Here is a 57,671-nt window from a genome sequence, read left to right as displayed (position 1 = left end):
ATACACGTTGGACATTGCGATAAGAATAATTAGATATATGTTCTAATTTTTGAATCGAAATATTTTGATGGTAATGCTCCTCAATATATTTGATTATATGCTGAATTTTTTCTAATCCCATATCAAAAGTCTAACATTCAAAGCTACAATTATGTGTTACTCAAACATAGATTTATTCGAACCAGACTCAGCTTTTGCTGTCGGATTTCAATGTAAGATCATTAGTTCCTGATAAAAGCAGACAAATTGATAAACCTATGTTAGTAGAAGACAAGGCATATAATTACTTCCTCCCCTGCTGCCGATCCTTGCTTTAAATTAACCATTTAACAGATTTCTTTTTTTATTATAATACAGCAGATAGCTTCTTTTAAGTGTATCACTAAGATAAGATTGTGTAGTAAGTAGCTCCACCAACTCTTGCCTGATTAGAAAAGGACTAAGCAACTTTTCAATACGCTTTAAGGGAATTCCGATTCGTTTTCCAAACTCAACAAAATCAGCAGCACCGGCATGTCCATTTTTTTTCCAGGATGCAGATTTGTAAGTATCTGCAAATAAGCCTCCGTTTAATCCAAAATCAGTATCATTCACATGAAGTTTGGTATTTAGCAGGTCATACGCTGGACTTAGGATGAAATCACCTTGCGCCGTTTCCAGCAATCCATAATTTTTCAAGTGCGCATCACCATTCGAGAATAAGTAATTAAAAACAACGAGTCTGAAATATTTTTCAATTTCTACTCTCCAGGCGGGTACATACTGTCTGATCAATGAACCCATCTCTTCATTGCTGGAATGATATTTATAATCCGGACCGCCGGTATCCTTGCTTTTACCGGCAAGACTTGCAAAATCCTCCTTTCTCCAATTCGAACCATCAGCCCTGACATCGAATCTAAGGGTAAGGTACGCCGGTTCACCACTTTCAAAGAAAACAAGTGCATTTTCTGCAGTCGTGATTCCATAGACCTGACGGGCAATCTGCATAGTGAGGTGTTCATTTGCAGGAACTGCATCAATATTTTTAACATCACGCGGAATGGGTTTTAGAATATAAGTCCCATGTTCCCCAAGTTGGGTTAACCTCAGCTGATTTTTGATCAGGATTAAGGATAACTTTTCCTGTACACCTGAAATTGAAATCCGTTTTCTGTTTTCCATGAATTTCTCTTCCGTATCTTCACTATCCTTTGCAGCGACATAAGGTAGAATATGACTAACCTGTCTCCCCTTAAACAACCTTCGAAGGGCGATAGGACTATATGTTTCAAATCCTTGGGCAAGTGTTCCAGGGCAGTTTTCAATCTTGGGAAAGTTCATTGTCAGTGAGCAGGTTTTACAGTAATAGCGCCTATGGTGTCAGCTCCAGCCGTAGCCAGTAACAAACCAAAAGCATCTTCTTCGTCTATTTTCAATTGCCTGATTTGCAAATTTTTATTCACACCTTCAGCCAACATATTATAAAAAAATGGAAACAGGTATTGGGAATGAATCTCCTGTTGCTTTTTAGGGAGCGTAAGACTCACTGCCGGCATACTGTCGTCATTAAAATAAAGATCGTCATATCTGAAAACGTAATCATTCCGGCTATTTTCAGTCAACAGTCCTGCAAGTTTCCCATTATAAAATACTGCTCCCTGCCTCATCCGTTATCTATTTTTTTAATTTCCAATTTTAATTCCAGACCCAATACCTCCGCAATTTTAACGATCACCTCTAAAGTAGGATTTCCCTCTCCCCTTTCAATTTTATAAATGGTATTGATACTTACCCCGGCCAATTCAGCAAGATAAGGCTGAGTGATCTTCAATACTTTCCGCCTGTTTTTGATATAAGTCCCTATATAAATTCCCATTATAATGTGATTATTAATCAAATATAAACATCTCAGGCTTTAAAAACAAACAAAATCACATTATAGTGTGGTTTTCGATCAAAAGCAATACAAAAAAGGAAAAAAACTTCTTAAATCCACATCATAATGTGGTAATTACTTCAACAAATGAATGCCTTTCTGTTATCATCAGGAACATTTTAATGAATTTGAATTGACTCTAAAAATAGCCTAATAAACTTATGGACAGGGATATATGTTGTTCAGGATTCCGCTACAGCCGTTGCTTATTCGGCTTTGTGATAACGATATTATTCATTTTAGTCTATTTCTATGTATTCAGACTTTCCTTTGTCGTTTCCGTTTGTCAACCATTCCCAATTTAAAGACAGTTTCATTTTACCGTTCTGTGTTATTGCAATTTGCGCTAATGCTCTTGTATTGATCTATAACAAAATAACAGAGGTGCAAATTCACCCCCTGCTGATTACTTACGGTTTGGGTATTTTTTTTCAGGCGATCAATTACCAACCATCAAATAAGTTCGACATATCGGTACTTTCTCCTATTCTTTATTATCCAGTTGTTCGGCCAAACCGATTAGAAGTCCATGTTTCTCCCGAATGTAACAGAGCCGATAAGAGTTCTTGTACTGAACCACTTCGCTAACGAGTTCGGCACCATGCATATATATGTCATTACTTAGCGTAATTATGCAGTTATTATCACCGATTATTTGCCGATACAGAACTTGCTAAATATATTCTCCAACAGATCGTCTGTTGTAACCTGCCCTGTAATTTCCCCTAAATAATATAACGCCTGCTTAATATCCATAGCTAAAAAATCCGAAGTTACCGGGTTATCCAAGCCATTGGCTACACTATTTAAGGCAGTCTGTGTTTTTTGCAACGCCTCAACATGTCTGATGTTCGTTACCATGGTGTGATTGTCAGATAGCTTATCTCCTACTGCAGTATCATAAAGCAATTGCTTCAATTCGTCAATATATTGATTCTCCTTGGCAGAGATAGAAATAAATGCAATATCCGAAGGAAAATTAAGCTCTTTCAAACGATCGCTATAAGAAAGGTCCATTTTATTAGCAACAGCTAAAAACGGAATACCGGGCTTGTGCAAACGAGTAATATCATCATGTATTTCAGTGGCCGACATATTAACCACATCAAACAGATACACCAACAAAGCCGTTTGACTAATCTTCTGCATGGTCTTTTCAACCCCTATTGCCTCAATAGTATCTGTAGCCTCACGAATACCTGCAGTATCAATCAATCTAAAATTGATGCCGCCTATATTCAGAAGCTCCTCAATTGTATCACGAGTAGTTCCGGCAATTTCACTAACAATTGCCCTATCTTCATTTAAAAGCGCATTTAGTAAAGTAGATTTCCCAGCGTTTGGTCTACCTGCAATAACCGTGTTAATACCTTGTTTAATTACATTTCCAAGCTCAAATGAGCGGATTAATTTATTAATCACAAGAGTGATTTTAGTGATTAACTCTTGTAATTGATCTCTGTTTGCAAACTCCACATCCTCTTCCGAAAAATCCAGCTCAAGCTCAATCATAGATGCAAAGTGAATTAATTGCTCACGCAATATGTTCAGTTCAGTACTAAAACCTCCTCTTAACTGATTCATAGCTACCTGATGAGCGGCGGCAGAGTCTGAAGAAATTAGGTCAGCAACAGCTTCAGCCTGAGATAAATCAAGTCCCCCATTTAAAAATGCTCTTAAAGTAAACTCACCTGGCTTGGCCGCACTTGCACCTTTTCTTATCAGCAAACTAATAATCTGCTGAATAATATAATTAGAGCCATGGCACGAAATCTCGACAACATTTTCTTTAGTATACGATTTTGGAGCCACAAATAAACTCACAAGAACCTCATCTATAACAGCATTACCATCCTTAATTAAACCAAAATGCATAGTGTGCGACTCCTGAGTCAGCAAATTTTTACCACTAAAAACCGAGTTAGTAATAGCTATAGCATCTTTGCCTGAAAGGCGAATAACGCCAATTGCGCCCACTCCTGGTGGCGTAGATAAAGCAACTATGGTTTCGTTTGTGATCATTTGTTCTGTATGTATATAGATTTTACTAAAAGGGTATTTACTTGCAAAACTAGCCAAACATTTCATACCTTTCAGTGTTACTTTATGAAAAACTAAATACTTTACCTATGACAGACATGCCTCTTACTGTAAAACGATCAATTGAATTATTGGGTCTGGTTCTATTAGTCGCTATTCTTGTAGTTGGTAATAGCATTATCATGCCGGTTATAATGGCTTTCTTCATCAGTATTGTAGTGTTGCCGGTATACCGTTTTCTAATCAGAAAAAAACTTCCGGAAGCAGTCGCAATTATACTCCCTATTCTGTTGCTTGTTGTTTTAATAGGTCTATTGGTGTGGTTTTTCTCCGCTCAGGTTGGAATCTTAGTATCAGATTTTCCACAAATAAAGAATAATGTAAATATACACCTTAAGTCGTTAAGTAATTGGGTAAGTAACATAAGTCATATATCAACAAGAGAGCAACTTAAGTTTATAACGGAAAAGAGTGACGACCTAATAGGAATGGCAGGTAAAGCCGCCAGCGGAGCCGCTGTTACTTTAAGTTCAGTATTCGTTTTTGTAGGTTTACTACCTATTTATATTTACCTGATGCTGTTCTATAAAGATATTCTATTGCGCTTCATTTTTATGTGGTTCAAGCCAGAACACCACCCAAAAGTAAAGGATGCAATTTACGAGACAGAATCCATCATTAAAAGCTATCTGGTAGGTTTACTAATTCAGGTAAGTTATATGACAGTATTATTAGGAGGTATTCTTTTCCTGATTGGAATTAAACACGCTTTATTAATCGGAGTTATTTTCGCTATTCTAAACCTTATTCCATACGTTGGTGCGCTGATTGGTAATATCATAGGTGTTTTATTAACCCTCACTTCTTCAACAGAACTTTGGCCGGTTATTACAGTACTGCTGGTTATTGCCGTTGTTCAATTTCTCGACAACAATATATTGATGCCTCGTATAGTGGGTTCAAAAGTAAAGATAAATGCCTTATTTGCTATTCTAGGGGTAATTATTGGAGGTAGTATTGCCGGCGTATCCGGAATGTTCCTCTCCCTTCCGGTAATTGCAGTACTAAAAGTTATTTTCGATAGAACCGTTACTTTTAAACAATGGGGTGTTTTGCTGGGAGATGAACGTCCAGAAAAAAGCCCGATGACCTTTGCCACATTCAGGAAGAAAAAAACAACTGCAGTTAAAGCAGGAACCGAAAAATAAAGGTATAATTGTATCTAAACTAACCAGATACAACCAACCAAATGAACCACTTAACTCAAAAGATTGTATTGCTTTTTCTTGTATTAGGCATTGCCTCCGGCTGCAAGAAAAAAGAGATCCCACTTAGTAGTGCCAAAGAAATAACAGCATTTAAAATAGAGGCTGTTAATAATCCAAACGCACTTAAGCTTGATATAGGAAGCGAAATAAGTGGTAACAGCATTGTGCTTACTGTTACAAAAGGATTAAAATTAACCGAACTTAAAGCTACCTTCACCACAACAGGAAAAAGCGTTACAGTAAATGGAACTGAGCAAAAATCAACCGTTTCTATTCTCGACTTTTCCAAATCCATAAAATATTTGGTCACAGCTGATGATGGCAGCCAAAATACCTATACAGTTACCGTTAAGGAAGTTGATGATATTGGTCTTATTATTAAGACTTTTACTTTCCAAAAAGCACTCAATTCAAACCTTACCCAGGATCTCAATTTTACAATATCGAACGGTAATGCTACAGCAAAATTAAAATCCCCATCCAGAAAACTCATTGCCACATTTACTACCGAGGCTGTTGACGTAAGCATAGATGGAGTAAAACAAGAAAGTGGTAAAACAGTTGTCGATTTTACGAATCCCGTAAAATATACCTTAACATCTAAATACGGCGCCAAAGCCGAATATACCATAACTGTAGATTGGGAGTCTTCAGTTCCACATATCTATATTGTAACCACCGATAATGCGCCAATTGTTTCAAAGGACGTTTACTTACCAGCCACAATTAAAATTGAAGGTTTAGGCGCATTCGACGATTACACAGGCACAACAAGAATAAAGGGCAGAGGAAATTCAACATGGGGTTTCCCGAAAAAGCCATACCGCTTAAAACTAGACAAAAAGGCTTCTCTATTGGGTTTAGCTGAAGAAAAGGATTGGGTTTTACTGGCAAATTATTTAGACCCAACGCTAATGTTTAATGCTGTTGCCATGAAAACCGGTCAGCTACTGGAAATGCCTTACACCAACCATATTATCCCAGTAGATGTTACCATAAACAACACCTATGTTGGAAGCTATGCATTCACTGAGCAGGTTGCTGTTGCCAAAAACCGCGTCAATATTGAAGATGGAGGAACGCTATTAGAACTTGATACTTATTATGATGAGCCATGGAAGTTCAAATCAACCAATTACAATCTACCTGTAATGATCAAGTATCCCGATTTAACATCAGAAAACGAAGTAACATCAATAAAAAATGAATTTCAACTGATGGAAAATGCAATCTCTTCCAATGCATTTCCAGGTAATAACTATTCAGATTATTTAGATATAAACTCAGTAGTTAACTTATTTATCGTGTGTAATTTAACAGACAACGAAGAGCTTAATCATCCAAAAAGTCTATATATGTATAAGCCTAAAGACGGTAAATACGCCTTTGGACCCTTATGGGATTTCGATTGGGCTTTTGGATTCGAAGGCACTGGTACTCATTTCGAGAAATATGACAATTCTCTTTTATGGAATTCATCATCAATAGGTACCCAGTTTTTTAAGCGCTTGCTTGCCGATCCAAAAGTTAAAACACTATTTAAGCAAAAATGGACGGCTTTTAAGGCCAATAAAATGCCAGAACTAATGACGTACCTAAATAAATACGCAAGTACAATCGAGGCTTCTCAGAAAAAGGACTTCGATAAATGGGGAAATAGCAGTGGCGATTTTACAGCCGACTATCAGAAAATGCGAGCATGGTTAGTAAAACGTGCCGGTTATATTGATGGCCTTGTAGCTGGCTTTTAACAAAATAGGCTCAGCACTAAAACTAAAGTGCTGAGCCTATTCCTTATATTCAAAAACAAATAATTACATTCTTTCTGGCACTGTGATGCCTAATATGTTCATTCCGGCTTTAAGAATACCAGCCGTAACAGAACTTAAATTTAAGCGATGCTGTTTAATTGCGGCATCCTCCTCTTTAACAATTGGCGGAACCTCATGATAAAACTTGTTAAACATCTTTGCCACCTCATAAAGATAATTAGCTAATGTAGCCGGGCTATAAACCTTTGCAGCCGCAGAAATCTCCGAAGGGTATTTAGCCAATAGCATAATCATTTCTAGCTCTGTAGGTGTAATAGACACTTCAGGAGCATTGGCGTCTTTAGAATAGCCTCCTTTGCTCAACAGCGATTTAATACGCGCATGAGTGTACTGGATAAACGGACCGGTGTTGCCTTGGAAATCGATAGATTCTGAAGGATCAAAAAGCAAACGTTTTTTAGGCTCAACCTTTAAAAGAAAATATTTTAAAGCCCCTAATCCAATTTGGTTATATAAAGTTTCTTTTTCTTCGTCTGTGAAGTTATTTACCTTACCTAAAACTTCAGTTTTTTGCTTAGCTGTGGCCACCATTTCGGCAATCAGATCATCAGCATCAACTACAGTTCCCTCTCTTGATTTCATTTTTCCACTAGGCAAATCAACCATGCCATATGATAAATGGTACAAGCCATTAGCCCAAGATTTACCTAATTTCTCAAGAATCAAAAACAATACCTTAAAGTGGTAATCTTGCTCGTTACCAACTACATATATAGATTTATTCATTCCAAAATCGTCATGCTTCATTTGTGCAGTACCCAAATCCTGAGTAATGTAAACCGAAGTCCCATCAGTACGTAAAACCAACTTCTGATCTAGTCCATCAGCAGTTAAGTCGATCCATACAGAGCCATCAGGTTTTTTAAAGAAAACACCTTTTTCAAGGCCTTCATCAACAGTACCTTTGCCTAATAAATAAGTGTTGCTTTCGTAGTAGTACTTGTCAAAATCGACCCCTAAATTCTTGTAAGTCACATCAAAACCTTCGTAAACCCAACCATTCATCTTTTTCCAAAGTTCAATAACCTCTGGTTCACCAGCTTCCCAATCTAAAAGCATTTTTTGAGCCTCAACAATTAAAGACGCATTCTTTTTTGCCTCGTCTTCAGTTTGGCCTTCAACTTTTAATGCCTCTATTTCTTTTTTATATTCCTTGTCAAAAATCACGTAGTATTTACCTACAAGGTGATCTCCTTTTAAGAAAGAAGTTTCAGGAGTTTCACCATTACCCCATCTCTGCCATGCAAGCATCGATTTACAGATATGGATACCCCTATCGTTCACTAAATTAACCTTAATCACCTCATAACCGTCAGCTTTAAGAAGCTCAGCTACAGAGTAACCTAACAGGTTGTTCCTTACGTGACCGAGGTGTAGTGGTTTGTTGGTGTTTGGTGAAGAATACTCAACCATCACCTTCTGACCGTTAGGTTTTATTGCACCAAACGAAGGATCAAGCAATTCCTTATTGAATAAATTTAACCAGTAAGAATCAGCAATGGTTAAATTTAAAAACCCTTTAATTACGTTAAAAGCAGTGACTTCTTGTACGTTCGCTACTAAATACTCGCCCAATTCACTAGCTGTTACCTCTGGCGATTTCTTAGAAAATCTAACCACAGGAAACACTACTATTGTAATTTGCCCTTCAAACTCGCTTCTCGTGTCTTGCAGGTTAACCTGATTTTCAGGAATGTCCTGACCGTATAATTCCTTTACTGCTGCTATAGTTGCAGTTACTATATGTTGTTCAATATTCATGTTCTCTTCTTATTACCGAGCGTTTCTTATTCGTTTCTGAAAGCGTTAGTTGCTTTAATTAAAATCTCAAAAGCATGTTCAGCCATTTGATTTTCTTTATCTAATGTTGGGTTTACTTCAACAATTTCGAAGCAGCAAACCTTTTGGTTTGTTATTAACCTCGACATTAAGTTTCCTGCTTCCCGTTCTGTTAAGCCTTGTGCAACAGGAGTTCCCGTGCCTCTTGAAGCGGTAGGATCAAGTGAATCTACATCAAAGGAAACATATATCATTTCGCAATGATCAAGGTACTTAAGCGTTTCAATAACCGTTCGCTCTACTCCTCTTTTTCTTAGCTCAGCCGTTGTAACTATTTTAACCTTATTTTTTTTAAGCAAATACTCTTCAGGCTTCTCCATATCCCTTGCCGAAATCAATACCAAGTCCCTGTAATTGATTTTTGGAGCAATATTACCCACATTTTTTAATTGATACCAATAGTTGATGGTTTCCTGATCAAGCTTATTCACTTTCGACTCAATATTGTCCTCATCAAGAGCCATCGCAAGCGGCATTCCGTGCATATTTCCCGACGGTGTAGTGTATGGCGAATGGATATCTGCATGTGCATCGATCCATATTACCCCCAATTTAGACTTTGGGAAGGCAGCTTTAATACCCGCAATGGTACCAGCAGCAGTGCTATGATCGCCTGCAAGTACAATCGGAAATTCGTTTTTATTCAATGTAGCATTTACCTCATCGCTTACCCGCTCAATCATGGTTAAAATCCCCGAAATCCGCTTTGCAAACGGACTTCCGGTAGTTTCAAGCAGTAAATGATTCTCATTTGGAACCTCTACAGTTTTATGTTTTTTAAAGAAACGACTGCCAAAATCCAGTGCTGCAATCTTGATTGCATCCACTCCTAAACTCGCTCCCCGTGTGCCGGCGCCGATCTCAGATTTTACCTCAATAATTTTTAAAGTCTTAGTCATAAAAAAAATACGGGTGTATTTTATAAAGTGTTTATCTTTGGCAACAAAATTAACTCATTTTAATTTGCCAAACCCTATAAATAATAGTTCAAAAATATAAAAAATGCAGAGTTACTCCGAATTTCTTGATCTAAGTGTTGGTTTTCCTCAGGAAGGTTTCAGCGTCATAGACGACGAATTATATTTTCAGGATCTAAATTTAATGGAAATGATTGAAACCTATGGTACGCCATTGCGTTTTACTTACCTTCCATTAATTAGTAAAAAGATCCAACAGGCCAAGTTGTTGTTCCAAACGGCTATCATCAAAAACAACTATCGCGGAGATTATAAGTATTGTTATTGTACAAAAAGCTCTCACTTCCGTCACATTGTAGAAGAAGCGCTTAAAAATGGTATTCACTTAGAAACTTCATCAGCCTTTGACATGCCTATGATTGAGGCATTAGAGAAAAAAGGTGCCTTAACAAAAGACATTACTGTAATATGTAATGGTTTTAAAACGTACCAATACAAGCAATATATTATCGATATGTTGCATGATGGCTATAAAAACATCATCCCTGTTTTAGATAATAAAGAAGAATTTAACCTTTTTGATGATGAGGTTGAATTGGATACGCCATGTAACCTTGGTATCCGTATAGCGGCTGAGGAGCAGCCGGATTCGCAATTCTATACTTCAAGATTAGGTGTGCGTTTAGAGGATGTAATCGAGTTTTACAACAATAAAATCTCTGCTAATCCTAATTTTAGGGTAAAACTATTACACTTCTTTATCAATTCAGGTATTACAGATTCTCCGTATTACTGGAACGAATTGGAGAAATACGTTACGCTTTATTGCAAATTCAAGAAAATTAATCCTGAACTAGATACTTTGGATATTGGTGGTGGTATGCCATTTAAAGATTCATTAGTATTTGATTTCGATTACGAATACATGGTTAATGAGATCGTAAAAAGGATTAAAGAAATTTGTGCTGAACACGATGTTGTAGAGCCGGATATTATTACTGAGTTTGGAAAGTATACAGTGGCCGAAGCTTCTGGTATTTTATATAAAGTATTAGGTCGTAAGCAACAGAACGACAGAGAGAAATGGTTGATGTTGGATGGTTCATTCATCACTAATCTTCCTGATGTTTGGGCGCTAAACCAAAAATATATTTTGCTTCCGGTAAACAATTGGGATGCAGAATACGAAAGAGTAAACTTAGGTGGTATTACCTGCGATGGTCAGGATTATTACAACCAGGAAGCCCATATGAACAGTGTGTTTATGCCTAAGACGCGTAAAGTACAGTATTTGGGTTTCTTTCATACAGGTGCTTATCAAGAGGTTTTAAGTGGCTATGGCGGTATCCATCATTGTTTGTTACCTAGTCCTAAGCACGTAATTATCCGTAGAAACAGAGATGAGACATTCAACTTTGAAGTATTTGGAGAAGAGCAAAACAGTAAGCAAGTGCTAAAAATTCTGGGTTATACCTAGGTCTTTTGGCACTAATTAGCATTAACTTTATAATCTAGCCTGTACATTAAGTTGTATAGGCTTTTTCTATAACCAAAAAGAAAGGGTGGACCTTTCGGTACACCCTTTTCTCCCTAAAAAACCAAACTTTAACCTAATTATGAAACCTTAATTTCTTTATTCTGAGATTTTGCTTCGTCTTTACCGATCGTGATATTTAAAATCCCGTTCACATATTCTGCAGTAATGTTATCTGCATTTACGCTTTCAGGTAAGACAAATGATCTTGCAAATGAGAAGTAATCAAATTCTCTGCGTGTATAATCTTTTTTATCTTCTGTTTCGATTGTTTTTTTCTCAGCCCAAACAGAAAGAGTATCTTTCTTTAAATTGATTTGAAAATCTTCTTTAGTTAAGCCTGGAGCAGCCAATTCAATTTTGTAATCAGTTTCGGTTTCTAAAATATTTACTCCCGGTACTTTGTTTATAGTTAAGTTTTTATTTATTGCTTCACTAAACAAAGAGTCGAATACATTGTTAAAGTATGGTGCGGTGTTCCTGGTTCTGTTGTTGAATTTTACTAGTGTCATCGTTTATGTCTCCTATTTTTTAATTTAAATTTTATATTAACCATATAATCAACTCCTATACCAACCCATTTATTTATGATTTTTAAGACATTTTGGCGTAATAAAACAATTAAGCAAGACAAAACGACAGATATAGTGAATCAAATAGACAGTTTTAAGTATAAAACCAACATTGAAACACGATTTGCTGATTTCGATATGATGGGGCACGTGAACAACGCAACCTACTTTACCTTCATGGAAATCGCCAGAGCTAAATATTGGAAACAGGCAATACAGTGGGATTGGAAAAAAACAGGTGTTGTAATTGCCCAGGCCTCTCTTGAATACATTACTCCCATTTTTCTGGAAGATAAAATTAGCATGTACGTTCGTACCGCGAGGATTGGAAAGAGTAGTTTTGATCTGGAATATCTACTGATCAAGATGGAACACGGTAAAGAAGTAATTTGCAGTAAAGGAAAAACGGTATGTGTAGCGTTTGATTATGAAGCTAAAATTTCTACCCCAATACCCGAAGAAGAAAAAAACAAGATGATACTTTTTGAACAGCTCGATAATAATTAACCGAGCTGTTCTTATTGCTAAAATATCTTACCGGGATTAAGGATGCCATTTGGATCAAATATTGATTTAATTCCACGCATCAGATTGAGGTTAACCTCACTATATTTTATAGGCATAAATTCTTTTTGCACCAATCCAATGCCATGTTCTCCTGATATTGTGCCGCCTAATGCGCTTGTTAATTCAAATATCTCAACAATTCCGTCCTTGAGTTTGTTCTTCCAGTCCTCGTCGCTCATTCCTGCTTTAATGATATTGATATGGAGGTTGCCATCTCCGGCATGTCCGTAACAAACGCTCTCAAAGCCATATCTGCTACCTATTTCTTTGATTCCATTTATCAGCTTAGGTAATGCGGCTCTTGGCACAACTGTATCTTCTTCCTTGTAAACAGAGTTAGATTTTACCGACTCAGCCATGGTACGACGCATCCGCCATAGATCTTCTTTTTGTTGAGTAGTATCGGCAAATAACACATCACTACACTCAAATTGCTCCAGAACCAGATTTACTTTTTCGCAATCTTTAAAAATGGCGTCCATATCATCACCATCAAATTCGATTAAAAGAAATGCATTTACATCAGGTTTCAGGTCAAATTTAATATCGTCGAATTTAATTACCCACTCTACTCCTTTTCTTTCCATAAACTCAAGTGCTGAAGGAACAATTCCAGCTCTGAAGATTGCTGAAACAGCGGCACAAGCTTTTTCATTTTCGCCAAAAGAAGCCAGCATTAAAACACTTTGCTGAGGTTTAGGGACAAGTTTGGTTACTATTTTGGTTACCACGCCTAGCGTTCCTTCCGATCCAATCATCATTTGGGTTAGGTTATAACCAGAAGCATATTTTAAAGTATTGGCGCCTGTCCAGATAATTTCCCCGGTTGGCAGCACTACTTCGAGGTTTAAAATATACTCCCTAATAGTGCCGTATTTAACCACCCTTGGGCCTCCGGAACCATGGGCAACGTTTCCACCGATAAAACAAGAGCCTTTACTTGATGGGTCTACTGGGTAAAGCAAGCCATGTTCGCCAACGGCATTTATAAAGTCTTCTGTTATTACTCCAGGTTCAACAGTTGCCTGAAGGTTTTCTGTATCTATATCAATTATGGCTTTAAATTTTTCCATTGATAATAGTACTCCGCCATAAATGGGAAGCGCAGCTCCGCTTAATCCGGTACCTCCTCCGCGTGGAGTAAGGGGTACATGATTTGCGTTACATAATCTTAATAATGCAGAAATTTGGTTTGCATCGGTTGGCTTAACTACAACTTCAGGGTAATATTTAAGGTCTTCAGTCTCATCGTGAGCGTAATTTTCCAATGATTCTTCATCTGTGAAAACGCTCTCGGTACCTATAATTTGTATGATTTCAGCTAGTATATCTGAAGTGATTTTAGTGTATTCCATGATACGCTTATCTTTTGTATATATGTGTTCTTAAAGTGGTTTAATTAGGAAACCCAGTGATGCTGAATTTATTTTGTTTCGTAGCTTCTTCGATGTCAGGATGACGGAATGGATCAAATTGATGATAGCGAAGTATATTTAAGTTGCACAAATGAATGTCCTATTTCGCCCGGCATTGGTGGATTAAGTTTCTTAATCCCCACCTCCGCAGTAAGTATAAATGGATAATTTTCAATTACGCGATCTAAAATGCTTTTAACAACGGTTTCCAGCATTTTTCTTGTGCGTTTCATTTCGTCTAGTATGATGCTATTCAATATTTCATAATTAACAGTTCGCTCTAGATTTTCGGTGTCTGTATTAGGCGTAAATGTAACCACTACATCAACCGTAAAATAGATACCTGTTAACTGCTCTTCAGGGTAATATCCATGTAACGCATAACATTTAACGTCTCTTAAGGCAACTGTCTGTATATAGTTTTGAATATCACTCATTTTTTGAAATTAAATTTTTTATCCGTTATAACCTGCCATTGTCCTAATTTATTACCTTTGATTACAATAGCTGTTTACGTAACCAAATATACTGGAAACAATGAATAAATCTGCGAAGAAAGACCTTTACGAAGCTCCCGATTACTATTTACTAGACGAATTACTTTCTGAAGAGCACAAACTGATTCGTGCTACTGCAAGAGATTGGGTTAAAAAAGAAGTGAGTCCTATTATTGAAGATTACGCTCAAAGGGCAGAATTTCCTAAGCAGATCATTAAAGGCTTGGGTGAAATAGGTGCCTTTGGTCCTACTATACCTGTTGAATACGGTGGTGCTGGTTTGGATTATATTGCCTACGGCATCATAATGCAGGAAATTGAACGCGGTGATTCAGGAGTCAGATCTACTGCATCTGTGCAAGGTTCACTGGTCATGTACCCTATTTATGCTTACGGAACCGAAGAACAACGTAGAAAATACTTACCTAAGCTTGCCACCGGTGAACTGATGGGGTGCTTTGGGTTAACCGAGCCGGATCACGGATCTAATCCAGGTGGAATGGCGACCAATATTAAAGATAATGGTAGCTATTATTTGCTTAATGGGGCAAAAATGTGGATTTCTAATGCTCCTTTTGCTGATATCGCAGTGGTTTGGGCTAAGGACGAATCTGGAAAAATCAGAGGAATGGTTGTAGAACGTGGTATGGAAGGTTTTACAACTCCTGAAACTCATGGAAAATGGAGCTTAAGAGCTTCTGCAACAGGTGAATTGGTTTTTGATAATGTAAAGGTGCCTAAGGAAAATGTTTTCCCTGAAATAAGCGGATTAAAAGGGCCTTTAGGTTGTTTAAATCAAGCACGGTATGGTATTGCATGGGGCGCTTTAGGTGCGGCTATGGACTGCTATGATACTGCCTTACGCTATTCTAAAGAGCGTGTGCAATTTGGCAAGCCTATCGGTGGTTTTCAGTTACAGCAAAAGAAACTGGCTGAAATGATTACTGAAATTACTAAGGGGCAGCTATTAGTTTGGCGTTTAGGCGTGTTAAAGAGCGAAAACAGAGCTACATCAGAACAGATTTCAATGGCAAAAAGAAATAGTGTAGAGATAGCTTTAGATATTGCCCGAAATGCAAGACAAATGCTTGGTGGAATGGGAATTACCGGTGAATATTCAATTATGAGGCATATGATGAATCTGGAATCTGTAGTTACTTATGAAGGAACTCATGACATTCATTTATTAATTACTGGAATGGATGTAACAGGTATAAATGCTTTCAAATAATTATGTAAATTAGTGTTTTCATAATCTTTATGTCTTTATTAACGCTCAATCTCAATTACCCACTTTCTTTAAAAGTGTGTTTCTTCTTTGTTATTCTATTTTTGGCGCAATCTTTTGCTTTTGCGCAGGAAAATAATTTTTCCATTAATAAAACTCCACCATCCTGGATAGTAAACAATAATAGTGAGGGATCTCGACCAAGTAATAAGGATGTGTCAGATGGTTATTTTCTTCTGCTATATGAAAATCAAAATCACGCTGAACATCAGGAAGAATACACGCGTATTGTAAGAGAAATCGTGTCAGATGCTGGTGTACAAAACGCATCACAAATTAGTGTTACTTATGAGCCAAGTTTTCAGAAACTGATCTTTCATAAGCTGCTGATCTGGCGAAACAATAAAGCATCAGATCAATTGAAAAGAAGCAAGTTTAAAGTGCTTCAAAATGAAAAAGATCTGTCTAAATTTATTTACAGCGGAACTTATGATGCCTTTATTTTACTTGATGATGTTCGTAAAGGTGATAAAATTGAGTTTTCCTATACAATAGAAGGAAGTAATCCAGTGTTCGGCGAAAAACTAGCTAGTCAATACTATTTAGAAGGTTCAACCAGTATCGGACAGTTGTATATAAACTTATTTGTCAACAACAAAAAGAACCTGAGCATTAAAAATTTTAATGGTGTTCAGCCTCCTAAGATAAGTGAAAAAGATGGCTGTAAACTGTATGAATGGAAAAGTAATTTAACTAAAACTCATCGTGTTGCCAATTATGAACCTTCATGGTATAATCCACTAAAAAGTGTTCAGGTTAGTGAATACAAAAGTTGGAATGAAATTGTTAACTGGGGGTTGTCAGTTAGCAATTATTCCAATTTAAAAACTCCATTACTGAATAAAAAGATTCAAGAATTAAAAGCGCTTTCGGGTTCAGATCAGAAAAGGTATATAGAGCTGGCCACTCGCTTTGTGCAGGATAAAATAAGGTATATGGGGATTGAGACTGGTATCTATTCACATCGACCAAATTCACCTGAAAAGGTATTAAATCAAAGGTATGGAGACTGCAAGGACAAATCATTATTGCTTGTATATCTATTAAAAGCAATGAAAATAAATGCTTCGATGGCATACACCAATGCTGAGACAAGTATTAAAACAAATGAGTATTTGCCAAGCCCTTTTGTCTTCAATCATGTTATTGTGGTGATAGAAAATGAAAACCACAAAACCTGGATTGATCCTACAATTTCAAATCAAAGAGGAAAATTCGATGATTTTTATGCACCTGATTATGGTTATGCCCTTATTATTAAACCTGGAGTCAATGCACTGGATAAAATAATCAGTGCACCAAAAGGCAAATTGGTTTCTCAAGCTACGTTCAATGTTGTAGATACCTTAAGTGATAAAAAGTCAACGCTAATTATAAAGAGCAGATATTCCTCTAATTATGCAGATAATATCAGAAGTTACATTGCAGAAAATGGGATTAGCGAAGTTGAAAAGGATTACCTTGAATATTATGGTAAGTACTATACCGATATTATAACTAAAGTGCCATTAAAAATCGTTGATGATGAGAAAAATAATATTATAGAGTTTGTCGAAAATTATGATATAGATAACATTTGGACGCAAAGTGAGGATCCTCAAGTACAATTTGTCTCTGTGTATGCTGATTTGATCAGCACGGAACTTAGAAAAATTACGGCAAAAAAGAGGTTGGAGCCCATGTCATTAAAACAACATGTAGATGTAGAGCAGGAAATTGTTGTTAATATGCCTTATTTAGCCGAGTATAACGCCCCTGATGTTAAGGTTGAAAACGATTATTATTTTTTTCAATTAAAGAATTCTCAAAAAGATAAGGCTGCTATTTTTAAGTATAAATTCAGAAGCTTAAAGGGGTATATTGAAGGTTCTGAATTGAAAAACTATGCAAAGGAATACAAAAAAATCAGCACTGAACTAAGCTATACACTTTCGGCAGGTGGAGTAAATACCTCTTCCTCTGATACTAACTTCTTTGCTGTTCTCATAATTATTTTAATTACAATTTTGACTTCATTCTACATGATGAAACTTTATCATAAAAGAACTGATTTTGATATTGAGCAAATAGTTAACGCAAAACCAATAAGCGGTTGGTTAATTCTATTGGCAATAAGAGTTTTTTTAGGACCAATTGCAATCTTGGGCAAACTGATACTCCTTAAGGTTTTCGAAAACAGATTCTGGGATGATTTTGAGGAAATAGGAGAAGTAAATAGAAATTTGCTTAAAATAGCATTCACAATTGACCTGATAGCATATGGGGTATTGATTTCATTGTCAGTACTATCCATATTCCTCTTTATTAATAGACGGCAAAGCTTTCCTAAATTATATATTATCTTAACTAAATGGATGATAATATTAACTTTGTACACAGCATTATTGTCCGGTTTAAGTAGAGGTTCTGATTTAGTTTATGCTATTAGTTATCAGATGGGAGCAGCAATTCCTTCTGTTATCATATCTATATTAGTGTTATGGTACCTGAAAAGATCAAAAAAAGTGAAACAAGTATTTGTTTTTAGCTACCCTAAGGCAGAATGGACAAGTGCACTAGTTAATCATTACAATAAAGAATTAAGACAGAAAGAACTATAATTCTTGGACAAATAGACTTATAGAAGCATCATGAAAACATTTAAGAAATACATTTACCTGCCTGCGCCTCCTGAAGAGGTTTATTTGGCATTAACAAAAGCACAAAGCATACAGTTATGGACTGGTGCAGAGGTTGAATTTACAGAAGAAGCTAATACTGAATTTTCTTTTTGGGACGGCGATATTACCGGCAAAAATATTGAATTTGAGCATGGAAAAAAGATAGTACAGCAATGGTATTTTGGTGAAGACAATGAGCCGTCAATAGTTACTATTAAGCTGCATGAAGATAAAAAAGGTACTTCATTAGAATTTGTTCAAACCAATATTCCAGATGAAGATTATAAAGATTTTATCGAAGGGATTGAAGGGTATTATTTAGGAGGTCTTGTTGACTTCTTTGAGGATTAGCATAGTATGATATCCTGGATAAAAAAGAAAGGGTAGTATTTTTAATACTACCCTTTCTTTTTTAGTTAAATGAAATAACCATTTAGATGATCTGATCGCTGTAAACAGATCTGATTTCATCTCTAAGGTTGTATTTCGAAGCCATAACTTCACCATAAGCACCAGCGCTTCTAATTGCGTATAAGTCGCCTCTAAATGTTTCAGGTTGTTCAACCTCTTTGCCAAAGCAGTCTGTGCTTTCGCAAATTGGACCTACTATATCATATTTCATTGAGGTTTCAGTACCTCTGGTTAAGTTTTCAATTTTATGGTAGGCCTGGTATAATGCAGGACGCATTAATTCCGTCATACCTGCATCAAGAACCACAAAGTTCTTCTTTTTACCATTCTTGATGTATAAAACCTTGCTAATCAATGAAGCGCACTGACCAACTAAAGCTCTTCCAAGCTCAAAATGCACTTCTTGACTTGTTTTAATTTCAAGGAAATCTGAGAATATTTTGAAATAAGCACCGAAATCAGGTACCTGTTGTTCCGGATTGTGGTAATCGATACCCAAGCCACCACCAACATTTAACACTTTTACAATAAAGCCTCTTTCTTCGAACCATTGAGCGAACTCATTTACACGTACACAAAGATTCTTGTACACATCTAGATTGGTGATTTGAGAGCCGATATGAAAGTGTATGCCGATAAACTCCAGGTTAGCTGATTTTTTTAAGGTTTCAGTACATAAAGGTAAATCCCATGAATTAATACCAAACTTATTCTCATCAAGTCCTGTTGTAATGTTATGATGCGTGTGTGCGTCAACATTAGGATTAATGCGAATAGCTACTCTGGCTTTTTTATTTTTGTTAGCTGCTAATTCATTGATAACTTCTAATTCCTGAATAGATTCTACATTAAAGCAGAAGATATCATTATCCAAAGCGCTATTAATTTCTTTGTCAGACTTCCCTACACCGGCAAAAACGATCTGATCTTTAGCAAAACCAACTTCTATAGCTTTTTTTACTTCGCCACCACTAACACAGTCAGCACCAAAACCTACAGCCTTTATTTTTTCTAAAACACGAGTATTGAAGTTTGCTTTCATAGCATAATGCACATGAAAATTATATAACTTTGCTGCATCTGCACATGTACTCAACGTTTTTTGTAGCAAAGTAAGATCGTAATGATAGAAAGGTGTTTCTACATTAGCGAAGTGCGATATATCTTTATCAGAAAACATAATGTTTAAATATCTTTTAATAATTGTTATTGTTGTTTTAGGCCTGATCTACTTTGGTAATCATCGCGACTATAATAGGCAGAAGATCAGTAGAAAAGAGTACGAAAGAAGAAATCGTCTCTTCATCGCACTCGTTTTCATTATAGCTGGTATTATCTTTTGGCTTAAAAGAAGATAATTACTCAAATAAGCGGTTATGTAAACTTTTTAATGCCTCGGTTTTATCACCGGTATTAATTAACAACGAAATGTTATAGTTACTTCCACCATAAGAGATCATACGAACCGGAATGTGTTTAATTGAATCCAATACACGCGCCGCGTAGCCATGTTTTTCCGCACTAAAGTCTCCAACTACGCAAACTATCGATTGATCAGTATCAACTTCTACCGTTCCGAAATCATGTAACTCTTCAATGATTTTATTCAAGTTGTCAGTAAAATCAATAGTTACAGAAACGGCTACTTCAGAAGTCGTAATCATATCTATTGGAGTTTTATAGCGCTCAAATATTTCGAAAACACGTCTTAAGAAGCCATATGCTAACAACATTCTGCTCGACTGGATCTTAATTGCAGTAATACCATCTTTAGCAGCGATAGATTTGATTTTACCTTTTTCACTGCTATTTGTAATTAAGGTACCTGAAGCAGATGGCTCCATAGTATTCAATAACCTTACAGGAATCTTGTATTTCTGAGCTGGGAAAACAGATTGTGGGTGTAATATCTTCGCACCAAAGTAAGCCAACTCAGCAGCTTCATCAAATGAAAGCTGAGAAATTGGTTTAGTGCCTTTAACAATTCTAGGATCGTTATTGTGCATGCCATCAATATCAGTCCAGATTTGAACTTCTTCGGCCGAAATAGCAGCTCCAATTAATGATGCAGTATAATCGCTTCCGCCACGTCTAAGGTTGTCTACTTCGCCAAAGCTGTTTCTGCAGATAAATCCTTGCGTAATGAAAAGTTTATTTCCTTTATTTTGATCTAATATTGGTTGTAAATGCTTGGTTGCATAAGGAACATCAGGTTCATTGTCCTCATCAATTTTCATAAAATCTAAAGCAGGCAACAATACAGACGGTACACCTATCGATTTAAGATAGATATGATATAATGTGGTTGATAGTAACTCACCTTGTGCAAGTACCACTTTTTCCTCAATTGGTGTAAAAAGATCATTTACCAATGTTTGAAGGAAGTTAAAGTGATAATTTACCACTTCCTGACCTTGATCACGGAAATCGCCTTCAGGTAAAAGTTCAATCACAAATTCATTGTATTTTTCATTCAGTGCGTTAATAAGACCTAACGCGGCCTGTTTATCTTCCTTTAAAAGTTTGGCTGAAATTTCTACTAAACTGTTGGTTGTGCCAGACACCGCTGAAAGCACTACAATTTGTTCTTCTGCCGGATTAATGATATCCAGCAATTTTTTCATCCGCTCAGGGCTTCCTACAGAAGTTCCTCCAAACTTTAATATTCTCATAGTTTTATAAATTGTTTTTTGGTAATAATTCCATCAGTAAAAATCTGATGGTTTCATTATTAGTTATTTAAATTTTAAAGGTTAATATTATTTCAATCAAATTGGTTATATACTTATATTAGGGCGTGAAATTAAAGAAAACGGAGCTAATAATCATGATATTGACGAAATAAAATTTGGAATATTGTAAGAATTAGACTTCCATCATAAAAGTTCACTATTATAATACTGTTTTTCATTAAGGGATTTTAAAATATACATCATAAACTATGCAATTAGAAGCAGCTACCTTAAGCACCATAAATGAATGGCTTAATGGCAATTACGACCAAAAAACTAAAGATGAAATCCAACAGTTGTTGGATAAAGAAGCAGTTACTGAGCTTACAGATTCATTTTACAGAAGTCTGGAATTTGGTACCGGCGGTTTACGTGGAATAATGGGTGCCGGATCTAACAGGATCAATAAATATACAATTGGAACTGCTACGCAGGGTTTATGCAATTACTTACTTAAAAAATATCCAGGCGAAAAAGTTAAGGTGGCAATCGCACACGATAGCCGTAATAATTCTGATTATTTTGCCGGAATCACTGCTGATGTATTTTCGGCAAACGGCATACATGTTTACTTTTTCAAGGCATTAAGACCAACGCCCGAATTATCTTTTGCTATCCGCCAATTAGGTTGTCGTAGTGGCGTTATGCTTACTGCTTCTCACAATCCAAAGGAATACAATGGCTACAAAGCTTATGGAGCAGATGGTGGACAATTTACCGCTCCTGATGATACGCTTGTGATGGATGAGGTTGCTAATATCAAAAGTATCGATGAAGTTAGATTTGATCGTATCGCTAGTAATGTTGAATTGATAGGTGAGGAAATTGATCAGCTATATCTGGATAAAATCACTGAGTTATCAGTATCTCCGGAGGCTATTGCCCGTCAAAAAGACCTTAAAATTGTGTACTCTCCTATTCATGGTACAGGAATTACTTTAGTACCCAAAGCGCTAGAGCAATTTGGCTTTACCAATTTAACTTTAGTTGAAGAACAAAGTATTCCTGATGGGAACTTTCCGACTGTAGTGTATCCTAATCCTGAAGAAAAAGAAGCACTTACGCTTGCACTTAAAAAAGCCCAGGAAATAGATGCAGATCTTGTTCTAGCTACAGATCCTGATGCCGATAGAGTTGGTATAGCTGTTAAGAATAATGATGGGGAATTTGTTCTTCTAAATGGAAATCAGACTGGTAGTTTATTAATTAATTACCTGCTAAGTGCATGGGAAGAAAAAGGTAAACTTACCGGAGAGCAATACATCGTTAAAACAATTGTAACTTCTAATTTAATTGAAGAAATAGCTAAAGCTAAGAATGTTACCTATTACAACACACTAACTGGCTTTAAGTGGATTGGTCAATTAATGACGAGCCTTGAAGGTAAAAAGACGTTTATTGGTGGTGGCGAGGAAAGCTACGGGTATTTAATTGGTGAGCTTGTTAGAGATAAAGATGCTGTAGTGTCATGTGCTTTCATTGCAGAAATGACAGCTTTTTATAAAGATAAAGGTAGCAGCTTATACAATGCTATGCTTGATATGTACGTAGAATATGGTCTGTACAAGGAAGAATTAGTTTCTATTACCAAAAAAGGTAAAACCGGAGCTGAAGAGATCAAAGCAATGATGGAGAAATTTAGAAACAACCCTCCTGTTACACTTGGTGGTTCTAAGGTTGCTACATTAAAAGATTATGAATTGGGTATTGAAACGGATCTAATTGCTAATGCAAAGAAAGATTTAGAACTTCCAAAGTCTGATGTGCTTCAGTTTATTACGGAAGACGGAAGCATTATTTCGGCCAGACCATCTGGTACTGAACCTAAGATTAAATTCTACTGCAGTGTAAATGCACCGTTAAAAGATAAGGCTACTTTTAAAGCTATTGATGCTGAACTTAGCGCCAAAGTAAAAGCTATAATGAATGATTTAGAGGTTTAAAAACCTCTAAATCATCTTTCTATAAATTTAGGCTGCAAGATCACCTTGCAGGCTTCTCTTTTTATCAAGGTATTATTGGCCGAAGCAAGCTCATTTAGAAGTACATCAATGATCTTCTCGGCCATTTCTTCAATTGGCTGATCTACAACGCTAATTGGTGGTGTATGTAGCTTAAATACATCGTGATCATCATAGGCCACAACGCTTAAATCTCTATTGACAACTTTGTTGATTGCTTTTAAAACCAACAATCCTTTAATTGCCAAATAGTTGGTAGAGAATAATACTGCATCAATATGTGGGTTCTTCTCGAACAATAACATCAATTGTGCATTTGTATTTTCGTCAGTATTATCAAATGGTATCTCAGTATAAATATCTTTATTGAACAGTATACCGTGATCTTCGAGCGCTTTCTCGTATCCTAAAAAACGATTGTTGATTTGGTCAACATGTAAATCGACAGTGACAAAAGCAATGTTCTTTTTACCAGTATCAATAAGATGCTTTGTAGCAATATAGGTTCCATTAAAGTTGTCTACTACCACACAATTTACGTCCATATCTGGAAGATTCCTGTCGAATATTACTACAGGAATACGCTCTGCGAGTAGCTGCTTTATATCATTTTCAATTCCTGGTACAGGTGCAATAATATATGCATCAACCTGTCTGGATTTAAACATTTCGATAAGCTCCTTGGCTTTAACAGGGTCGTTTTCAGTACTTGAGTAGCTGATCTTATAGCCTTTCTTGTAAGCCTTGTCTTCTATTTTACGGGCAATACTGGCAAAGAAAGGGTTAGAGATATCTTCTACTATCAGTCCTATAGTTTGTGTATTTCCGGTCCTTAAACTTCTCGCTATCTGATTTGGTTTAAAATCAAGTTCCTTAATTATGAGGTTAACCTTTTCAATAACAGCTTTGCTAATGCGCATTTGCTCAGCTTTGCCATTCAAAATAAAAGATACAGTAGTTATGGATACATTCGCCTTGCTGGCTATGTCTTTAATAGATGCTGGTTTCATCTTATTTGTCCCTCACCTTTAACGATCCATTTTTCCGTAACTAGTTTTTCAAGAGCAAACGGCCCTCTTGCATGTAGTTTCTGAGTAGATATTCCAATTTCGGCGCCCAATCCGAAAACTTGTCCATCTGTAAACCTTGTAGAAGCATTTAAATACACCACAGCTGCATCAACTTGGTTCAGGAATAATTCTGTTTTAACAGCATCTTGTGTTATGATAGCTTCAGAATGTTTTGATGAAAACTTTGCAATATGATCAAGCGCTTCGTCAGTGCTATCCACAATTTTTACAGAGCATTTAAAATCTAGAAATTCTCTTCCAAAATCTTCAGATTTGGCTTTATTAATTAAAGGATAGTTTTGATCCTCTAGAATCTTGTAAGAATCTTCATCAGCAAATATCTCAACATTGTATCCGGCAAGTAATGGTGCTAGCATTTTCAAAAATGGTTGTGCTACTTTCCTGTCTATCAGAACAGTATCTAATGCATTACAAACAGAAGGTCTGGATACCTTAGCGTTTACTACTATTTTAGCGGCATCAGCTAGTTTAGCTGTCTCTTCAACATAAGTGTGGCAAACCCCTGCTCCTGTCTCTATAACTGGTACTAAAGCGTTTTTGCGAACGAATTCAATAAGCTGATTAGAGCCGCGAGGGATAATTACGTCGATGTATTTTTCTGCAGTTAGAATATCTAAAATATATTTTCTTTCAGCCGGAAGCTGTTGAACGATGTTTATGTCAAGTTTATTTTCTGCAAGCACCCGTTGAATTAAAGAAACTACAAACAGATTGGTATGGTAAGCATCTTGACCACCTCTAAGCAAACAAACGTTCCCTGATCTAATACATAATGCAGCTACATCAAGGGTAACATTTGGTCTTGATTCGTAAATTACACCAACAACACCAAGCGGAACGGTTCTTTTTTGAATGAAAAGTCCGTTGTCAATTGTTTTTTCAGAAAGGATCTTGTTTGTGGGATCTTCAAGATTTGAAACATCCACCAAGCTTTTACTAAGTTCAATAATTCTTTCAGAATTTAACAGAAGACGATCCTTTTTGGGGTCGGCATCAGACATCTTCTCCAGATCCTTTAAATTCTCAGCAATGATGTCTTCTTTTCTCTCAGAAATAATTTGTGCAATTCGGGTGATTATGCCTTGTTTATCCTTATCACTGAGCGTTGATATGGATTTTTTGGCATTTTGTGCACTAATTAACTGGTCTTCTATTGATTCCATTATCATATCATATTATAGTATTACAATATCACTGGCATTGGCTATCTCCAGGTTATGTTGTTTAGCATTTTTACTAATTGTACTTGATGAAACTTTGGCCAAAGCAACGGCCACAATGTTATTTTCTTCATCAATAATTTCAAATATTTCGCCGTTAGCGAAATTAACCTCAATTGATTTTACACCAACTGCAAGTAAGCTTTTTCTTTTCCTGATTGCTTCGCTTGCTCCTGCATCAACCTTAAGTCTGCCGGTTACCAAACTTCCGCTTGCAAGCCATTTATTTCTTGCAGATATAGAGCAGTCTTTAGGTGTACATATAGTGCCCGATTCTCCTTTTGCCGCTTTAAGTATGCCATCAGGTGTTCTTACACCAAAAATAACAACCTTAATTCCCATGGTAGAGGCAAGATTAGCAAAAGTTAGTTTAGAGATCATTCCTCCTAATCCAACTTCCGATGTATTCTTGTTGGCTAAAGAGAAAACATCATTATTAATAGAATCTATTTTATCTATTACGTTACCTTCCTTGTCTAGCACACCAGGTACAGAGGTTCCTAAAAGAATAAGTGAAGCACCAAACCCGACACCTAATAAAGTTGCAAGTTCGTCATTATCAGAGAATTTTAGCTCTAAATTACTTACTACGTCGTTTTCATTGGCAATTGGTATTACACCATTCTTCCATAATTCTTCATAAGTCTCTTTTAATTGGAGAAACTGAGTCCTATTAGAGAAGTGTTGTCTTTCGCATAAACTTTGGGCAATAGAAATATTGTAGGGCTTAAAATGTTTTGAATAAGTACTCAATAATAGCGGGTTTCCTATTGACGCCGCTGCTTTTCTTTCACTGATTTTACCTTTGTAGTTCTTAATGAACTTCTTTCCGGCAGCAACAGCACCCGAAGAAACCAGTATTAAATGGTGATTATTAGCAAGTTCTGCCACTTGCCTGGTTATATCTGCAATTATAGCCTCATCAATTTCCCCTTTAGGGGTAGTAATTGAGGCTGAACCTAATTTCAAAACAAGTATAGACTTGGTCATTTGTGGTTTTATAGTTTATTTGGCTTGAAAATCCGAAAATAGATAAATTACGGCGTATCTCGTAACTATAGAATAAAAAAACCTCCTAATTATTAAATAAAGAGGAGGTTTCAGGAATAAGTTTATCTAAAAATTCATTAGATCAAAGAAGCTTCCAAACTAATCTCCACATTATATGCTTTACTTACGGGGCATGTAGCTTTAGAACCCGCTGCTATTTCCTGAAATTTAGCGTCGTCAATTCCGGGTATCTGAGCTTTTAGCACAAGGTGGGAAGTAGTAATCACCCCGTTATCTAGAGTTACTGTGGCTTTGGTTTCTAAAGAAGTAGGATTAAAACCAGCTTCAGTTAAATCTAAGCTTAGTTTCATAGTGAAACAACCTGCATGGGCAGCAGCCATCAGTTCTTCAGGATTGGTCCCAATTCCATCGGCAAAGCGACTATTGAATGAATATTGAGTTTTATCAAGTACTTTGCTGTCGGTTGTAAGGTTGCCTGAACCTTCTTTAATAGTGCCATTCCAAACGGCTGTTGCATTACGTTTCATTTCAATTAATTAAGGTGATTATTAAAAGGTTTATTTTGTTTTATCGCGGTTTTTATTCAATTTAATCTTAATCTTCCCATCTTCGCCATCAGTTGCTAGTAAATGTAGCACAATTCCCTTCATCCTTCGTTCTCTTTTTTCCTTTTTATCTGTAATGTCTGCATCTTTTTTAGGATTTCTTAAAGGGACATCTAACGTAATATTGGTTCCTGTTGACATAGAGTATACACCCGCAATATCCATATTTAGTAAACTTGAATTAATTTGCATTGGGTTGATGGTAATCTTTTGTCCACGTACATCAAACTTTCCATTCAGGTTGGTAAAAGTAATATTGTCGAGATCTCTAAAAGGAAAGGCAAACTTACCTACACTCTTTATAGGTTCAAAGCTAAGCAAGGCACCTTTTTTTAAATCAAAAATAATCGTTCCATACAATGAATTAGGTAGTAAATTACCTTTATCACTTATAATACCTGAAATGTTTGTTTTAGATGATAAAAACCCTCTTAGGTTCTTAGAGGTAAGTGTTTTCATTCCAAAGTTATCAAACGAGTAAAAGAAGTTTTTAATGTCTACATTATTAAGTACACTATTCAGTTTAAAATTATTGGTGCTGCCCTTTTGAGCAATACTCCCATTTACAGAGACTGAGCCACCTGCATGTTTAACGCTCACATTTTTAATAGCGATGCCATTTTCCGAGAGCAGCAAATCAGCATTTGCATTGGTTGCTAAAAACTTATTGTAATAAATCTTGTCGACTTTCAGACTCATATTTACCTGACTCTTTTCAAAGAGCTCGTTTAGGTTCTCAGAAAAATTAGATTGTTTACTTCTCTTTTTTGCTTTGGGCTTTCTTGTGCCCAGAAAGCCGATGAACTCCCCTAAATGGATTTGGGGGCTTCTTATTTTCCAGTTCAACAATATTTTTTCTGGATCTGTGTAATAAAGGTTTAAGAAATTGCTTACCGACCCTTCCATAAACACCACACTCTTGCCGCTTTGTAAACGAATGTTTTTTATATAAAGATCATGATCTGTAAAAGTTAACGAAATAGCCGTATTCTTAAAATTCACCTTGCGGGGAACATAACTAACATCCGCATTTTGAATATCTATTAAACCTTTAACAAAGGGTTTTGTGAGTTTAAAGTCTACAATGTCTGCACGATAAGCAAGCTTTACATTGGCAGTACCTTTACCAAATTTAAGCATCTCCTCTCCTATAATGTTATTAAGCTTGGCTATTTCAAATTGTGATTTAAATATCCCTGTCGCAATTGGTTTGTCCAGATTGTTGATGAACGCAGTATCAATGGAGAATGGTATTTGCGCATAGCTACCTTTAAAACTAAATAGCTTAATTGCTGAGTTTTCATCACTGATGCCCTTACCAGTAATATAGCTATTGGTAAATACACCGGTAAAATTACAGTCATCTACAACGCCGCCGGGAGTTGTCAGTATGTTATCTTTCACCAATGCTTTTACATTTATAGATGGGTCCCCACCAGGCCCCATATTTCCAGCCAACGTACAGTAAACATGAATGGGTTGCTTAAGATCAAACATGTTAAGCTTGGCGGTAATATTAGGAGCTAAAAGAGCCGAGGCATTACGCCACAAGATGTTCTTAGTTTCAATATTGATGGTGAAGTCTGTGTTTTCCTTAGAAGTATCAAACTTAGCTCCTATTATAAATGGATCTTTACCAATATTTAAAGTATTTGGTGCTACCAATACAATACCTGAATTATCATTATAGCTAATTTTAAATGGTCCTTCTAAAAGTTTATCTTTAATAAAACTTCCTCTTCTGGTATTAAAAGCTAAACTTTTGGCTAGTGTTTTCAGTTTAATCTCTGCATCCCAACCACCTAATAGCGGATAGTCCATATTGCCTTTTAAATCATAAATATCAAACTGGAATAGCTTATGTCCTTTTTTATTATCTACTACAAAGCTGACGTTGTTTAAAGTGAACTTTCTTATTTCTGTAGATGATTGACTATCATCTTTTGGCTTTTTAGTTTTGTCTTTCTTTCTAAAGATTGAGGTGTTGCTATATCCATTACTATCCGTAAAAAGGTATATCTCGGCATCATTAATTCCAATTTTTTTGATTTCTATAGTGCCTTTAAGCAGCGATAATGTATTTACGGCTACCTCTAATTCTTTAGCTCTTAAAAGCGTATGCTGATGGTTTTTCCATAGGCTATCTTTCATTACTACGTTTTTCAGACTAATGGATACTCCCGGAAACCCACGTAAAAAGGTGGGATCCATACTTTCAATTGTAAGTGCACCACTGAGGTTTTTATTGAGCTTTTGAGTAATAGTTTGGAGCAGACTCTTTTTATTTGAATTGACATATAAAGCGAGTGCAGAGAAAATAAGGAGAACTAGCCCTATAAGGACTCCTAGTACTTTGAGTGTTATTTTAGACCAGCGCGGCATTTTTCTGTTTATAGTCAAACGTTTAAATTATAAAAATTGTTTTTAAGACAGATGGTATCTAGGCTTGGGTTTACTTTATTTTCCAGTTATAGTCGTAATAACCAGCTACCTTCACCTCATCTATACCCGATTTAAGCATATCTAAACGATACACCATATAATCTGGAAATCCGCTTCCACCTGCAAAATACTGATTAGCTAAAGCCGCATTCATTCCTTTTAAGCCGCTTCCTGCTACTACAGAAACTGTATTTGATTCAGTATTCTTTATTGGCCATACAAAGTATGCTGCCAGATCGTCTCCGGTTAATGTGTTTCCTGCAACCCTTATCGTATTTGTACTCACCTGAACAGGGCAATCTTTTAATAAGAGTTTCCATGCTAAATTAGTATTTTCGTTACCATAGATAACAACGTTCCTATCTTTATAAATACGTGTAGAATACTGCTTGTCAGCAATAATATCAACTGCCCCATTTCCCCTATAGTACCAGGTTTCTGCATCAAATCGAGCTTTATTTACGCTCCATTCATTCTCTTGTTTAGTTCCAGCCGTGCTGTATACAAAGACCATCTTTTTGTTAAAGCCGTCTTTAAAAGTGCCATACCTATGTGGCCCTTTCTCGGATGAATTAGGGACAGAAGTTATTTGCCAATTGCTATCTGCTTTTAACAGATAGATTTCATCTGTTGCAGTTTTGGTTGTGTAGTTAACTGCATTTAGGCTATCAAGTGTAATAGTAACATTTTTGCCCGCAGTAAAATCATTTAAGCTTATTTTCAGAAGCCTCACATTTTGAGTGCTGCCTGTAATTTTACCCGTATTTCTATTTCTTTTAAATTGAATCCTGCTGTATTGCAGTGGAACTGTTTGCTGATGAATGGTAGCCCAGTAATAAGAAGATGAGATGCCAGGACTAGCGGTAGTGAAATCTATTGTATTCACGGAGGTGTCAACAGGTTTACTGTGCCATTTAAAATATTCAAAAAGTGGATTCCAATCCACACTTTCATTTCCGTACCAGTGTGAACCGTTAGGATATTCGTAATAACTGAAATCCTGATGAAACTCTGCCAAGGTATTTCTCATCGAACGGGCATAATTAACTGATACAGTGCGATCAGCATCGCCGTGAAGAATGTATACGCCAAATGATTTGTAATTGTTTTTAAGCTTAAATACATCACTTTGATTACTTGCACTAAGTAGGATATTGCCTATGGCTGATGAACTGCTGTCAGGAATTAATCCATCTGCAGAGCCGTAACCTTTCAGTGTTGGATAACCGGCACATGGTGCAATACCGGCCCATTTATCGGGATAAGTTGCGCCTAGAAACCAAGTGCCATGCCCACCCATAGAATGGCCGGTTAGGTAAATGCGCTGAGGATTTGGTTTAAATCTACCCTTTGCCAGTTGCAGTACTTCCAGTGCATCAAGTCGACCCCAATCTTCCCAGTTAAAACCTCTAGGTCTACGATTTGTTGGAGCCACAAGGTTTCCCCAATCTTTAGATTGATATGCTCTGGCCTGCCCAATTGCTTCTACTCCTGCCCCATGAACTGAAAAGAACAATGCCGAACCAGGCTCGTTTGTCCCAGTTTTAGGTGCAACAGCATAATACTGAAGACTACCATCTATACTACTTACAAAGGTATTCATGTATTTTTCTGAAGATGGATCAGCTATCTCTACAACTACCTTATTCTCATCAATTGTTTTATTTCCATTTATTAAGTAAAGTTTACAATCTACTTTGCTCTTTCCCGATACTCCTTCACTATTAAACTGAAAGATTACTTTTCTGGTAGACATTGCTGGAATTGGGGGTAACGAGGAAATCATTTCTTTCCCTTCTAGATTACTTTTTAAACTATAGTTTGTCAGTTCCTTTTGGGTAGAATTGATTACCACAACCGCTCCCTGTAATCCGTTGTTATTGTCTCCATTTACTATGCTTGGAAGTGTTGCGTCCTCTGTGTTTAAAAGAATAGGTTTATTACTAAAAATTAGGCTTGCTGTTAAGTTTTGTCCACGCACATAAAATTCATTCAACCCCTTCTTTAAGTTTACGGGAATATACATCCAACCAGAAGAGTATGGGTCTCCTGCATGAAGTACACCATTCACAAAAACAGCACTGTTCCCTTTGATATTTAACAAAGTCGTTTTCTCCTGATCTGAATTATAAGTCAGGTATATATACCCTCCGTTAAAAGATCTGCTTCTAAATCTCCCAGCCGTATCGACAGAAACCTTAAGCCATTTCATTTCTGCTCCGTTACTGTTAGTGCCAAATACAGTATCCGCAGTCGGCTGCTTAAGTGTATTAGTGAAAAGTTGATAGGCTAAGAGGTCAGTGTAAAGAGCTTCCCTTCCATACTTATGGACATTATTCAATAATAGTCCTTCAGTAAATTTGTAGACATTTTGGGAAAAAGCCGTATTAAATAGCAATAATAATGGAAATATCAATTTCCATCTGAGAACTAGGGTGTTTTTCTTCATTCTAAAGAGGTTTGCGGTACTCTAAAATACAAAAAAAACACCTTAACTTATGTTTAAGGTGTTTTTTTAGAACGTAACATCTTTAATAGATCAAAACATTTTTTTATGCAGTTTTTAAACTGAGTGCATGTGTAGTTTGAATCCTGATTTCATCCGTTAGCTGGGCATTTCCGTTTAATGGCTGACCATAAGATGGAATCATGCTCTTAAGTTTTTTCTGCCATTCTTCAGTTTTTAATTGATCACCAAAACAACGCTCCATTAAGGTAATCATAATAGAAACAGCTGTTGAAGCACCAGGAGATGCGCCAAGTAAAGCTGCAATTGATCCGTCAGCGGCAGTAACTACCTCAGTACCGAATTCAAGTACACCGCCATGTTTTTCATGTTTCTTAATTACCTGAACACGTTGACCTGCTGTTTCAAGTTCCCAATCTTCAATTTTAGCAGCAGGTAGATATTCTCTAAGAGCAGCCATACGGTCTTCAGGAGACTGACGTACTTGATCAATTAGGTATTTAGTTAACTGTAGGTTATCTAAACCTGCAGATATCATAGGTCTGATATTGTTGATTTTTATAGAAAGAGGTAAATCTAACAAAGAGCCATGTTTTAGGAAACGGGTAGAAAAACCTGCGTAAGGTCCAAATAAGAGTGCCTTTTTACCATCAATCATTCTCGTGTCAAGGTGAGGTACTGACATTGGAGGAGCTCCAACAGATGCCTTTCCGTATACTTTTGCATTATGGCTCTCAATAACTTCAGGATTAACACATTTAAGCCATTGTCCACTTACAGGAAAACCACCAAATCCATTACCTTCAGGAATACCCGCCTTTTCAAGAAGTGGTAAAGAACCGCCACCAGCACCAATAAACACAAACTTAGCTTTTACTACTCTTTTCTTACCTGTAGTTTCATTTTTAACCTTTACTTCCCATAAACCGTCTTTTTGTTTCAGTTTACGAACTTCATGATCAAAATGCATGCTTACTTTTTCTTTCTTCTGAAGATAGTTAAACATCATTCTGGTTAAGGCACCGAAGTTTACATCGGTACCAAGCTCCATTTTTGTTCCTGCTACTTCCTCTTCCGGATTCCTGTCGTTCATCACTAAAGGCATCCATTCAGCAAGCTCTTTTGGATCTTCAGAAAAGCTCATTCCCTTGAAAAGGTCACTCTTTTGAAGGTTATTATATCTTTCTCGTAAAAACTCAACGTTGTCTTTACCCCATACAAAACTTATATGCGGTATGCTTTTGATAAACGTCTCTGGAGAATCAACAATTTTATTTCTTACTAAAAAAGACCAAAACTGTTTAGACACTTCAAAAGATTCAGCTATTGAAACAGCTTTTTTGGTGTCTACTGAACCATCAGCAAGTTGTGGAGTGTAGTTTAATTCACAAAAGGCTGAGTGCCCGGTTCCTGCATTATTCCATGCGTCAGAACTTTCAGCGGCTGCCACGTCCAATCGCTCAAAAATTTCAATACTAAGATCCGGCTGCAATTCCTTAAGTAATACACCCAAAGTTGCGCTCATAATACCAGCGCCAATTAATACAACATCTACAGTACTATCTGATTTGCTTTTACCAGTCATTTTTTGAAATTTTTTGCAAAATTACGATTCCTAATCAAATTATCCACTTAAACTCTAAAGCTGTTTTTAATTATATTGCGTTTAATTTACATTACCTATTGATTTTTTATTAAAAACAACCTGAATTATGTCAGAATCACGATATCCGCAATTAGAAACACTAAAAAAACTTAGATTATTTATTTTAAATACCATCAAAGATTTAACTGTGGAGGAGCTAAATAAGATTCCCAACGGATACAGCAACAATATAATCTGGAATATAGCACATCTTGTAGCTGCTCAGGAAGGAGTTTGTTATATGAGAAGTGGACAATCAACAAACATTTCTATTGATTTTTTTAACTCTTATAAGCCCGGTAGTAAACCAGAAAGGAATTTGACTGAAAAGGAAATTGAAGAGATAAAACAACTTTTGCTTACATCTGTTGATCAGTTAGAGATCGACTTAAACCAAGATAAATTTGTTAATTACAAAGGCTGGACTACCAGGTATGAAGTAGAAATGAACAATATTGAAGATGCCCTTAACTTTTTACCATTTCACGAGGGGATGCATCTTGGATATATCATGGCGCTTAAGCGTAATCGAGATATTTAAATTAATTATTATGAGTATTCAATCAATTAATCCGGTTAACGGAAAAATAATTAAAAACTATAAGGAGCATACCTTAAAACAGATTAATAAAAAGATTGAAACAACACACGATGCCTGGTTACAATGGCAAACTACAAGTTTTTCTGAAAGAGCTTCTTTGTTAACTAAAGTATCAGAATTACTTATAAAACGTAAGGAAAAACTTGCAGCATTAATGGCTATCGAAATGGGGAAACCTATTAAAGATGGTATAGCTGAAATTGAAAAGTGTGCATCAGTTTGTAACTATTATGCAGATAATGGAGAAGAATTTTTAAAAGATGAACTGATTAAAACTGAAGCATCCAAAAGTTACGTGAGTTTTAGGCCATTAGGGCTTGTTCTTGCGGTAATGCCCTGGAATTTTCCTTATTGGCAACTATTTAGGTTCCTTGCTCCTGCCCTTATGGCTGGCAATTGCGGTTTGCTAAAACACGCCTCCAATGTGAGTGGTTGTGCATTAAGCATCGAACAGATCATCAGAGATGCAGGTTTCCCCGAAAATATTTTTCAAGTTCTTTTAATCAACAGCAAAGTTGTTAAAGAAGTGATTGCTCATCCGTTTATAAAGGCTGTCACTTTAACAGGAAGTACTGAAGCAGGTGTTCAAGTAGCACAACAAGCGGCACAGCTCCTAAAGAAAAGCGTACTGGAGCTTGGAGGTAGTGATCCTTACATTGTTTTAGAAGACGCCGATTTAGAGCAAGCAGCAGATATCTGTGCTCAAAGCCGGCTTATAAATAATGGTCAAAGCTGCATTGCCGCTAAAAGATTCATTGTTGTAAAGGGAGTAGAGAAAGAGTTTGTAAGGTTATTTAAAGCAAAAATGGAAGCCCGTACAACGGGTGATCCTTTTGATGAACGTACTAATCTAGGTCCTATGTCGAGATCAGATCTTCGGGATGAGTTGCATTTGCAAGTACAGGAGAACATTAAAGCTGGTGCTAAATGTATCCTTGGTGGAGAAATCCCCCGTTTTAAAGGCCGGCATGCTTTTTATACTCCTACTATTTTAACAGGCATTAAAAAAGGCATGCCTGCTTATCAAGAGGAAATTTTTGGGCCGGTTGCTTTAGTTATTTCAGCAAAGAATACTGATGATGCCATAAGAATAGCTAATGATACACCATTTGGTCTTGGTGCCGCCGTATTTACTGAAGATGGATCTTTAGGGGAAGAGATAGCAAAAACGAAACTAAATGCTGGCTCTTGCTTCGTAAATTCTTTTGTTAAGTCTGATCCCAGATTGCCCTTTGGCGGTATCAACCAATCTGGGTATGGTCGTGAATTGGGAGTGTTTGGAATTAGAGAATTCGTTAACATTAAAACCGTTTATATTAAATAGGACTTAAGGAGACTTAAAATACTTTGGCTTAAATACCACCTTATTTTGGCCGTTATTGCCTACTATAATTAGTATAACAGAACTTAACTTTGAGTAACCTAAAAACACTACAATGAAAAACTTTGATTGGACCTCATTTACATTAAAAATTTTAGTAAAAGCAAGTTTAAGTGATATTTATAACTCCTGGACAAAGAGTGCTGAAATAGAAAGATGGTTTTTAAAAGACGCAACATTTACCGATGCCGAAGGAAATAAGATAAATAAAGATGAGCAAGTTAAGAAGGGTTATAGCTATAAGTGGATCTGGCACCTATATGATGATGTAGCAACGGGCAAGATCACTGAGGCTAATGGTTTAGACTTTATTCAGTTTACCTTTGAAGGCGAATGCCTTGTTGATGTAAAGTTATCAGTTCAAAAGGACTACGTTCTCGTTGAACTTACACAGAAAAATATCCCTACGGATGATAATAGCAAGCAACATATTCGCTTGGGATGTCATAATGGATGGTCATTCTATCTGATTAATTTAAAATCTATTTATGAAGGCGGCCTCGATCTTAGAGGTAAAGATCCAGATTTTAAGCCAATGCTTAATAGCTAACGGCATTTAGTCTCATTTATCTATCAGTAACAGAATCCTGTATTATCATGAAAATCTCACATTATATATTTATATATAAATATATGTAGTCAACTACGTACTTTAGAACATAAATAAGAATATATGAGTGCTTCAATATTAATAGAACCAATTTACAACAACTACTGTGCGCGAATTATAGACATTATCCTTCCAATTCAACAAATCGAATTTGGAGTACCAATCACACTTGAAGGACAGCCAGATCTTTTAGATATAGAAACAAATTACCATAAAGATGGTGGTGGTTTCTGGGGCGCTTTAAGCAACGAAGAATTAGTAGGTACGATAGCATTAATTAATGTTGGACACAATACCGGTGTGATCAGAAAGATGTTTGTTAAAAAAGCTTTTAGAGGTAAAGAACTAAATATTGCCCAAAATTTACTTGAATCATTAATTGATTATTGTAAACAAAAAGGCATTACTGATATATACCTTGGAACGGTAGATATACTTAAAGCTGCCTGTAGGTTTTATGAAAGAAATGGTTTCCTAAAAATCGACATGGAGGATCTTCCATCCTATTTTCCAAGAATGAAAGCAGACAATACTTTTTACCATTTAGATCTAAAGCATAAAACCATTTAAATATCAACTCATGAATGTAATTAATGAATCAGGAATTCTGGCCATATCAACCAGGCTTCAACGCTTAAGCGAGCAGCTTCGCAAAGATGGTTTTTTACTTTATAAGGCACATCAGATAGATTTCGAACCCAAATGGTTTCCTGTAATTTACACCTTACATTTTAAACCGGTTTTAAGTGTTGTGGAGCTTGCTGCAGAAATTGGCTACACACATCCATCTACTATTAGCTTGTTAAAAGAACTAGAAAAACAAAAGATAATACGATCAAAAAAGGACAAGCAGGATGAACGAAAAAGACTTATTCTACTTACAGAAAAAGGTAAAAAGTTGTTAGAACAGATGCAGCCAGTATGGGACATAATGGTTTTGGCTTTAACAGAGGTGACCAATACCACAAACAACATCATGAAAGCTATTGCTGAAGTTGAACAGAAACTAGAAGAACAAAGTTTTTTGGAAAGGGCAAAAAGAATCTCGCCACCAGTTAAATAGTACTTAAGCTAACTCCGGTTCAGATTTTTTAAAGTACAAGTGTATTAGTATCATAAACATACCTATCATGATGGATACATCTGCTATATTGAATATCCCTGTTTGAAAAATTACAAAGTCGATATGTAAAAAGTCTGTAACAGATCCGTATAATATTCTATCATATAAGTTACCTATCCCTCCTCCAATTACGAAACAAATTCCTGTGAGAAATAACTTACTCATTTCAGTTTTAGTCATAACGAAATAGATACCATAACCAAGCACAAGCAGTGGTAGTAAAGAAAGTAATACAAACTTAACCGGGCCAGGTAACCAATCGCCAGAACTTAAAAATGCACCAGAATTCTCAACTTTTGTTAGTGTAAAATGATCACTAATAATTTTTATGTTCTCGTTATAGCCTACATTTTCTCTTACAATACTTTTAGTGACTTGATCGCAGCCAATGTTAAATAAAACAAGTGATAAAATTAATAGCCTGCTTAAAAGCTCTCTTGTAATCATTTGTAGGTGTTAAAAATTTGCTCAATATAATTATATGCCCCTTATTCTTAAAGATAATTTATCTTATTAACAAAAATGGTGACATACACATAACAATTTGTTGTAAAAATGTATTTAGCTGAGTAATTAAAAAAGCGAATGATCATGATACCTGATACATCCGCTTTTGCTATATGATAGATTTATTTATTTTTTGCTTTCAAAGGTGCTCTCGAAATTGATGGTATCTTTTTTATGTCCAAAGTCGCAGAATTGTATGCTTTTTTTAGGTCTAAATATCATGTAAAGCCCCACTCCAATTAAAACCAACGCAGTTGTATATTGAGAGATATCAAAAAATATAAGATCTTTTAATGTAAATACACCACCAAGTATCACAAAAAACACCCAACCACCTGCTTTAAAGTTTTTCCTGTATCCAATTAATAAACCAAAAGCCAGGAAAAACGTATGCCAGCTTAAAACCCAGAAAGGAATACTAAGGCCAATGTTTCTTAATAAAAAGATAGCGCCAATTACAAGTAAAAAGATTCCCATTCCGAAATGGCGATTTGATCTGTTGTTGTTATTTAGAGTTTCCATAGCTTTTTTTCTTCAAAACTACTCCGTAAAACAACGCTCATCAATGCTTAAAAGCTGTGTTGCAGAAAACTGTCGGTAAATAGCCTTTATAATTCGGTAAGATAATCTTACTACTGCTCCATAAAGGAACCTTGTTTGTTTAGCAGCTCAAAATACTTATCCAGGTTTGTACCTAAAGACTCTTCAAACGAGGCCTTTAAATCCTCAGGCTGTGGATGCTTGTTTTTCCATTTATCGAAATAATGTCTAAATGCGGCATCCATTTTATCTTTACCCACTGAAGACTCAAGTATGTAAAGCCACAATGCTGTTTTTACATAGGAGGTCATACTGTAATCATCAGAAGAAGTAAATTTGTCAGAAGGGGTTTCAATAGCCGACTTCATTGGAATACTGGCCATTGCGCTATAAGTCCGCGCTAAAAATTCCTTTTCAGGTAATGCTTTCACCTCAGCGGGAATTGCATCCCCAAAAATTGAATTTGATCGGTATTTTTCCGCTTCATATCTGAACTGGAAATAAGTGTTTAAACCTTCGTCCAACCAGGTATGTTGCCTTTCGTTACTTCCAAGCATGCTCATAAACCAGTTGTGGCCAATCTCATGAGCAATAACACCATCTAAGGCCTCTTTTTTAGCATCAGGACTGGTTATTAATGTGATGGTTGGATATTCCATACCACCGCTTGCATTGTTAGCTGGGCCTTCTACCACCTGTACAACAGGATATTCATACTCGCCAATCCAGTTGCTGTACTTTTTAACGGCATCTTTTGTGTAGTCGATACTGTTGGTCCAAAGTGTTTCTTTTTTATTGTGATAGTAATTAAAAGCATCTATTACTTTACCTGATGCTAGCTTTACAGTATCGTACTGAATCACAAAATTCTTATCCGCAAACCATGCAAAGTCTGGAACGCTATCAATTCTATATGTTAATTTCTTGGTGGCATTTTTACTTATAGGCTTGTAAACTGTAGCTTCTCCTGTCCTATTGGCCACATTTTTTGCTCCAATATTTTTATATAAAGCAAGCTCATCTGCATTTTGCATTACTCCGGTTGCCCCAACAACATAATCTGAAGGAACAGTTATATTTACGTTAAAAGAAGCGTAGTCACTATAAAACTCTCCCATATCAAGATAAGGAAACTCATGCCATCCATTTTTGTCAAAAACAGCGGGCTTAGGATACCATTGACAAACCATAAATTCTCCATCAGCAAAACCAGATCTCGAAAAATAAGAAGGTAATTTTACTTTAAAATCAGTAGTTATAGTAACCGAGTCGCCTGGTTTTAAAGGCGATTTTAGCTTTACCTTTAGGATGTCAATATATTGAGGATTAGAATGAGCTTCAGTTTCTGCTGTTTTGCCATTTACCTTAAAATTTAGGCCTTCAATACTCCCGTAGGTATAATTCTCTAATTTTTTTACCCGGGATGTATCACTTTTTATTTGTTGGAACAATGCGGTCGATTCCTGCTTATAAGCGTTTGGCCATATGTGAAACCAAATAAAGTCAAGTTCAGAAGGTGAATTGTTTTTGTAAACTATCGTTTCAAATCCCTTTAGCGATTTCTCTTTGTCATTAAGGGAGACATCAATATTATAACGTACGTGTTGTTGCCAATACTTATCCTGGGCAAAAGCTGTACTGGTTAAGCAAAAGAATAAAATTATAAGGTATTTTCTCATCGGTATGTAGTCTTCTTTTTATTAAAATTTTAAATATAGTATTCTGCTTTGTTTTAGCAAGCACATCAGGGTGAACGCATTAAAATTTCACTTAGTATTATCACCATTTCTTCGGGCCTGCTTGCACCTGCTCTAATCAGTTTAAGTCAAAAGGTCGACAGGCAATTGTCCATTAAAGGACTGTTAAAGGGTTATTGGTCCTATAACAGTCCTTTAATTTCCGTATATCCATCATTTTGCAATACTGGCTGGGCCAAAGCCACCTACCGGCCAGTACAGAGTTGCTATTGTTTTTATTGCTTTTTCTCATAGATGAAATGTGGTTAAAATAAAAATGGACCGTGTCGCAATTTCGACTTTATGTCGCTTTATGACGCATTTGTCGTTTTTTGAGCCTTTATACATTCTCGAAATAATAGTCAGCTTAGCCTAAATGCATTAACAAGTTATTAGTTTAAGCAACTATTTTAATGAGTTTGCCCTGGCAAGTACATGCGGTTACATCAAAAGTTAATTCAATTAATTAACTATATATAAATGGTATAAAACTTAAAGCCATAGGTTTTGTTCTAGATAGTGATTACCAATATAAATAGCAATATGAAAAATTATTTAGCAATGGCCGTTATCACAATAATGGCATTCTTCACTTCATGTTCAGCCACAAATGAAACTGTGGTAGCAGAAGCAAAACTGGCAACAACAGCTGATGCCAAGGAAATAGGAACGGCAAAATTCTACAAGTTAAAAGATGGAAAGATGAGGATGGATTTGGAACTTAATTTTCCTGCAAGAGCTGATAGTACCGTAGCTGTACACTTTCATGAACATGGAGATTGTGGCGATATGGGAAACAATACTCATGGCCACTGGAATCCAACCAATGAAGCGCATGGCAAATGGGGATCCGCTGCATATCACTCAGGAGATATCGGAAATATTCAATTGGATAGCAAAGGACATGGTTCTATTTCGGTTACTACTGATAGGTGGAGTATAGAAGAGAATGACGTAAAAGACATCATCAATCGTGGCATTATAGTTCATGGCGGAACAGATGATTATACAACTCAACCTACAGGGAATTCAGGACCCAGAGTTGGTTGCGGTGTAATTGTTAAACTGTAAAACATCCGTTTGAGTAGGAAGATCAAATCCTCCTACTCAATTTTAACCTTGTCTTACAGAGTTAAATTCTGCTAAAATTTCATGGTAAATTATTACAACCAAATCGATTATAAATTGTTATTCTAATACACAAACTTATAAATCATGAAAAAAATATTGTTTCCCGGCAGAATAGCAGTCTTTCTCCTGTTTGCCATGTTGTTAAATGCTTGTAATAGCACTAAGATCATTTCGTCGTGGGCTGATCCTCAGGGAACAATAGATAAATCTAAAAAAGTCCTTGTAATTGGCTTAATGGGCGCTAAAGATAGGAGTCTAAAGGAAAATGTTGAGAATGTAACGGTACAAAATCTACAGGCACATGGTATCAATGCAGGCTCCGCACTCGCTGAATATGGACCAAAAGCTTTTGAAGGTTTAAGTGAAGCTCAGGCTTTAATGAAAATAAGAAACAAAGGATACGACGGTACATTTACCATTGCATTGCTAGATAAAACCAAAGAAAAAAGCTACAATCCAGGTTCTATGACTTATTGGCCTAGAACATACCGCTTTTGGGGATACTACCATACCATGTACGCTAGGGTTTATGAGCCAGGATACTATACAGTAACCAATAAATTTATACTTGAGGCTAATTTCTACAGCTTAGACAACGAGAAATTGATTTACTCGGTTCAAACCAAATCACTTGACCCATCAAGTCCACAGGCACTTGCAACAGATTTTAACAAACGCTTATTTGAAGATATGATCAAAAAAGGAGTAATTAAACAATAGGAGGATATCATCATGAGAACATTTCCAGTTAGATTTAGGAAAGCGAGTATGGAGCTGGATGTACTTGTAACTTCATCAGATAATTGTCAGAAATTTAAGATAGAGATGGTTACAGGTGAACCAGACCCAATTGTGCTTAATAAGGCTAACGGGAAATGGACTATAGAACAACCCGGTTCGCGACATTTACCTCCTGAAGGTTATGCGGATCTGGAAAATGCTATTGATACTTATTTAAAGAAAAATCCCTAGCTATTGTAGCTCCTACCGGCAAATTCTTGGGTGTACATTTTAAGATTTTTTTTCAGTATACCTCTTGCCATATGTATTCTGGTTTTTACAGTACCAATGGGAACATGAAGCATTTCTGATATTTCATGGTATTTAAACCCTTCAAAGTATTTAATAAAAGGGGTTAAATATTCCGGCTGAAGCTTTTTCATTGCATTGTGAATATCCTCCATCATGAATTTATTCTCACCAGTATTACCTGTTGCGCTGTTTTGCAGTTGAGATACCGGAATTTCTTCGTGTGTAGAAATGAATGACCTTGTCTTTACTCCTCTTCTATAACTATTTATGAAAGTGTTTTTCATTATAGTATACAACCACCCTCTAAAATTTGTACCATCTCTGAATTTTCTGGAGTAGCGCATTGCTTTAAGCAATGTGTCCTGAACCAGATCATTAGCGTCCTCATAATCTTGAGTGAATTTAAAAGCGAAAGCTTCAAGTGCGCCTTGATTAAGGCTAAGTTGGTGGTTGAAATCAGTAGTATTCATTATAGGAATGATTTAAGAGGGTGACTACTATTTAATTCATTGTAACAAAATATTTGAGTGTGAGTAATATACGTCAAAATACGTACCAAAATTAATGTAACTCGCTGGTTTTTAAAAACTTCTAAATTACCTGATTCTAATCGTGATCAAGGAATTCCATACCTAAAGGTGTTATGGATGCTGAATGCTGTACGCTATGCCTGTTGATTGTTATAAAACCCAGCTCTTCAAGTTCTTCATACTGTTCTTCCATTCCGCCCAGTATTGAAGAACTTACTTGCTGGTCAATAATCTCTAGTAATGATTTGATATCTTCCTTTTCCATGGTTAGTACAATTATAGATTTCTTTAAACATCTACTTAAAGATACTAAAAACCATTTGTTTTTTTATTAGGAAATATTTTTGTTTTTATAATGGATTTCTGGTTGATTTCTAAGGGTTTCTGCAGCCGCTTCGGGTGTAATATCACGTTGTGGATTGCCTAACATTTCATATCCTACCATAAATTTCTTGATGGTTGCTGAGCGTAAAAGCGGTGGATAAAAGTGCATATGCCAATGCCACTCTGCATGATCGCCATCATTTACCGGCATTTGGTGCATACCTGCCGAATAAGGAAATGAAACCTGAAAAAGGTTGTCGTACCTTACTGTTAAGTTTTTAAGTGCTACAGCTAGGTCTAATTGCTCCTCCTCTGCAAACTCCAGTATACTTCTTACATGTCTTTTGCTGATAATCATGGTTTCGTAAGGCCATACTGCCCAAAAAGGAACCAATACAACAAAGCTATCGTTTTCAAAAACTATTCTCTTTTTCTCCTTTAATTCTACTTTTAGATAGTCTGTAAGTAGACTTTTTCCATTTACTTGAAAGTATTTCTTCTGGTTAGTGGTCTCTTTATGAATCTCAAGAGGAATACTATTTTGGGCCCAAATTTGGCCATGAGGATGCGGATTACTGCATCCCATAATATCTCCTTTGTTCTCAAATATTTGAATATGCTTAATTGCAGGATTTTCGCTTAAGGTCTTAAATTCTTCAGCCCATAGCTCTACGATTCCTTTTATCGCAGAAACCTCAAGCTCAGCGAGGGTTAAATCGTGACGTGGCGAAAAGGCTATAACCCTGCAAACTCCCGACTGACTTTCGGCTTTAAGCAAGCCACTAATTGATATTTCGCCAACCGGAGTATCTGGCAATAACGCTGAGTAATCGTTTGTAAAAGCAAAGTTGGTGGTGTAATCAGGATTTTTGCTGCCATCGGCCCTTTCATTGCCGGCACACAGATAACAGACCGGGTCATGTTGCGGTCGGTTGTCGGCAGGCAGGGATTCTACCTTCCCCTGCCATGGACGTTTTGTACGATGCGGAGAAACTAAAACCCATTCTCCGGTTAAAATATTTAATCGCGTGTGCGGATGTTCATTTAAATCAAAATTGATACTCATTGTGGTGTTTATTCGATGTAATTTGTTTGGTTAGGGCTAATTTACTTGGCTTCTTCTATTTTTAATATTACACTGGTTCTCGATGAATTTACATCAGGATTGAATCCAATCTTCATTAAGAAATCTCCGGTGTAAAGCTTGTTCTTATCTATTGATGAAGTTGTACCCGGATAAAGGTTGATCTCCTCAATTTTGTATTTCTTAGTGGCATCAAGTCCTTTTAACAAAATCGGTAAGCTACTGTTTACACCATATCTGTAGTTTACAAGGTAGTTGAAAATAACACCCGAAGATTTGCTTTCATTGATATACGCCATTGAAGCAACACTTGATTCTTTAGGGTTCGATAAACGATACTGATCGCCTTGCCAGATAATTGATTTTATATCATTGTAGGTTGTAATGGCATCCTGACAATATTTAAGATCGTCGTCTTTTAAATGACTAACCACAATATCAAAGCCTAATTTACCCATCATAGCAACATCTGTACGGAATTTGATAGGTTGTTTACCCCAATCTGTTACGTGATTTGAACTGGCTATTGCAGGATAAAAATAAGAATATTCCCACTGCATAAAAATACGCTCAAGAGGGTCTGTATTGTCACTTGGCCAGAACTCAGTGAAGTATTGCAAAGCAGCATAGTCTACCCTACCGCCACCACCAGAACAAAGCATCATAGGAACTTTAGGATATTTAGCTCTAATTCTCTCTAATACTTTATACAAGCCTCTTACATACTCAATATAAAAGTGTGATTGGTTTTTAAGTGTAGCAGAATGAGCGTTGTAAATAACCGCATTACAATCCCATTTAATATAAGCTAAATCTGGGTTTTTAGTGAAAAGATCCTCAACCACACCATAAACAAAGTCTTGAACTTTAGGATTAGTTAAATCAAGGACCAATTGGTTTCTGAAATAATACTCATCTCTTTTAGGTTGTTTAATTACCCAATCAGGATGTTTTTCGTACAATTGACTTTTAGGATTAACCATTTCAGGCTCGATCCAGATACCAAATTTTACACTGTTATTTTGAGCTTCTTTTACTAAAGATGATATTCCATTAGGAAGTTTTTCTTTGTTTTCTTCCCAGTCGCCTAATCCGGCGCCATCACCATTACGAGGATATTTGTTGGCAAACCATCCATCATCCAATAAAAATAGATCTACACCTAATTTTTTTGTGTCTTTTAAAAGACCGGCAAGTTTGGTTTCGTTAAAGTCGAAATAGGTAGCTTCCCAGTTATTCAATAAGGTTAATCTTGTGCCTTTACCATCAAGAAGTTTGTGGTTTCTGGCCCAGTTTTGTAGGTTTCTGCTCGCTACACCTTTACCTTGAGTAGATAATGTATACAAGAAAACAGGTGTAACAAACTCTTCATTTGGCTTAAGTGTATAAGGTGAAGCATAATTGTTTATACCTGAAATAATACGAAGATTATCCTGATAATCAACTTCCAGGTCAGTACGGAAGTTTCCGCTGTACTCTAAAGCGCCAAATAATACTGTACCCTCATCTTCCGTAGCAGGTTTGTTTACCGACACCATGAATACAGATGGCTGGAAAAGGTTAGCTCTTGTACCTAACTTAGTATCCAAAGTTTTGATGCCATGGGTGAGTTTCGATTCTTCTGACTGCATTTCTTTAGCCCAATCTCCATGGTATTGGTTCAAATAATAACTTGCTCCTTTTACATGAAGATTTGCTGAAGCATATTTATGTAGTGTTACATTGCCTTTTTCGCCATGTTTAATTGATGACCATTGCTCTACTACATCTTCTTTGTAGTATGTTTTGTAATAAAGTGTAACAGTAAAATTGTAGGCTGGGTCTTTTAAGATGATGCTTAACAAGGATACATCATCATTTATCTTCTTTAAATCGTGACTAATATATTTTAAATCTAAAGAGTTATTACCATCTGCATGAGTAACCGTAATAGCAGGTTCTAATAAATTTCGTGAACCTGATGAGGTATATGCAGAATTAAGCATTCCGGTGTAATCCGGAGCTTGCTTAAATACACCCATTACCTGACCATACTCGCTGCTATTGGATAGTTTTTTACCAAAATATACTGTTCCTAAATCTTTATTCGCATCTGCCTGTAGTATTAAGGCATTATTTTGTGTTTCAATTGGGATGATGGTTTGTGCTGTTAGCCTATCGGGGCTTAAGAATAGACTCGCTGAAAGCACTGCAACCGATGCGTAAGCGGGAATTGAGGGTAACTTTAGTCTCATGTTTTAAAAAATATTTGGTGTTAGGTTGTATAATTAAAATGCTGCTTAACCATATCTAAATGAAGCCTTGCTCCTAGATGCTCTGCATCAAGTTCAAGGGCTTTTAATAGTGCGGCACTAGCATTTTCAAATTTTGCAAGGCCAAGATAACCTAAACCTTGCAGAAAATAGCAATGAACTTTATTTCTAATGTCTAGATCATCTTCGAATATTAATAGGTTTGGTAGTGAAACTGCAAAGTAATCTATCTTTACAACATCATTAATATGTTGACTACCATAGTCTATTAGCTTCTTAAATATATTTTCGGCTTTAGTGGTATTGCCTATTTTTTTCCAGGCTAATCCCTGATAAAAAATCTTGTCGGGTTGCTGATCGTTGTAAAACATAGCGGCCGAAGGTTCATCAAGCCCTTTTGTGGTTTTATCAAAATAGTCATTGGCATTTTTCTGGTCATCTAAGCCTTCGTATGCACAACCTAACCAATAGAATATGTCGTTTTCTTGTGCTCCATAAAGCTTTCCTTCACCGAGGTTATGAGGATAAGTTTGAGCCTCATTCAACAAGGCAATAGCCTCTTTATAAGATTCATGTTGTATTTTCTCTTTTGCAAGTTCAATTAGACTACATACATACTGGCCTGAAGCTTTACCCTCGCCACCCTCCCAGGGGTGGAATTTATGTTGCATCAGCAACTCTAAGGCCTTTTCATTCTCGCCAAGAAAATTATAAATTGATACTAAATCCAGATAAACGTCATCTCTTTGAAGAGCAACATCCAGATTTTTTTCCAAAAAGCTTAAACGTTCTTTAGGGTTTCTGTTTAATCTTTTATAGAGTTGATGCAACTCCATGCATAAACGATCGTCCTTAGGATCTAATTCAAAAGCCTTTTCGAAACAGGCCAAAGCTAGTTCCTGATTATTGCGCTTGTTAAAATAAGCTATTCCCAGGTTTCTTAACGCAGTTGGGAAATTACCCTCTAATTCAACTGAAGCTTCCCAGTAAGCTATAGCTTCATTATACTGGCGTTTATCATAAAACAAGTTTCCAAGATAATAAGGAGCTTTAGAATCTGTTGGATTTAACGCTATGGCTGTTCTTAATACATTTATTTCTTGTAATCTGTTTGGGAAACATAGATAAGATTCGGCTTGAGCAGCAGATTTGAAATTATCAATTGCCTTTTCCGTCTGTGCTAATTTGTGGTTAAAATATCCAAGGTAGTAATAAACCAGCGGGTTTGTCTCTACTCCTTTTATGGCATAAGAAAGTAAATCAATAGCTTCTTTAAATAACCCGGCTTCCGCATAATCTATTGAATATTCAATAAAGTTTTGCTCATAACCTCTGGCCAAAGTAAGTAGTTCTTTTAAAGATCTCTCTTCATTCTGCACATCATTTAACAACCTGCAAACACATACTTTTTCAAATAGCGCACCTAAGTTAAAGGCGTCTTTTTCAAGAGCAAGATTAGTTGTTCGGATGGAAAGATCTGCCTGATTTAGCTTTCTATACGCTGCAGATTTGATCACATAGGCCTTACTATTATTGGCATTGTTATCTATAGAGTGGTTAATGTGATCCAAAGAAAGTTCATAGTTTTCTTTAATCATATCAATCTGTGCTACTGAAAAATAAGCACTGTCTTTGTAAGCTTTATTCCAGGTGGATTTATAAAATACTTTATAGGCTTCTTCCAGTTTATCTTGAAACTTAAGACAAAGCCCAAGGTTATAATATGCTTCGCAATCATAAGGATTTGGATTTCGCTCAATGCTCGTTTCTATTGCTTTACGGAAATAAGGTTCGCTTTTTTCAAACTGACCTCTTCTTAAATACCAAAGTCCAAGCGCGTTGTTATTTCTTATATCTCCTGGCTCTCTTTCAAGTGCTTTTTCATAATAAGGAACCGGACTATAAGTCGCATGTCTGTATTGTTCTAAATGCTGTCCTGTTAAAAATAACTGTTCGTTACTTGTAATTTCATCAGGAGCCAATGCAGGTTTTGCAGGTTCTGGAATCTCGTTAACCTTATTTTTTGAAGGCTCATAACGCAGTAATTCGTGCCCCTTTGCATTATTGATAATAAGCAATAATTGATTCTCGTTAAAACTGTTGTCAACCTCTATTTCCCTTATATATACTTCTAAAGGAGTTATTGTGGCTGCCGCTTCAAAGTAGCTTTTGTTACCATAACTGAGCTTTATAGCTAAGTCTCGCTGTACAAATGTTACCTGAATTTTTAATTCAACTATATTCTCTTTCTTATTAATAGACAATAGAATATCCTTGCTTGCATTCTTAATCACCCCTAATTCACGATAAGGCATAAAGTATTGCGTAAACGATTTTTCTTCGTTAGGCATCAGCCACGTAAAATCAGGCTGGTTATCAGTAAACATACCCGTCATCAATTCAATGTAAGGGCCGTCTTCATCGGTCAGGTTCCTATCCCAGGCTACCCCAAAATCACTGTGCCCCCAGGTCCATTGTTTTTTACCCGGCGAAACATGGTGGTTAGCCACATGCAATAAGCCACCTTTGCTATCATGCTCATACCCGCCCACAAAATCGTAATCAGAGTTAATGGCCATGTAAGAAGTTGGCACCGGAATGTTTTTGTACATAGATATGTCAGTACCTGGAGAATAGTCTACCTTGTAATATGTTCCCGTAGCAATTGGAAAAGTTGATACATCACGTTTTCCATGGTCAAAAACAGCATTTACATCTGGTGGAAAAACAGACTGGTAATAATCATTCACCTTCACTGCTGGATTTGCCCACCATAAAAAAGTTTGTGGCAGAGCCGATCTGTTTAACAATTTGGCTTTAATTTCTATATATGCTTTATCTGGATGAAGGGTAAAACCAGCCATTCCCTTGGTATGAAACATCTGTTCAACCTCGTTAACCCAAACGGTCTTACTGCCATCGCTATTTTCTTCAATCTTATAATCAATGGCATTAAAAGTAGTGGGCCTATGATGTTGAGGCCAGTTGAACTCTATACCGCCAGAAATCCATGGGCCTGTTAAACCTACTAATGCAGGTTTAATTACCTGATTGTAATAAATGAAATGCCTTTCTTTTATTTTATCGTAAGCCATCTGAATACGTCCTCCTAGTTCTGGAAGGATCATCATTTTGATATAGTCGTTTTCCAAAAATAGGCCTACATATTCTTTATCAGTCTTTTCATCAAGTATTTTCTCTACAACCGGATTAGGATAAACCGCGCCACTACTTCCCTGATAAATTCTCTTTTCAAAGAACATAGGGTTTTTATTAGGCTTGCCAGTACCATAAGTTGGTATGGTAACTTTTTCTTCCCAAACGCTTACGCTCATGCTTTTCATTAGAAATGATTTTTGTAATTATATTATTGATTGTTGTTATGTCAGATAGCTTTTTGCTAATGTCTTGCGAAGTTTCCTTCAAGTTCTTCCAATGTTTGTCCCTTTGTTTCTTTAACTCTTTTATTGATAAACAGGAAGCCTAAAAAGCAAATACCTGCATACAAATAGAATGGACCAAACGTACCTAGCTTCTTAGCTAATATTGGAAAGGTGAATACAAGGATGAAATAGGCTCCCCATAATGATATAATTGCTACTGAGGAAGCTGCCCCACGTATTTTATTTGGAAAAATCTCTGAGATCAGCACCCAGGTAACCGGAGCCAATGAGATTGCATACATGCTAATTGCCAATAATACGAAAATAGATACAAGACTTGCCGGAAACTGATTTTGAAGTAAAAATGCCAGTATAATATACACAATTGATAAACCTAACGATCCAATAAGCATAAGTGGTTTTCTACCTAACTTATCAACCTGCCACATCGCTAACAAAGTAAACACAAGGTTTACGGCACCAATAGCAACTGTTTCAAATAATTGTCTGTCGAGGTTTGCTCCAACGGATTCAAATATAGTTGAGGTATAGTTGAACACTACATTAATGCCACATAGTTGCTGAAACACTGCTAATATAATACCTACAATAACTGCAGGTCGAACACTCTTTTCAAATACGGCTTTGTAGGATTGCTTTTTTACTCCAACAAGTGATTTTTCGATATCTGAAAATGTTGTGGTTACAAAAGATTCTGAACCTAATTTTAACAAAACTGTCTTGGCTTTTTCGGGATAACCTGCCTTAACTAACCATCTTGGGCTTTCTGGCAACCACAATACCCCAATTAGAAATATTACGGATGGAACTACGCCTAATCCAAACATCCAGCGCCATGCATCAGGACCGGAATCAGCCAAAAAATAATTAACCAAATTGGTAATCAAAATACCTATAACAACTGTTAATTGGTTAATTGCTACGTTACGCCCCCTTACGTTAGCAGGTGAAATTTCAGCTATATACATTGGGCACAGCATTGAGGCCATACCAACTCCTATACCTGCAATAAACCTCATTACAACAAACAGGGTTAAGCTCGATGCAAAAGCGATACCTATTGAAGAGAGTGCAAAAATTAACGCAGCTATCATTAAACCGGGCTTGCGACCATAGCGGTCGGCAATACTTCCTGCGAACAAACACCCAACTATGCAGCCTAGCGCAAGTGATCCGGTTAGAAAACCTTCCCACCATGCATCAAGCATAAATTGAGTTCTTAAAAAGGGTAATGCACCCGATATTACTGCAAAATCGAACCCAAACAAGTAACCACCCAGGGCTGAAATAAAGGATATACCGATGATGTATTTGTGATTAAAGATTAGTTTTTCAGTGTTCATTTAGGTTAATAATTTGGTTGGTTAAAATTGTCTATTATATCACTACAGTCAAATAGATTATTATTTCTTAAAGATGGACTTTTCTATCATTATTACTGCACCACCACCAGATGAAAGTTTAAGATCCATTTTCATCCTATTGTTTACTGTAATCGTTTTAAGGTCGTAATGCGTTGCATTCACATTTGCATCTGTGGCATCGGTGTAGATTTGAGCTGTATAATTTACTCCTGGTTCTAAAAATCCAAAATCCAGCTTAATACTTCTTTCTGTCCAGTTGGTCATAGCTCCAACAAACCACTTTTCCCCTTTTCTTTTAGCCATGAGTACATATTCGGCCAATTTAGCATCTAATACTTTGGTCTCATCTATCACTGTCGGTACGGCGGATAGAAACTTCATCGCCTCTGGTGATTGCTCATATTCTGTAGGTGAATCAGCTAGCATAGCAAAAGGTTGATCGTAAATTACAAACATCGCAAGCTCATGACAGCGTGTACCTTGCCCAGATGGCAAGCCTGGGTCTATCGGCTTAAACTCGGCTTTGGTCTTGTTACGCATTGCGCCTGGTGTATAATCAAACGGTCCGGCAAGCATCCTGAGAAAAGGAATAATCAAATGATGATCAGGATTAATTGTATAATCCCACTTATCAGATTCGGCGCCCCTTACTGCTTCATAATTTACGATATTTGGATATGTTTTTTCTAGACCCGTGGGCTTACTGCAGCCATGAAAATTAACCATTAGTTTTCTTTTTGCTGCTTCTTTAGCGATCAACTCTATCCATTGTATTGCTTCCTGATCGTCGCGATCAAAAAAATCCACTTTAATACCTGCTGCACCTATGGAATTCAGAAAATCCAGATTTCCATTAAGATCTTTTAATAATGTTGATGCTACACACCATAAAAATACCCCAACACGCTTTTCTTTTGCACTTTTAATTACTCCTTTCACATCTAATTTGGGGTTCACCTTAGTTAGGTTGTAATTATCAGACCAGCCGGCATCTATCATTAAGTACTCCAACTTATTGTTTGCAGCGAAGTCAACGTAGTAATTATAGAGGTCGGTATTTCTATTGGCCATGCCAGAAGGAATACTCGCACCCGGCAACATGGCATCATGCCACCATTCCCAAGCAGCCTTTCCTGGTTTAATCCAATCTGTATTCTTAACTACTGATGGACGAGCAAGCTTACGAACCAAGTGATTGTTTAGCAATTCCTTGTCATCATCAGTTACTATGATTATTCTCCACGGAAAAGATCTTTTTCCATTTGTTTTGGCAAGGTATGCGCCCCTTTCTTTTACTACGGATACAAAGTCGCCCCAACTTCCCATCACTGTTTTTGTTGGATATTTTGCCCAATCCCCGACATAACTCTTCGATTGTTTTTGGATATACATACCTGGATAAGCAAATAAATCAGATTCAGCTATTACAACTTTTATACCTTTTTCTTTATAATCAAAGAGTGCTGGAGTAGTCGCTCTCTTGCCTTCAGAAATTTCTGCTGTTGATGGATAACTGAGGTATGGGCCTTCCCAACTAGTGTAATTATCAGTCTCTTGAACTATTGCTGCAGGTGAGCCAGCGATGTTAAATGTGGCCTTCTCGCCAAGAATCTGTATAGAATCTTTAATGCTTGTTATAAAACGATAAGCAAAACCTTCATTATATGCTCTAAAGATCAGCGAATAATCCTCATCGAAAAAATAAACAGCCAGTTCATTAAATTCTCCTGACTTCAATGAATGTGTTTCTTTGACTACTGCTGTTTTACCAAGTGTTTTGTTTTGCAACACCATAGCAATGACCGAAGGAAGAATTACATTTGAATTTTTATATGATATAGAATACGAAGTGCTGTCCCCAAAACTTAATTTCACTTTTAAAGCCTTATTTGGAGAGGATAACTGATAGGTTTTGTCTTTTGCAAATGCTCCTGTCGACAAGTAAAAAGTTAAAGACAGGATTGCTACTATTGAGCTTATTCTCATATTATTTGTGTTCTGTACTGAATTTATAAGTGATTCTTTCCTGGTAGATATGGCCAGGATGAAGTATTGTTGAAGGAAAATCTGGTTGATTTGGACTATCTGGATAATATTGACATTCTAAGCAAAGTCCATCAAATGGTTTGTAAGGCACACCTAGGTGACCTGGATGTTTAGTTCTAAGATAATCTCCAGTATAGAGCATTAATCCTGGATATGTGGTGTAAATCTCTAATGATCGCCCTGACTGAGGATCTCTTAATGTGGCTGCTTTTTCTTTAATATTTAGAACATAGCATATGTTCAATCCTTTTGGCTTATTCAAATAGTCGGTTATTCTGTCTGCCATTTTAGTGCTTTTAAATTCAATATCACCTGCAGCTACTATTGCACCGGTAGGTATAAAATCATCTGTAGCTTCCACTATTGAGGTAGCATTAATTGTGAGCTCATGATTGAAGAAATTACTACCACCTCCAGACAAATTAAAGTAGTTGTGATTTGTGATATTGACAATTGTTTTCTTATCCGTCTCTGCAGTATAACTGATTAAAAGTTCATTCAAATCTGTCCATTGATAACACACCTTTAGCAAAAGATTTCCTGGATACCCTCCATCACCATCTTTGCTTAATAAGCTAAGTATTAACTTATCATCTTCTATAGTGTAATCAAAAACTTTATTATTAAATCCGGCCGATGCACTATGATTTGTGTTGCCATTATCGTTTGCTTCGAGTTTGTACCAGATCTCATCAATACTAAATGTAGCTTTAGAAATCCTGTTGGCAAATCTGCCTACAGTTGATCCCAAATAACAATCATCATCAATGTAACCTTGCAGTTCTGGAAACCCCAAAATAACGTTAACCATAGTGTTGTTCTTGTCAGGCACTACTATTGACACAATTGTAGCTCCATAGTTGGTCAATTCTACAAAAGCCCCACTCTTATTTTTTATCTTAAAAAGATAGATGTTCTTATCACTAAAGTTCCCCCAGAGTTTTCTTGATATTCTGCTGTTTACCACCTTTACGACGTAAATAATTGATTAACCTGTTCCATTTATATTAGTTAAAGATAAACTTACGTCGAATTTGGAAGCTATAAATGGACTAACTAAAATGAATAATGGATAATGTTATCATAACTGAAGTGTTACAAACTGCAAAATTAATTACATTTATTATACCTTAGTATTTAATATGACGGAAGAAAAAAAGAAAATTAAGGAAGGTTTTTTAGGACAGAAAATGATCGTCCTTACTCCAAATATCAGGAAGAGCATTAAGGATAATCCTCTAATTAATTCTTTTTATCTAACCGCAATAGGCTACTATCCACATGCTTTGGGGCATGATCGAGAAAGAAAAACAGGTTCAGCTGAGTTTATTTTACTATACTGTATTGATGGAGAAGGTACAGTTGAGTTGGATAATAACGCCTACACACTCACAGCAAATACTTTTTTCATCATTCCTAAAAATGTATCTCACAGATACTTTAGTTCATTAAAAAATCCATGGAGTATATACTGGATGCATTTTAGTGGTGTTAATTCAAGAATGATTTATGAACGTTCTCTCGTTGAGGGGCATCCTAAGGTACATTCAATTCCCTTTGAGCAAGACAGAATTAATATCTTTAATCAAATATATACCATGCTCGAGGAAAGCTTTGGAACAAAAGAAATGGAGATCATGAACTTCAGATTACTCTATTTTGTAACCTCGTTAATTTACTACAAAGAGATAAACCCTTCCGTATATAATAAAGATGCCGTAAGTAACTCCATTTCCTTTATGAAAGATAATCTGGATAAGAAACTTACGGTCAATCAGCTTGCTGAGCAGCAAAAGATTTCCTTATCACATTACTTAAGAATATTTAAGCAAAAAACTGGTATCTCACCAATTGTCTATTACAACCAACTTAAAATACAACATTCCTGTCAATACCTGTATTTTACAGATAAAAGTATTAAAGAAATTTGCTCATTGATAGGCATTGATGACCAATACTATTTTTCACGATTATTTAGCAAGCTCATTGGCACATCTCCATCCGATTATAGGAAGAAACATAAAAAATAGTCATCAGCTCATAGAAGGAAAAGATATTCCCTTGATTTTTCTAAACAATTCTACAGCATAGATATCAGTCATTCCGGAAACAAAATCCAGTACACTTTGGATTTTAGAATAAACATCATCTTTCTGTGTTAAAAATTGCTTTGGTATCAATTCTACAAGTTTCTTATGGTATTTTGATTCATTTTGTAAATACGCAGGAATAAACTCTTCCAGAAGACCACCCATCACCTGATAACCGGCAACTTCAATCTGTACCACTGACGAGTAGTTGTAGATTTTCCTGATTGAAATCCTTTCTATTTCTTTCATTACAGCTAAAAATGGCTCTTCAATAGCATCCATTAAGCTTTTGTTGAAATCACCACTTAATATAGCATCCTGTTCTTGGTAAAACACATTCGAGCATTGCCATATCAATGTACTGATAGATTTTGCTCTCATTAAGGTGATTTTTGCATCATCATCTTCCATTTCAGCTAATCTTGAGGGCATTTTAGCATCATTACATAAAGGTAAAAGCAATGCTTCAACTTCTTTATAGGAAAGTATTTTTAAACGGTGCGCATCTTCAAGATCGATGATGTTGTAACAAATATCATCTGCAGCCTCAACTAAATACACCAATGGGTGACGCTTGTAAATCAGTGGCGATTCCTGAACCTTAATAAGGTCCATCTCTAGGGCTATTTTCTCAAATCCACTTTGCTCCGACTGAAAGAACCCGTATTTCTTAGTATAAATGTTCTTTTTATTGTGTCCGGCAATTGATGCACAGGGATACTTAGCAATAGCCGCAAGGGTTGAATAGGTTAGTGCAAAGCCTCCTGTACCCTTTCCGGCAAACGGATGGGTTAATATTCTTAGTGCATTGGCATTTCCTTCAAAGTGGATTAAATCTTCCCATTGAGCTTCATTTACCTGTTGTTGATATACTTTGCCATCGCCATCACTAAAATAATGAGATATAGCTGATTCTCCAGAATGACCAAAAGCCGGGTTTCCTAAATCATGGGCCAGACAAGCTGAAGCTACAATGTTTCCTATTTCGCAAAGCAAAGGGCATGTTTCATCGATATTTGCATCACCATCTTTTATTCTATTGTAAAAGATGGTGCCCAATGAGCGGCCAACACTTGCTACTTCAAGGCTGTGCGTAAGTCGGTTATGGACAAACACACTGCCCGGTAACGGAAATACCTGGGTTTTGTTTTGTAATCTTCTAAATGGCGAAGAAAAGATGATCCTGTCGTAATCCCTTTGAAACTCTGACCGAGCTTCTTTCTGATTTCCAATAAACCTATCTTCATTTCCCCATCGTTTTGATGACAGCAACTTTTCCCAATTCATAACTTAAAAATAAGCGCGAAGTTAAGGTATTAAATCAGTTTTCCATGCTCCATCTATCAACCTCAAAATACTCAATGGGTTACTGTTTTGCAATGCCTCTGGAAGTAATTCATCTGGAATGTCCTGATAAGATACCGGTCTTAAAAAACGATAAATAGCTGCAGTACCCACTGAGGTTGATCTTCCATCTGTAGTTGAAGGAAAAGGTCCACCATGTTGCATGGAATGGCAAACTTCTACGCCTGTTGGGAAACCATTATAGATAACACGACCAGCTTTTTGAGTAATAATATCAATTATCGGTATTAAGTTGTTTTTGTCAGCTGGTTCTGCATGTACTGTCGCGGTAAGTTGCCCGTCTAGTTGATTTAAAACTTGATGAAGTTGTACTGTATCTTTTGTCAATACAAAAAGCGTTGCCGGTCCAAAAACCTCTTCAGTTAACTCCTTATTGGAAAGAAAGTCTTCTGCAGAAACTGTAAATGCAATTGGTCTGGCTTCATTTCTATTATTATCCGCGGGCTTTAAACCTTGAGCCAAAACACTAACTCCATTGACGTTTTTTACTGCTTCCTGGCCCTTACCATAAGATTCGCATATATTCTTGTTTAGCATTGTTGCAGGTTCAATTGCAATTAGATGCTGTGCAAAGTGATTCAAAAAAGCCTTGCTTGTTTCACTTTCAATAAGTAGTACT

General features: G+C 36.3%; 49 protein-coding genes (2 of these 49 only partly in view). 17 read left to right on the top strand and 32 right to left on the bottom strand.

What is annotated here, in order from left to right:
- The 5 genes from J1905_RS06065 to mnmE all read right to left on the bottom strand — a co-directional run.
- Positions 1 to 121, bottom strand: the start of a protein-coding gene (locus tag J1905_RS06065; protein WP_214226334.1) for an AraC family transcriptional regulator. 707 nt of this gene lie to the left of the window's left edge; 121 of the gene's 828 nt are visible here — the first part of the coding sequence; the start codon lies at positions 119 to 121; its stop codon lies off the left edge, out of view.
- Positions 122 to 318: 197 nt separating this feature from the next.
- Positions 319 to 1,323, bottom strand: a complete 1,005-nt coding sequence (locus J1905_RS06060) for a type II toxin-antitoxin system HipA family toxin (RefSeq protein ID WP_214226333.1) — start codon at positions 1,321 to 1,323, stop codon at positions 319 to 321.
- Between the two features lie 2 nt (positions 1,324 to 1,325).
- The gene (locus tag J1905_RS06055) at positions 1,326 to 1,649 is read right to left on the bottom strand and encodes a HipA N-terminal domain-containing protein (RefSeq protein WP_214226332.1); all 324 of its coding nucleotides are present in this window, start codon (positions 1,647 to 1,649) and stop codon (positions 1,326 to 1,328) included.
- Positions 1,646 to 1,858 (bottom strand): helix-turn-helix domain-containing protein, encoded by a 213-nt coding sequence (locus J1905_RS06050; RefSeq protein ID WP_214226331.1) that lies wholly within the window; start codon positions 1,856 to 1,858, stop codon positions 1,646 to 1,648. The genes J1905_RS06055 and J1905_RS06050 overlap by 4 nt, the downstream gene beginning before the upstream one ends.
- A gap of 711 nt (positions 1,859 to 2,569) precedes the next feature.
- Complete coding sequence (mnmE, locus tag J1905_RS06045; RefSeq protein WP_214226330.1) at positions 2,570 to 3,940, bottom strand: tRNA uridine-5-carboxymethylaminomethyl(34) synthesis GTPase MnmE; 1,371 nt, start codon at positions 3,938 to 3,940, stop codon at positions 2,570 to 2,572.
- A 107-nt stretch (positions 3,941 to 4,047) separates the two neighbouring features.
- Here mnmE and J1905_RS06040 point away from each other — a divergent pair, with 107 nt between their 5' ends.
- Positions 4,048 to 5,166 carry an AI-2E family transporter gene (locus J1905_RS06040; RefSeq protein ID WP_214226329.1) on the top strand — a complete coding sequence of 373 codons (1,119 nt, stop codon included), beginning with the start codon at positions 4,048 to 4,050 and terminating at the stop codon, positions 5,164 to 5,166.
- Between the two features lie 41 nt (positions 5,167 to 5,207).
- Positions 5,208 to 6,977, top strand: a complete 1,770-nt coding sequence (locus J1905_RS06035; protein ID WP_214226328.1) for a CotH kinase family protein — start codon at positions 5,208 to 5,210, stop codon at positions 6,975 to 6,977.
- 63 nt (positions 6,978 to 7,040) lie between these two features.
- Here J1905_RS06035 and argS read toward each other — a convergent pair whose 3' ends face one another.
- Together argS and J1905_RS06025 are read right to left on the bottom strand one after the other, a co-directional pair.
- The gene (argS, locus tag J1905_RS06030; protein WP_214226327.1) at positions 7,041 to 8,819 is read right to left on the bottom strand and encodes an arginine--tRNA ligase; all 1,779 of its coding nucleotides are present in this window, start codon (positions 8,817 to 8,819) and stop codon (positions 7,041 to 7,043) included.
- A 26-nt stretch (positions 8,820 to 8,845) separates the two neighbouring features.
- Positions 8,846 to 9,796 (bottom strand): arginase, encoded by a 951-nt coding sequence (locus J1905_RS06025; protein WP_214226326.1) that lies wholly within the window; start codon positions 9,794 to 9,796, stop codon positions 8,846 to 8,848.
- A 103-nt stretch (positions 9,797 to 9,899) separates the two neighbouring features.
- Here J1905_RS06025 and J1905_RS06020 point away from each other — a divergent pair, with 103 nt between their 5' ends.
- On the top strand, positions 9,900 to 11,291 hold the full coding sequence (locus J1905_RS06020) for an arginine decarboxylase (protein ID WP_214226325.1): 1,392 nt from the start codon (positions 9,900 to 9,902) through the stop codon (positions 11,289 to 11,291).
- A gap of 137 nt (positions 11,292 to 11,428) precedes the next feature.
- Here the strand turns inward: J1905_RS06020 and J1905_RS06015 are convergent, their stop codons facing one another.
- Positions 11,429 to 11,860 carry an Hsp20/alpha crystallin family protein gene (locus J1905_RS06015; protein WP_214226324.1) on the bottom strand — a complete coding sequence of 144 codons (432 nt, stop codon included), beginning with the start codon at positions 11,858 to 11,860 and terminating at the stop codon, positions 11,429 to 11,431.
- Positions 11,861 to 11,935: 75 nt separating this feature from the next.
- Here J1905_RS06015 and J1905_RS06010 point away from each other — a divergent pair, with 75 nt between their 5' ends.
- The gene (locus tag J1905_RS06010) at positions 11,936 to 12,427 is read left to right on the top strand and encodes an acyl-CoA thioesterase (RefSeq protein ID WP_214226323.1); all 492 of its coding nucleotides are present in this window, start codon (positions 11,936 to 11,938) and stop codon (positions 12,425 to 12,427) included.
- Between the two features lie 17 nt (positions 12,428 to 12,444).
- On the opposite strand, the gene J1905_RS06005 is transcribed toward J1905_RS06010, so the two are convergent.
- Entirely contained in the window at positions 12,445 to 13,842 is a 1,398-nt protein-coding gene (locus tag J1905_RS06005) for an FAD-binding oxidoreductase (protein WP_214226322.1), read from the bottom strand.
- 113 nt (positions 13,843 to 13,955) lie between these two features.
- Complete coding sequence (locus J1905_RS06000) at positions 13,956 to 14,339, bottom strand: dihydroneopterin aldolase (RefSeq protein WP_214226321.1); 384 nt, start codon at positions 14,337 to 14,339, stop codon at positions 13,956 to 13,958.
- A 100-nt stretch (positions 14,340 to 14,439) separates the two neighbouring features.
- Here J1905_RS06000 and J1905_RS05995 point away from each other — a divergent pair, with 100 nt between their 5' ends.
- The 3 genes from J1905_RS05995 to J1905_RS05985 are packed head-to-tail and all read left to right on the top strand — an operon-like array spanning position 14,440 to position 18,698.
- A complete protein-coding gene (locus tag J1905_RS05995) occupies positions 14,440 to 15,630 on the top strand; it encodes an acyl-CoA dehydrogenase family protein (RefSeq protein WP_214226320.1) in 1,191 nt (396 codons plus the stop codon).
- Positions 15,631 to 15,659: 29 nt separating this feature from the next.
- Positions 15,660 to 18,287: a DUF3857 domain-containing protein gene (locus tag J1905_RS05990; protein WP_214226319.1), complete on the top strand. Its 2,628-nt coding sequence runs from the start codon at positions 15,660 to 15,662 to the stop codon at positions 18,285 to 18,287.
- 30 nt (positions 18,288 to 18,317) lie between these two features.
- On the top strand, positions 18,318 to 18,698 hold the full coding sequence (locus J1905_RS05985) for an SRPBCC domain-containing protein (protein ID WP_214226318.1): 381 nt from the start codon (positions 18,318 to 18,320) through the stop codon (positions 18,696 to 18,698).
- 82 nt (positions 18,699 to 18,780) lie between these two features.
- On the opposite strand, the gene lysA is transcribed toward J1905_RS05985, so the two are convergent.
- Positions 18,781 to 19,938, bottom strand: a complete 1,158-nt coding sequence (lysA, locus tag J1905_RS05980; RefSeq protein WP_214226317.1) for a diaminopimelate decarboxylase — start codon at positions 19,936 to 19,938, stop codon at positions 18,781 to 18,783.
- A gap of 178 nt (positions 19,939 to 20,116) precedes the next feature.
- Positions 20,117 to 21,430 carry an aspartate kinase gene (locus J1905_RS05975; protein WP_214226316.1) on the bottom strand — a complete coding sequence of 438 codons (1,314 nt, stop codon included), beginning with the start codon at positions 21,428 to 21,430 and terminating at the stop codon, positions 20,117 to 20,119.
- Positions 21,431 to 21,699: 269 nt separating this feature from the next.
- On the opposite strand from J1905_RS05975, the gene J1905_RS05970 reads away from it, so the two are divergent.
- Positions 21,700 to 23,433 (top strand): phospho-sugar mutase, encoded by a 1,734-nt coding sequence (locus tag J1905_RS05970; RefSeq protein WP_214226315.1) that lies wholly within the window; start codon positions 21,700 to 21,702, stop codon positions 23,431 to 23,433.
- Positions 23,434 to 23,444: 11 nt separating this feature from the next.
- Here J1905_RS05970 and J1905_RS05965 read toward each other — a convergent pair whose 3' ends face one another.
- The 7 genes from J1905_RS05965 to J1905_RS05935 all read right to left on the bottom strand — a co-directional run bounded on the left by J1905_RS05965 (position 23,445) and on the right by J1905_RS05935 (position 33,872).
- Positions 23,445 to 24,461 (bottom strand): LacI family DNA-binding transcriptional regulator, encoded by a 1,017-nt coding sequence (locus tag J1905_RS05965; protein ID WP_214226314.1) that lies wholly within the window; start codon positions 24,459 to 24,461, stop codon positions 23,445 to 23,447.
- Positions 24,458 to 25,705, bottom strand: coding sequence for a glutamate-5-semialdehyde dehydrogenase (locus tag J1905_RS05960; protein WP_214226313.1), 1,248 nt, complete (start codon positions 25,703 to 25,705; stop codon positions 24,458 to 24,460). The genes J1905_RS05965 and J1905_RS05960 overlap by 4 nt, the downstream gene beginning before the upstream one ends.
- A gap of 12 nt (positions 25,706 to 25,717) precedes the next feature.
- Positions 25,718 to 26,752 carry a glutamate 5-kinase gene (gene proB, locus J1905_RS05955; RefSeq protein ID WP_214226312.1) on the bottom strand — a complete coding sequence of 345 codons (1,035 nt, stop codon included), beginning with the start codon at positions 26,750 to 26,752 and terminating at the stop codon, positions 25,718 to 25,720.
- A gap of 137 nt (positions 26,753 to 26,889) precedes the next feature.
- A complete protein-coding gene (locus tag J1905_RS05950) occupies positions 26,890 to 27,300 on the bottom strand; it encodes an OsmC family protein (RefSeq protein WP_214226311.1) in 411 nt (136 codons plus the stop codon).
- A gap of 30 nt (positions 27,301 to 27,330) precedes the next feature.
- Complete coding sequence (locus J1905_RS05945; RefSeq protein ID WP_214226310.1) at positions 27,331 to 29,760, bottom strand: AsmA family protein; 2,430 nt, start codon at positions 29,758 to 29,760, stop codon at positions 27,331 to 27,333.
- A gap of 70 nt (positions 29,761 to 29,830) precedes the next feature.
- Positions 29,831 to 32,269, bottom strand: a complete 2,439-nt coding sequence (locus J1905_RS05940; RefSeq protein WP_214226309.1) for a prolyl oligopeptidase family serine peptidase — start codon at positions 32,267 to 32,269, stop codon at positions 29,831 to 29,833.
- A 103-nt stretch (positions 32,270 to 32,372) separates the two neighbouring features.
- Positions 32,373 to 33,872, bottom strand: coding sequence for a malate:quinone oxidoreductase (locus J1905_RS05935; protein WP_214226308.1), 1,500 nt, complete (start codon positions 33,870 to 33,872; stop codon positions 32,373 to 32,375).
- Between the two features lie 127 nt (positions 33,873 to 33,999).
- Between J1905_RS05935 and J1905_RS05930 the strand changes: the two genes are divergently transcribed.
- The 5 genes from J1905_RS05930 to J1905_RS05910 all read left to right on the top strand — a co-directional run bounded on the left by J1905_RS05930 (position 34,000) and on the right by J1905_RS05910 (position 37,587).
- Positions 34,000 to 34,473 (top strand): DinB family protein, encoded by a 474-nt coding sequence (locus J1905_RS05930; RefSeq protein ID WP_214226307.1) that lies wholly within the window; start codon positions 34,000 to 34,002, stop codon positions 34,471 to 34,473.
- Between the two features lie 10 nt (positions 34,474 to 34,483).
- Positions 34,484 to 35,857, top strand: coding sequence for an NAD-dependent succinate-semialdehyde dehydrogenase (locus tag J1905_RS05925; protein ID WP_214226306.1), 1,374 nt, complete (start codon positions 34,484 to 34,486; stop codon positions 35,855 to 35,857).
- A 112-nt stretch (positions 35,858 to 35,969) separates the two neighbouring features.
- Positions 35,970 to 36,464: an SRPBCC family protein gene (locus J1905_RS05920; protein ID WP_214226305.1), complete on the top strand. Its 495-nt coding sequence runs from the start codon at positions 35,970 to 35,972 to the stop codon at positions 36,462 to 36,464.
- Positions 36,465 to 36,587: 123 nt separating this feature from the next.
- Positions 36,588 to 37,094, top strand: a complete 507-nt coding sequence (locus J1905_RS05915; RefSeq protein WP_214226304.1) for a GNAT family N-acetyltransferase — start codon at positions 36,588 to 36,590, stop codon at positions 37,092 to 37,094.
- A 10-nt stretch (positions 37,095 to 37,104) separates the two neighbouring features.
- Positions 37,105 to 37,587 carry a MarR family winged helix-turn-helix transcriptional regulator gene (locus tag J1905_RS05910; RefSeq protein ID WP_214226303.1) on the top strand — a complete coding sequence of 161 codons (483 nt, stop codon included), beginning with the start codon at positions 37,105 to 37,107 and terminating at the stop codon, positions 37,585 to 37,587.
- 3 nt (positions 37,588 to 37,590) lie between these two features.
- On the opposite strand, the gene lspA is transcribed toward J1905_RS05910, so the two are convergent.
- From lspA to J1905_RS05895, 3 genes are all read right to left on the bottom strand, one after another.
- The gene (lspA, locus tag J1905_RS05905; protein WP_214226302.1) at positions 37,591 to 38,094 is read right to left on the bottom strand and encodes a signal peptidase II; all 504 of its coding nucleotides are present in this window, start codon (positions 38,092 to 38,094) and stop codon (positions 37,591 to 37,593) included.
- A 186-nt stretch (positions 38,095 to 38,280) separates the two neighbouring features.
- Positions 38,281 to 38,676 carry a LiaF transmembrane domain-containing protein gene (locus J1905_RS05900; protein ID WP_214226301.1) on the bottom strand — a complete coding sequence of 132 codons (396 nt, stop codon included), beginning with the start codon at positions 38,674 to 38,676 and terminating at the stop codon, positions 38,281 to 38,283.
- A gap of 110 nt (positions 38,677 to 38,786) precedes the next feature.
- Entirely contained in the window at positions 38,787 to 40,373 is a 1,587-nt protein-coding gene (locus J1905_RS05895) for a M1 family metallopeptidase (protein ID WP_214226300.1), read from the bottom strand.
- 600 nt (positions 40,374 to 40,973) lie between these two features.
- Here J1905_RS05895 and J1905_RS05890 point away from each other — a divergent pair.
- The 3 genes from J1905_RS05890 (at position 40,974) to J1905_RS05880 (ending at position 42,533) form a co-directional block, all read left to right on the top strand.
- On the top strand, positions 40,974 to 41,501 hold the full coding sequence (locus J1905_RS05890) for a superoxide dismutase family protein (protein WP_214226299.1): 528 nt from the start codon (positions 40,974 to 40,976) through the stop codon (positions 41,499 to 41,501).
- Positions 41,502 to 41,645: 144 nt separating this feature from the next.
- Positions 41,646 to 42,281, top strand: coding sequence for a hypothetical protein (locus J1905_RS05885; RefSeq protein WP_214226298.1), 636 nt, complete (start codon positions 41,646 to 41,648; stop codon positions 42,279 to 42,281).
- Positions 42,282 to 42,293: 12 nt separating this feature from the next.
- Positions 42,294 to 42,533 (top strand): hypothetical protein, encoded by a 240-nt coding sequence (locus J1905_RS05880; protein WP_214226297.1) that lies wholly within the window; start codon positions 42,294 to 42,296, stop codon positions 42,531 to 42,533.
- Here J1905_RS05880 and J1905_RS05875 read toward each other — a convergent pair.
- The 8 genes from J1905_RS05875 to J1905_RS05840 all read right to left on the bottom strand — a co-directional run bounded on the left by J1905_RS05875 (position 42,530) and on the right by J1905_RS05840 (position 54,564).
- The gene (locus J1905_RS05875; RefSeq protein WP_214226296.1) at positions 42,530 to 43,063 is read right to left on the bottom strand and encodes an RNA polymerase sigma factor; all 534 of its coding nucleotides are present in this window, start codon (positions 43,061 to 43,063) and stop codon (positions 42,530 to 42,532) included. The two genes, J1905_RS05880 and J1905_RS05875, sit on opposite strands and share 4 nt — an antisense overlap.
- A 136-nt stretch (positions 43,064 to 43,199) precedes the next feature.
- On the bottom strand, positions 43,200 to 43,388 hold the full coding sequence (locus J1905_RS05870; RefSeq protein WP_173087850.1) for a hypothetical protein: 189 nt from the start codon (positions 43,386 to 43,388) through the stop codon (positions 43,200 to 43,202).
- Positions 43,389 to 43,454: 66 nt separating this feature from the next.
- Positions 43,455 to 44,513, bottom strand: a complete 1,059-nt coding sequence (locus J1905_RS05865) for a UDP-glucose--hexose-1-phosphate uridylyltransferase (protein WP_214226295.1) — start codon at positions 44,511 to 44,513, stop codon at positions 43,455 to 43,457.
- Between the two features lie 41 nt (positions 44,514 to 44,554).
- Positions 44,555 to 46,765 carry an alpha-galactosidase gene (locus J1905_RS05860; protein WP_214226294.1) on the bottom strand — a complete coding sequence of 737 codons (2,211 nt, stop codon included), beginning with the start codon at positions 46,763 to 46,765 and terminating at the stop codon, positions 44,555 to 44,557.
- A 20-nt stretch (positions 46,766 to 46,785) separates the two neighbouring features.
- Complete coding sequence (locus tag J1905_RS05855; RefSeq protein ID WP_250318013.1) at positions 46,786 to 50,127, bottom strand: DUF5107 domain-containing protein; 3,342 nt, start codon at positions 50,125 to 50,127, stop codon at positions 46,786 to 46,788.
- Positions 50,128 to 50,183: 56 nt separating this feature from the next.
- Positions 50,184 to 51,530: a sugar porter family MFS transporter gene (locus J1905_RS05850; RefSeq protein ID WP_214226293.1), complete on the bottom strand. Its 1,347-nt coding sequence runs from the start codon at positions 51,528 to 51,530 to the stop codon at positions 50,184 to 50,186.
- Positions 51,531 to 51,590: 60 nt separating this feature from the next.
- The gene (locus tag J1905_RS05845; protein WP_214226292.1) at positions 51,591 to 53,537 is read right to left on the bottom strand and encodes a glycoside hydrolase family 97 protein; all 1,947 of its coding nucleotides are present in this window, start codon (positions 53,535 to 53,537) and stop codon (positions 51,591 to 51,593) included.
- 1 nt (position 53,538) lies between these two features.
- Positions 53,539 to 54,564: an aldose epimerase family protein gene (locus J1905_RS05840; protein WP_214226291.1), complete on the bottom strand. Its 1,026-nt coding sequence runs from the start codon at positions 54,562 to 54,564 to the stop codon at positions 53,539 to 53,541.
- 175 nt (positions 54,565 to 54,739) lie between these two features.
- On the opposite strand from J1905_RS05840, the gene J1905_RS05835 reads away from it, so the two are divergent.
- The gene (locus J1905_RS05835) at positions 54,740 to 55,627 is read left to right on the top strand and encodes an AraC family transcriptional regulator (RefSeq protein WP_214226290.1); all 888 of its coding nucleotides are present in this window, start codon (positions 54,740 to 54,742) and stop codon (positions 55,625 to 55,627) included.
- A 3-nt stretch (positions 55,628 to 55,630) separates the two neighbouring features.
- Here J1905_RS05835 and J1905_RS05830 read toward each other — a convergent pair whose 3' ends face one another.
- A complete protein-coding gene (locus J1905_RS05830) occupies positions 55,631 to 56,974 on the bottom strand; it encodes a deoxyguanosinetriphosphate triphosphohydrolase (protein ID WP_214226289.1) in 1,344 nt (447 codons plus the stop codon).
- 21 nt (positions 56,975 to 56,995) lie between these two features.
- Positions 56,996 to 57,671, bottom strand: partial view of an aldehyde dehydrogenase (NADP(+)) gene (locus tag J1905_RS05825; protein ID WP_214226288.1) — the 3' portion only. 917 nt of this gene lie beyond the right edge of the window; the window shows 676 of its 1,593 coding nt (coding positions 918-1,593); its start codon lies off the right edge, out of view; its stop codon occupies positions 56,996 to 56,998.

It is taken from the genome of Pedobacter sp. B4-66, from assembly GCF_018492665.1.
Lineage (GTDB): Bacteria > Bacteroidota > Bacteroidia > Sphingobacteriales > Sphingobacteriaceae > Pedobacter.
Note: the sequence above shows the minus strand (reverse complement) of the source record. Positions and strands in the feature narration are given on the sequence as shown.

Coding starts and splice junctions, on each gene's coding strand:
- J1905_RS05945 (WP_214226310.1), bottom strand. CDS start 29,760: ATGCCGCGCTGGTCTAAAATAACACTCAAAGTACTAGGAGTCCTTATA.
- lysA (WP_214226317.1), bottom strand. CDS start 19,938: ATGTTTTCTGATAAAGATATATCGCACTTCGCTAATGTAGAAACACCT.
- J1905_RS05940 (WP_214226309.1), bottom strand. CDS start 32,269: ATGAAGAAAAACACCCTAGTTCTCAGATGGAAATTGATATTTCCATTA.
- J1905_RS05835 (WP_214226290.1), top strand. CDS start 54,740: ATGACGGAAGAAAAAAAGAAAATTAAGGAAGGTTTTTTAGGACAGAAA.
- J1905_RS06000 (WP_214226321.1), bottom strand. CDS start 14,339: ATGAGTGATATTCAAAACTATATACAGACAGTTGCCTTAAGAGACGTT.
- J1905_RS06005 (WP_214226322.1), bottom strand. CDS start 13,842: ATGGAATACACTAAAATCACTTCAGATATACTAGCTGAAATCATACAA.
- J1905_RS05895 (WP_214226300.1), bottom strand. CDS start 40,373: ATGAGAAAATACCTTATAATTTTATTCTTTTGCTTAACCAGTACAGCT.
- J1905_RS06050 (WP_214226331.1), bottom strand. CDS start 1,858: ATGGGAATTTATATAGGGACTTATATCAAAAACAGGCGGAAAGTATTG.
- J1905_RS06020 (WP_214226325.1), top strand. CDS start 9,900: ATGCAGAGTTACTCCGAATTTCTTGATCTAAGTGTTGGTTTTCCTCAG.
- J1905_RS05935 (WP_214226308.1), bottom strand. CDS start 33,872: ATGACTGGTAAAAGCAAATCAGATAGTACTGTAGATGTTGTATTAATT.
- J1905_RS06015 (WP_214226324.1), bottom strand. CDS start 11,860: ATGACACTAGTAAAATTCAACAACAGAACCAGGAACACCGCACCATAC.
- J1905_RS05995 (WP_214226320.1), top strand. CDS start 14,440: ATGAATAAATCTGCGAAGAAAGACCTTTACGAAGCTCCCGATTACTAT.
- J1905_RS05830 (WP_214226289.1), bottom strand. CDS start 56,974: ATGAATTGGGAAAAGTTGCTGTCATCAAAACGATGGGGAAATGAAGAT.
- J1905_RS05960 (WP_214226313.1), bottom strand. CDS start 25,705: ATGGAATCAATAGAAGACCAGTTAATTAGTGCACAAAATGCCAAAAAA.
- J1905_RS06035 (WP_214226328.1), top strand. CDS start 5,208: ATGAACCACTTAACTCAAAAGATTGTATTGCTTTTTCTTGTATTAGGC.
- J1905_RS05865 (WP_214226295.1), bottom strand. CDS start 44,513: ATGAGTATCAATTTTGATTTAAATGAACATCCGCACACGCGATTAAAT.
- J1905_RS05860 (WP_214226294.1), bottom strand. CDS start 46,765: ATGAGACTAAAGTTACCCTCAATTCCCGCTTACGCATCGGTTGCAGTG.
- J1905_RS05920 (WP_214226305.1), top strand. CDS start 35,970: ATGAAAAACTTTGATTGGACCTCATTTACATTAAAAATTTTAGTAAAA.
- J1905_RS05990 (WP_214226319.1), top strand. CDS start 15,660: ATGTCTTTATTAACGCTCAATCTCAATTACCCACTTTCTTTAAAAGTG.
- J1905_RS05870 (WP_173087850.1), bottom strand. CDS start 43,388: ATGGAAAAGGAAGATATCAAATCATTACTAGAGATTATTGACCAGCAA.
- argS (WP_214226327.1), bottom strand. CDS start 8,819: ATGAATATTGAACAACATATAGTAACTGCAACTATAGCAGCAGTAAAG.
- J1905_RS05890 (WP_214226299.1), top strand. CDS start 40,974: ATGAAAAATTATTTAGCAATGGCCGTTATCACAATAATGGCATTCTTC.
- J1905_RS06060 (WP_214226333.1), bottom strand. CDS start 1,323: ATGAACTTTCCCAAGATTGAAAACTGCCCTGGAACACTTGCCCAAGGA.
- J1905_RS05845 (WP_214226292.1), bottom strand. CDS start 53,537: ATGAGAATAAGCTCAATAGTAGCAATCCTGTCTTTAACTTTTTACTTG.
- J1905_RS05910 (WP_214226303.1), top strand. CDS start 37,105: ATGAATGTAATTAATGAATCAGGAATTCTGGCCATATCAACCAGGCTT.
- proB (WP_214226312.1), bottom strand. CDS start 26,752: ATGACCAAGTCTATACTTGTTTTGAAATTAGGTTCAGCCTCAATTACT.
- J1905_RS06055 (WP_214226332.1), bottom strand. CDS start 1,649: ATGAGGCAGGGAGCAGTATTTTATAATGGGAAACTTGCAGGACTGTTG.
- J1905_RS05850 (WP_214226293.1), bottom strand. CDS start 51,530: ATGAACACTGAAAAACTAATCTTTAATCACAAATACATCATCGGTATA.
- J1905_RS05875 (WP_214226296.1), bottom strand. CDS start 43,063: ATGAATACTACTGATTTCAACCACCAACTTAGCCTTAATCAAGGCGCA.
- J1905_RS05950 (WP_214226311.1), bottom strand. CDS start 27,300: ATGAAACGTAATGCAACAGCCGTTTGGAATGGCACTATTAAAGAAGGT.
- J1905_RS05965 (WP_214226314.1), bottom strand. CDS start 24,461: ATGAAACCAGCATCTATTAAAGACATAGCCAGCAAGGCGAATGTATCC.
- J1905_RS05880 (WP_214226297.1), top strand. CDS start 42,294: ATGAGAACATTTCCAGTTAGATTTAGGAAAGCGAGTATGGAGCTGGAT.
- J1905_RS05915 (WP_214226304.1), top strand. CDS start 36,588: ATGAGTGCTTCAATATTAATAGAACCAATTTACAACAACTACTGTGCG.
- J1905_RS05985 (WP_214226318.1), top strand. CDS start 18,318: ATGAAAACATTTAAGAAATACATTTACCTGCCTGCGCCTCCTGAAGAG.
- J1905_RS05975 (WP_214226316.1), bottom strand. CDS start 21,430: ATGAGAATATTAAAGTTTGGAGGAACTTCTGTAGGAAGCCCTGAGCGG.
- J1905_RS06025 (WP_214226326.1), bottom strand. CDS start 9,796: ATGACTAAGACTTTAAAAATTATTGAGGTAAAATCTGAGATCGGCGCC.
- J1905_RS05970 (WP_214226315.1), top strand. CDS start 21,700: ATGCAATTAGAAGCAGCTACCTTAAGCACCATAAATGAATGGCTTAAT.
- J1905_RS06010 (WP_214226323.1), top strand. CDS start 11,936: ATGATTTTTAAGACATTTTGGCGTAATAAAACAATTAAGCAAGACAAA.
- J1905_RS05855 (WP_250318013.1), bottom strand. CDS start 50,127: ATGAAAAGCATGAGCGTAAGCGTTTGGGAAGAAAAAGTTACCATACCA.
- lspA (WP_214226302.1), bottom strand. CDS start 38,094: ATGATTACAAGAGAGCTTTTAAGCAGGCTATTAATTTTATCACTTGTT.
- mnmE (WP_214226330.1), bottom strand. CDS start 3,940: ATGATCACAAACGAAACCATAGTTGCTTTATCTACGCCACCAGGAGTG.
- J1905_RS05930 (WP_214226307.1), top strand. CDS start 34,000: ATGTCAGAATCACGATATCCGCAATTAGAAACACTAAAAAAACTTAGA.
- J1905_RS06040 (WP_214226329.1), top strand. CDS start 4,048: ATGACAGACATGCCTCTTACTGTAAAACGATCAATTGAATTATTGGGT.
- J1905_RS05885 (WP_214226298.1), top strand. CDS start 41,646: ATGAAAAAAATATTGTTTCCCGGCAGAATAGCAGTCTTTCTCCTGTTT.
- J1905_RS05900 (WP_214226301.1), bottom strand. CDS start 38,676: ATGGAAACTCTAAATAACAACAACAGATCAAATCGCCATTTCGGAATG.
- J1905_RS05925 (WP_214226306.1), top strand. CDS start 34,484: ATGAGTATTCAATCAATTAATCCGGTTAACGGAAAAATAATTAAAAAC.